Below are 54,069 nucleotides of genomic sequence, written 5' to 3'. Positions count from 1 at the left end.
GGCGTGAAGGTCGCGAACACGCCCGCCGCAACACCCGCCGCGATGGCATGGGGCGTGGCGCGCAGACGCAGAACGCGCTTCTGCATGTAGCGCAGCGAACGGCGCCAGGAGCGGCGTGGCCACAGGGCCGAGCGCACGCGCTGCAATCGAGTTTCTGGCTGGCGCCGCCGAAACAGCATCGGAATCCTAAACGTTCAGAGGAAGCGTCACAGCGACCGGCTACCCGGCTTGATCGGCGCAATTGCGGCAAGCTCCGGCGGCAGATCGTCGGGATGATAAGCCGGAACCTCATATTGAGCGAGGGAAATCAGGGGGATGCCGATATCGGCCTTGCCTGCCGAACGGTCCACCACGCAGCCGGCCGCCAGAACCTCGGCACCCAGATCGCGCAGGCAGGTGATCGTTTCCCTGATCGACAGGCCCGTGGTCACGATGTCTTCCACGATCACGACCCGCGCGCCTGCGGGAATTTCGAAGCGGCGCAGGCGAAACGCGCCGTTCTCGCGCTCCACATAGATCGACGGAGCGCCCAGATGCCGAGAGGTCTCATAGGCCGGGATAAGGCCGCCGACCGCCGGGCCGACGATATAGTCGATCTCGCCATCCACGCTGGCGCGCAGTTTCTCGGCCAACGCCTTACAAAGGGTCTCGGTGTAGTGCGGGTGCATGAAGACCCGCGCCTTCTGCAGGAAGATCGGGCTGCGCAGGCCCGATGTCAGAATGAAGTGCCCTTCCAGAAAGGCGCCCGCCTTGCGGAAAATGTCGATGACGTCGTTCGTGTCCATATAACCCGGCCTGCCCCAGCGATTCCCTGCCGGGTTCAGCCGTTCACACGAACCACGTCGGTCACGCAAGCCTTTCCGCGCAACTGATTGATCGTTCGGGTCAGATGCTGGAGATCCCAGACCTCCAGATCCATCACCATGCTGGACACGTCGGGCGCGGTCGCCGTCAGCGAGAGGCTATGGATATTGGCGTCGTTGAGGGCGATCGTCTCGGCGATTTCGGCGAGCGCCCCCGGCTCGTTCAGGGCGCAGAGCTTGATGCGCGCGGGATAGCGCTGCGTCATCTGCGCGTCCAGATCCCAGCGCGCGTCGATCCAGCGATCGGGTACGTCGTCATAGGCCGTCAGAGCGGAAGACTGGATCGGGAAGATCGTGATCCCCTGCCCCGGCTCTAGAATACCGATGATGCGATCGCCCGGCACCGCCCCGTCCGGGTTGAAGCGCACCGGCAGGTCGCCATGCGTAAAGCCGTTGGAGCCACCCTCCAGATGGTTCGGCAGACGGAACACCATGCCGGTGCCCGACTTCAATGTGAACCAGCCGTCGCCATCCGGCTTGGCGGAGGTCTTGGTGACTCGCGTGTCCTGGAAGTCGGGGTGGACGGCGCGGAACACGTCGTTGGACGCCAACTCCCCGCGCCCGACGGCGGCCAGCGCATCCTCGACATCGCGATGCCCGACCTTGGACAAATAGGGTTTCAGCCCGTCGCGCGTGAAGGTCTTGCCAGCGCGCTGGAAGGTACGCTCCAGAATCTGTTGCCCCAAGCCGCAATATTGCTTGCGAATGGCGAGGCGCGTCGCGCGCCGAATCGCGGCTTTGGCCTTGCCGGTTACCGCCACCGTTTCCCAAGCCGGGGGCGGTGTCGCGGCCTTGGAACGGATGATCTCGACCTCGTCGCCATTGGTGAGTTCGGTGACGACCGGCATGATGCGCCCGTCGATCTTGCAGCCGACGCAGGTGTCGCCAACGTCGGTATGAACGGCGTAGGCGAAGTCGATCGGAGTCGCGCCGCGCGGCAGAGCGATAAGGCGGCCTTTCGGCGTGAAGCAAAAGACCTGATCCTGAAACAGCTCCAGCCGCGTGTTTTCGAGAAACTCTTCCGGCTGATCGCCTTCGGCCAGCATCTCGACGGTGCGGCGCAGCCAGGCATAGGCCGAGGATTCGGTGGAAAGCGCGTGCTCGCCATCCTTGTAAAGCTCATGCGCCGCGATGCCGTATTCGGCGATGTGGTGCATGGCCTGCGTGCGGATCTGAAGCTCGACGCGCTGGCGCGAAGGGCCGACGATCGTCGTGTGGATCGAGCGATAGTCGTTCTGCTTCGGGATCGAGATGTAGTCCTTGAAGCGGCCGGGTACGAGCGGCCAGGTCCGGTGGACGATACCGAGCGTGCGGTAGCAATCCTCTTCCGTGCCGACGAGGACGCGGAAGCCAAAAATATCGGAAAGCTGCTCCAGCGACAGCGCCTTGCGCTGCATCTTGGAGAAGACCGAATAGGGCTTCTTCTGCCGGCCGGAGACCTGCGCCTCGATCCCGTTTTCCTTCAGCTTCTCGGTCAGCGTCCGCTCGATCTCGTTGATCGTCAGCGCGTGGCGATCCATGAGTTCGGCGAGCCGAGTCGAGATGGTCTCGAAAGCCTCCGGGTTGAGATGCTTGAAGGAGAGCGTTTCCAGCTCCTCGCGCATATCCTGCATGCCCATGCGCCCGGCGAGCGGGGCATAGATATCCATCGTCTCCTGGGCGATGCGGGCGCGCTTCTCGATCTTCATGTGATGAAGCGTGCGCATATTGTGCAGGCGATCGGCGAGCTTCACCAGAAGCACACGGATGTCATCGGCGATGGCGAGCAGAAGCTTGCGCAGGTTCTCGGCCTGAGCGGCCTTTTTCGACACGAGGTCGAGCCGCTTCAGCTTGGTGAGGCCTTCCACCAGCTGGCCGATCTTGGCGCCGAAGAGCTGATCGATCTCCTTGCGGGTGGCGTCCGTGTCTTCGATCGTGTCGTGCAGAAGGGCGACGGCGATGGTCGCTTCGTCGAGATGCAGCTTTGTGAGGATCGCGGCCACTTCCAGCGGATGCGAGAAGTAGGGATCGCCGTTCACGCGCATCTGTGCACCATGCTTCTGCATGGCATAGACATAGGCCCTGTTCAGAAGAGCCTCGTCGAGGTTTGGCTTGTAGGCCGCCACGCGCTCGACAAGCTCATACTGACGCATCATGACCGGACGCCGTCTCCATCTGAACCGAAAAGGGGGCGCCGACCCTGAAGTCGGCACCCCCTCTATATAGGTTGCATTGCGAAAGCCGAGAAAGGCCCAATCGCGTCGCAGATTAGAAATCTTCGTTCTTTTCCGGCGGGATGAGGCCTTCGATGCCGGCGAGAAGCTCGTCTTCCGACATGCGGTCGAAGGCGACATTGTCGTCGTCGTCCTCGGAAGCCGTGATGACGCCTTCGCTCGGGCCTTCGAGCAGCGCGCTTGAGGTCGGCGCGGCCGGCTCGGGCTCGTCCACCTCGACATGCTTCTGCAGCGAGTGGATGAGGTCTTCCTTCAGATCGTCGGGCGAAAGCGTTTCGTCCGCGATCTCGCGCAGCGCGACAACCGGGTTCTTGTCGTTGTCGCGATCGACCGTGATCGGCTGGCCCTGGGCGATCTGGCGCGCACGGTGGCTGGCGAGCAGGACGAGCTCGAAACGATTCTCGACCTTATCGACGCAATCTTCTACGGTGACGCGGGCCATGGCCTGTCTCCTCGGGAACGGGGGCAAGAAGCTGAACCGCCCGTGTAGTCCCTTGACAAATGAATCTCAAGGGGCAGCCATCGTTTTATGGCATTCGCATTATATTATGCCCCATTGGCGCCATACGACTTCCGCCCTATTTCGCGTCGTATATAACGCCTTTGCGTCCCGTCCGCGGAACGGGTTTCAGGCTCCTTCGCTTCCCATCGCATTTCCGAAAGCCCCTCCATGTTCGATCCCCGCGAAAAGATCGCCCTCTTCATTGATGGAGCCAATCTCTACGCCACGTCCCGCGCGCTGGGATTCGACATCGACTACAAGAAGCTGCTGACGGCCTTCCAGAAACGCGGCTATCTTCTGCGGGCCTATTACTACACGGCGATGATCGAGGATCAGGAATACTCTTCCATCCGCCCCTTGATCGACTGGTTGGACTATAACGGCTACACCGTCGTCACCAAGCCGGCCAAGGAATTCACGGATGCCATGGGCCGGCGCAAGATCAAGGGCAATATGGACATCGAACTGGCGGTCGATGCCATGGAACTGGCCGAGACGGTCGATCACTTCGTGCTCTTCTCGGGCGATGGCGATTTCCGCTCGCTGGTCGAGGCGCTGCAACGCAAGGGACGCAAGGTCTCGGTGGTCTCCACCCTCTCCTCGCAAACACCCATGATCGCGGACGATCTGCGCCGGCAGGCCGATCATTTCATCGACCTTCGCTCGCTTCAGACAGAGATCGGACGCAATCCGGCCGAGCGTGAGGCCCGGCTGGCCCGCCGGCTGGAAGCGGACGAGACACTGCCCGTCGAAGACAACGATTGATCACGGGCGGTTTTCTCCTCGTGCATCCGACAGAACCCGACCAGGCCGCCCCGCCCCACGACTGCCCGATCTGTCCGCGCCTTGCGGCCTTTCGCCAGGAATGGCGCGAGCGCGAGCCGAGTTGGCACAACGGCCCCGTTCGCTCCTTCCTGCCACCAGAAGGCCCAGAGAGCGTTCGGCTTCTCGTGGTGGGCCTCGCGCCGGGCGTGCGAGGGGCGAACCGCACGGGCCGGCCGTTCACGGGCGATTATGCCGGCGATCTTCTCTATGCCACGCTGAAGCGCTTCGGTTTCGCATCGGGCGAGTTCGAAGCACGCCCCGATGACAGTCTGCGGCTCGTGGGCGCGGCGATCACCAATGCCGTGCGTTGCGTCCCGCCCGAGAACAAGCCGAACGGCCAGGAGATCAACGATTGCCGGCGCTTTCTCGTGCCGACGATCGAAAGCTTCCCGCATCTTTCCGCCATCGTGACGCTGGGCCGTATCGCGCATGACTCGACCCTTCGCGCGCTCGGCGCGAAACCGAAGGACGCGCCGTTCAGCCATGGCGGCGCGCACGAGGTCTCCGGCCGCTTCGTCGTGTCGAGCTATCATTGCTCGCGCTACAACACCAATACGGGGCGACTGACGGAAGCCATGTTCGCGGACGTCTTCGAGACCGTCGCCCGGCATCTCGGCCAGGATAGCTGAGCCCTAAGAGCCGGGGACAGAACCCTGCGGCGGAGAGCCGGCAAGGGATTTTCGCTCCCGGCGAGGCGCCGAGCGGAGACGATGCAGCGCATCGGCGAGCATCGGCAACGATGATCGGGGACGGAAAGACCCGGCGGATCGACCCGAAGGGTTTTGGCCCCGGCTCTAAAGCGGGCGCGCGCGATGCGCCTCTCGCTCGTCACTCAGCCAGTCCAGAACCTCTTCCGCGTTCTTGTCCGGCGGAAAGATCGGGTAGAAGACTTTCACGATCTCGCTGTCCCGCGCGATCATGGTTAGACGCTTGAACAGCGCGTCGCCGTCCACGTCGAAGACCGGGACATCCAGCATCTCGACCAGTTCGAGCGTGGCATCCGACAGAAGCGGAAACGGCAGATGCAGCCGTTCCACCGCCTCGCGCTGATAGGCCGTGGTCTGCGTGGAAATGCCGAAGACATGCGTGACATTCAGCGAGCGCAGCGCCGCGAAATGATCTCGAAAACCGCAGGCCTGCGGGGTGCAGCCGCGCGCGCCGGGAATCTCGTTCCAGCCGCCGGGCAGCGGCAGGCCGGGCCGACCGGTCATGGGATAAAGATACAGAATGGCCAGCCCATTCAGCCGTGCCAGATCGACCGTGCCGCCCGACGTGGACGAAAGGGAAAGAGACGGCAGCCGCCGCCCCACCAGATGCGACGCTCCGCCGTCGTCTCTCGGAGCCTCCAACCCTTCGGGCAGAATGGTGAAGTCCGTCATCTCGCAGCCTCCCAGATGCGCCGGGGCCATGCTGAGCCGAGACGCTTCGCCGCGCAAGTGGAATATGCGTGAGGGCTGGGAGGCTGCTTGGAAACTCGGCGCGTCAGTCGCGCCCGCCCTCTTTCAGCACGCGCTGCTTCTGGCGGTTCCAGTCGCGCTCCTTCATGGTCTCGCGCTTGTCGGGCGCATTCTTGCCGCGCGCCACAGCCAGTTCGAGCTTCGCCCGCCCCTTCTCGTTGAAGTAGATCTTCAGCGGCACGAGCGTCATGCCATCGCGCTGCACCGCGCCGGCCAGCCGGTTGCGCTGGGCGGCGTGAACGAGGATCTTGCGACGGCGCTTGGGCTCGTGGTTGAAACGGTTGGCCTGTAGATATTCCGGTACGTTGGAATTGATCAGCCAGATCTCGCCGCCCTCCTCGGTCGCATAGGATTCGGCGATGGTCGCCCGCCCCTCGCGCAGCGACTTGACCTCCGTGCCCGTCAGGACGAGGCCGGCCTCCAGCGTGTCGATGATCTCGTAATGAAAGCGCGCCTTGCGGTTTTCGGCGGCGACATTGTTTCGTGCCGGCTTCTTGGCCATGGGGTCCGTCCGGTTGCGAAACGGGGCGCCGTCAGCGCCCCGATCGTCATGAATGTGATCTCGCCTCTAGATGAGGCTGGAGAGGCCGCTCGTCAATTCAGAAGCCCGGCATGGCGCAGCGCGGCGTCGATCGCAGCCTCGGTCGAAGCCTCGATCGGCACCAGCGGAAGGCGCACCACAGCGCGGCCCTTGCCGAGGCGCGACAGGGCGTATTTCGTGCCGCACAGACCCGGCTCCATGAAGATCGCCTTGTGCAGGGGCATGAGACGATCCTGATACTCCAACGCCCGAGCGAAATCGCCGCTGAGGCAGGCGTTCTGGAACTCGGCGCACAGGCGCGGCGCGACATTGGCCGTCACCGAAATGCAGCCATGGCCGCCATGCGCGATATGGCCGAGCGCGGTGGCGTCCTCGCCCGACAGTTGGATGAAATCCGGGCCGCAGGTGATGCGCTGCTCGGACACGCGATCGAGCTTGGCGGTCGCGTCCTTGACGCCGACGATGTTGGGGAAGTCCGCCACCAGGCGGCCCATCGTCTCGGGCGTCATGTCGATCACCGAGCGGGGCGGAATGTTGTAGATGATGATGGGCTTGGTCACCGCGCGCGCTACGGCGGCATAGTGCTCGTAGAGCCCGCGCTGGGTCGGCTTGTTGTAATAGGGCGTGACCACCAGAATGCCGTCCGCCCCCGCCTGCTCCGCCGAGCGGGCCAGATCGATCGCCTCGATCGTGTTGTTGGAGCCTGCGCCCGCGATCACCGGAACGCGGCCGGCCGCCGTCTCGATACAGAGTTCGACCACGCGCTTGTGCTCGTCATGGGTCAGCGTCGGGCTTTCGCCGGTCGTCCCCACGGGAACGAGACCGTGCGTGCCCTCCGCGATCTGCCATTCCACGAGGTCGCGAAACGCCGCCTCGTCCACGCTGCCGTCCGTGGCAAAAGGGGTCACTAGAGCCGTCATCGAGCCCTTGAAGGTCATGTCGTCACTCCCGGCGACTGAAATAGTGAGGGGATGGTCCGCCACGCGAAGCGCGAGAATGCCGGCAGCTATCGACCATCCGCGCCGCGGCGAAGCGGCTTTTCAGCGCTCTCGCCCCCGCGCGGACGCGGCACCATAATAAAGCCGCCGAATGGAGACAAGCGACAAGCCGTATGGCGGATGCGCCGTCCCCCGGTCTGTGGTGCCGGGCCGACATGCGAACCGGCATGGTTTACGAGTTCTTCATAGCGATGGTGGAAAGTTCGTTGATCTTACGCCTTTCGAGGCGTCCATGTGATGGCATTCTGACGGGATTCACCATGAGACACGCGACCCGCGCCAAGGTCCTTCTTCTGCCGGCCGTTCTGGCAGCGCTGATGGCCGGTTCAGCGAATGCGGAGTCTCTTCTCGACCGCATCCCCATGCCGAGCTTCAAGATGCCCTCGCTCGGCCTTGGCCTCGGGCGCGGGTCATCCGAGCCGGAGCCGAGCCAGGAACGCTTCGGCGCGCCGGCTCCCTCCGGCAATCCGCTGCTGCGCCAGCCCGGCGTGCCGAGCGCGGCGCCGGCTGCCGACACGATGGCCTTCACCTCCTCCATCGCGGCCATGGGCTCGCGCGTGTCCGGCATCGCGCCCATGCGCGGTGATCTGAAGGACGGGCTCGACGCCACCTGGCGCGACATTCCCCGCGCGCTGGCCATTCGCGAGGGCATGGCGCCCGGCTCGCTCGACCGGCACATTCTTTCCTGGGCCATCGCCCTGCGCGGTACGACCGATGTTCCGGCCGCCGAAATCGCTCATACGGCGATGGAACTGCGCAGCTGGCCCGGCATGAAGGTGATCCGCGCCAATCTGGAGCGCGCGCTGAACCGCGAGCGGATGCCGGCGCGCGACGTCGTGGCCGCCTTCGGGCAGGACGCGCCGCGCACGCCCGAAGGCGCGATGGCCCTTGCCCGCGCCTATATCGAGCTGGGTCAGGCCGGCAAGGCGAAGGGCCTGATCGTGCGCTTCTGGCGCCACGAGAAATTCGACAAGGCGACCGAAACGCAAATGCTGTCGAATTTCGGCGCGCTTCTGACGCGGGCCGATCACAAGTTCCGCATGGACATGCTGCTTTACGCCGACCGCGTGTCGGATGCGCAGCGTCTGGCGAGCCTCGCCAACGCGGAATCGCTCTTCCGCGCCCGCGCCGCGTCCATTCGCGGCGACGGAAATGCCGATGCGCTCCTGGCCAAGGTGCCGGCCAATCTGCGCTCGGACCCCAGCTATCTCTTCACCGCCGCCGAGAACTTGCGCAAGAAGGACCGGATCGAAGAGGCGGCGGCCCTGATCGAGCGCGCCCCGCGCGACCGCGACAGTCTGGTCGATGCCGACGCATGGTGGAATGAGCGGCGCATCATCTCGCGGATGCTTCTGGAGAAGGGCGACCGCAAGGCCGCCTATCGCCTCGTCGCCAACCATTCCGCCGAAGGGCAGACGGAGGCCGTCGAGGCCGAGTTCCATTCCGGCTGGTATGCGCTTCGCTATCTTAACGATCCGGCGACCGCCGCCAAGCATTTCAGCCGCATCCAGTCGATCTCCTCGCGCCCGCTGTCGCAGTCGCGCGCCCTCTATTGGCTCGGCCGCGCGGCGGAAGCGGGCGGCCCCGGCAATGCGCGCACCTATTACGAGCAGGCCGCGCGCCATGGCGCGACCTTCTATGGGCAGCTGGCGGCCGCCAAGCTTGGCCGCAATCCCGGCCCGATCGCCTATCCCCGCCCATCGGACGCCGAGCGCCGCAACTTCGAGAACCGCGAGGCGGTGCGCGCCATCAAGCGTCTGGAGCAGATCGGATCGGAAAGCCGGGCTGACGCCCTTTACAAGGCGCTGGCGGAAGACCTCGACAGCCCCGGCGAACTCGCCATCCTCTCTTCCATGGCGGAGCGGCGCGGCGACCATGCGCTGGCGCTCACCGTCGGAAAGACTGCCTATGGACGCGGCGTCAACGCGCCGGCCCTCGCCTTCCCGGTCGGCGTCATTCCCGAGAGCGCCAACATCTCGGCCAGCGGCAAGGCGCTGGCCTATGCCATCGCCCGGCAGGAAAGCGCCTTCAACCCGCGCGCCAAGTCGCCGGTCGGCGCGCTCGGCCTGCTTCAGGTCATGCCGGCGACGGCCAAGGGCCTCGCCAAGAATGCCGGCCTTCCCTATTCGGACACCCGTCTCCTGAACGACACGTCCTACAACGCCCTGCTCGGCAGCCAGTATCTCGGCCAGCAGATCTCGAACTTCTCGGGCTCCTACATCCTGACCTTCGCGGCCTACAATGCCGGCCCGCGCCGGGCAAAGGAATGGATCGACCGGTTCGGCGACCCGCGCGGCCAGAGCATCGACAAGGTCGTGGACTGGATCGAGCTGATCCCCTTCACCGAAACGCGCAATTACGTTCAGCGCGTGATGGAGAATTATCAGGTCTACAAGATGCGCCTGGGCGCGGGCTTCGACATCGAGCGTGACCTGACGCAGGGCCGGCGCGGCTGATCGCCGGCAAGGCGAAAACCGATCGGGATAGCGTGGGGGCAATCCTCGCGCCACAGGCCGCAGGGGGGAAGCTGCGGCTGAAAACCGTCCGATTGAGGGCAGGATTATGGCAGGGCCGGTTCCCATGACCGGATCGTCCACTAAGTCTTGATGACTAAATCCTCGATGATCGGTCGAGGGCTTTTCGTCACGAACAAGGGACCACCTGCCTTTTGTCCGCATCCACGATCAACAAGCCGGTTTTCTTCACGGCCAGTGCCATCATCTTTCTGCTGGCGCTTTTCGGCGTCGCCGACCCGTCGGACGCCAACCGGATTTTCTCGGCCACGCAATCCTTTATTCTCGGTAGCTTCGGCTAGTTCTATCTGCTCGCCGTCGGCATTCTCGTTTTCACCGTTCTGTTTCTGGCGGTCAGCCGCTACGGCAATCTGAAGCTCGGGCCGGACGATTCCGAGCCCGAGTACCGCTACATTTCCTGGCTGGCCATGCTGTTCGCCGCCGGCATGGGCATCGGCTTGATGTTCTACGCGGTGGCCGAGCCGATCCTGCATTACTCCGTGCCGCCCGAGGAAGCGCCCGGAAGCTTCGCCGCCGCGCGGCAGGCGATGTCGATCACCTTTTTTCATTGGGGCATTCATGCCTGGTCGATCTACGCGATCGTCGGTCTGTCGCTCGCCTATTTCTCGTTTCGATACAATCTGCCTCTGACGATCCGCGCCGGCTTCTACCCACTGATCCGCGAGCGCATCAGCGGGCCGATCGGCCACGCTGCCGACATCTTCGCGATCTGCGGCACAATGTTCGGCATCGCGACCTCGCTCGGCCTCGGCGTTCTCCAGATCAATGCCGGCCTCGGCTATCTCTTCGGCGTGCCGCAGACCGCGCTCGTGCAGGTGGGACTGATCGCCCTCGTCACGGCGCTCGCCACGCTGTCCGTCGTCTCCGGCCTCGACAAGGGGATCCGCCGCCTGTCGGAAGGCAATCTTCTGGTCGCCATCGTCCTGATGCTCTTCGTGCTGGTGGTGGGGCCGACGGAATTTCTGTTCCGCGCCTTTGTTCAGAACATCGGCACCTATCTCAACGACTTCGTGGAGCGAACCTTCAAGCTCTACGCCTATGAGCCGAAGAGTTGGATCAGCGACTGGACGCTCTTCTACTGGGCGTGGTGGATCTCCTGGTCGCCCTTCGTGGGCATGTTCATCGCCCGCATTTCGCGTGGGCGCACGGTGCGCGAATTCGTGATCGGCGTCCTGTTCGTGCCGTCGGCCTTCACCTTCTTCTGGATGACGGTCTTCGGCAACACGGCCATTTCGCTGGACATTGGGCCGGCTGCGGGCGCCATCTCGCGCGCGGTCGGAGCGGATATTTCCGTCTCGCTGTTCCAGTTCTTCGAATATCTGCCCTGGTCCGGCGTCGCGTCGGTTCTGAGCTGCCTTCTGGTCGCAATCTTCTTTGTCACCTCGGCCGATTCCGGTTCCATGGTGATCGATACGATCGCGGCGGGCGGAAACTCCGACACGCCGACTTGGCAGCGCATCTACTGGTGCAGCCTGGAAGGGGCCGTCGCAGCAGCCCTGCTTCTGGCCGGCGGCCTCAGCGCGCTTCAGACCATGACCCTGATCAGTGCCCTGCCCTTCGCGGTGATCCTGCTTCTGCTGGCCTTCGGTCTTTTGCGGGGCATGAGAGCGGATATGGCGCGGCTGGACGAGCATCGGCAGGCCCAGCCCGCCATTCGCACCCGCTCCGTCAGTTGGCAGGCCCGGCTCGCGACCATCCTCAACCACCCGACCAAAGCGAGCGTTCGGGCCTTCGTGGAGAAAACCGTTCAGCCGGCGTTGGAAGAGGTTCGACGCGAGCTGGATCGTCGCGGTCTGCAAGCTGCGGTGGAAGCGGGAGAGAACGACGGCATTACCCTGACGGTTCAGGCGGAAGGGACGCGCAATTTCGTTTACGCCGTCGCCCCGGCGGCGCGCCCGGCCATGATGTTCTCGGCCGCCGAAGCCTCGCGGCCGGAAGCGCGCCGCGAGCAGGTCTGGACCGCGCGCACCAGCTTCTCGGACGGCTCGCGCGGCTATGACGTTCTTGGCTTCAGCCGGGACGATCTGATCGCGGACGTGCTCGCGCAGTTCGAGCGCTATCGCCGCCTGACCCAGGCGCCGAGCACCGCGCTCTACACGACCTCGCCCGACCCGTTGCCAAGCTGATCGTTTCGCCACCGGCCGGAGCAGACCCGGCCGGCGGCGACGATTACAAGGTGACGCCGTGATAGGTCACGAGGCTTTCAGCGGTCTGCGTCAGTTCGCGCTCCCGGCGTGCCGGGTCCCAGCCGAGAATCTCGGCGGCATGGTCCGCCAGCCGCTCCAGCACCGGCCGCGTCACCTCCCCGCGAACGGCGAGCGTCGTGCGACGCAGCACGAGATCGCCGAGATGGCGGACGGCTTCCCGCCGCAAGATGTAGTCGAGTTCCGAGAGGCTGTAGTGCTCCGCGCCCGGCAGGCGGTCGGCGTCCGTCCAGCGCCCGCGATGCCCCGCAATCGCGCGCGCAGTGGTGCCGTAGCGCGACAGGAGTTCGCCTACCCGATCGGCCGCAAGGCCGGATTCGCTCGCGACACGGGCGATCCAGGCGGCACGAGCCGCCTCGTCGGCCGGAAAATCTCGCCCACCGCCGATCGGTAGATGCTGCGTCGAGATTTTGCGCGCCCTGCCCAGCCGGGACAGGACGGTATCGGCCACTTCCTCGGCAAAGCCTCGAAAGGTCGTCCACTTGCCGCCGACCAGCGAGATGATCGGAAACGATCGTCCCGCGCCGGGCTCCATGACCGGAGCGGAATGATCGCGGCTGATGAGGCCGGGATTGCTGGCGTCGGAGGCCGGGAGCGGACGAATGCCGCTATAGGTATAGACGATCTGGTTGCGATCGAAGGACAGGCCCGGCAGGAGGCTGCGCAGGCTCGCCAGGAAATAGTCGATCTCGTCGTCCTCGCAGCGCACCGAGTCGGGATTGTTCGCCTTGATGTCGGTGGAGCCGACCAACGCGCGGCCGAGATAGTCGAAGACGAGGCAGATGCGCCCGTCATCCGCTTCGAAATAGATCATCCGCCCGTTCAACTGGCGCAGCAATTCCGGATGGTCGAGCAGAATATGCGAGCCTTTGGTGCCGCCGATCAGCTTGGTCTCAGCGCCCAGCCGGGCGTTCACATGGTCGATCCATGGGCCGGCCGCGTTGATCGTGATGCGCGGGCGAACCGAACGGTTCGCGCCATCGGCAAGGCGAAAGGCCACAGCGCCCTCGTCCAGCCCGAGAAGCTCGGCGGAATTGGCGGCGGCGGAGCGGGGCGAAGCGCGCAAGCCATCCTGCACGAGTTCGAGCACCAGACGCTCGGGCCGCGCGATCTTGGCGTCGTAATAGAGGCCGGTCGCCTTGATGGAAGGCGTCAGCATGGGCATGTCGCGCAAGGACTTGGCGCGCCCCGAAAGGCGATGACGCGGCATGACGCGATGGCGCGAGCCGTAGAAATCGTAGAGCGCGAGGCCGATCTTGATGAGCACGCCGCCCCGGCTGCGCGGCGCGGTGGTGGAGCCCATCAGCGTGCGCAGCGCCGCGCCGATGCCCTTGGTCCAGGAAAAGGCGGGAATGATCGTCGGCAACGGCTCGACGCAGTGGGGCGCGTTGCGCAGGAGGAGGTTTCGCTCCAGCGTCGATTGCGCAACCAGACCGAACTCGCCCGTTTCCAGATATTTGAGCCCGCCATGGATGAGGCGCGAGGGCGCGGCGCTGGTGCCCGAGCCGAAATCGCCCTTGTCGAGAATCAGGCAGGTCAGGCCCTGTTCGCAGAGATCGCGAAACAGGCCCGCGCCATTGACGCCCGCGCCCAGGATCAAAACATCGATCTCCCCGCCATCCAGGGCATTCAGGCGCGCGTCGGCGAAAAGCGAAGGGGTTTCAGGGAACGAGGTCATCAATCTGTCTCCACGAGACGAAGGGGTACGCCGGCCGCCTCCAGCGCGCGTCGCGGCTCGTCGCCCAGGTGGCGAGGCACGAGAACGGCGTCGAAGTCGGACAGGTCGGCGAAGTGATGCAGGGCGGATTTGCCGAATTTGGTCGTATCGAGCAGGAGCAGGCGGGAGGCGCAGGCGGCCATCATGGCCTGCTTGGCGCGCACGACCTGCCCGTCCTGAATGAAGGCGCTGGTGCCCGAGACGGTGGAGGCCGAACACACGAGGATATCGGCCCGCAGCCGCGCGATGGCGCTTTCACAGACATGGCCGATCAGCGCGTCATAGGTGCGATGATACTGCCCGCCGAGGCCGATCAGGTCGATCCCATCGATCTGCTTCAGATGCTGGGCGGCCGAGAGGCTGTTGGTGATGACGGTCAACGGCGCGCGCTCGCTTAAGTGCGGCGCGAGCGCCCCCGCCGTCGAGGAATCGTCCAGCATGACGACCTGCCCCGGTTCGATCAGAGCCAGCGCAGCTTGCGCCAGCGCGCGCTTCTCGGAGGTCGCGACCGTCTCGCGATAGCGATACAGGCTCTCGTAGATGCCGGTCGGCTGCGCCGACACGGCGCCGTGCAGCTTGCGCAAGACGCCTTGCGCGGCCAACTGGTCGATATGGCGATGGATCGTCATGCGCGAGACACCGAAATGCTCGGCCATATCGTCGATCCGCACCTGTCCGCGCGCGATGACATAGGTCGCGATCTCCTCGCGCCGATCGTCGCCCTTGCCCATCAGGCGTGGCCGGGACGGTCTGCGCCCATGGCTTCCAGTTCCAGCCAATAGGGCTTCAACGCTTCGGCGAGACGCGTGAAGAGGCCGAAGCGCTCATTCATCTCGGCCGTGCGTCGGGCGTCCGGCTCGAAGCTGCGTGTGATCGCGCTGAGATCGCGCGGATCGGCCAGGGGCGACGCGTAGAGCCCGACGCTCGCCCCGGCGCACAGGGCCGCGCCGAAGGCGGCCGCCTCCTCCGTGCCCGGCACCTCCACCGGCATTTCCAGAACATCGGCGAAGAGCTGCGCGAAGGCCGGGTTGCGCGAGCCGCCGCCCGTCAGCATGGCGCGCTCGAACGGGAAGCCGTCGCGCAGCGCATCGACATGGGTGCGATGGTTGAAGGCGATGCCTTCCAGCACGGCGCGCAGCATATCCCCGCGCTCATGCCAGCCGTGGAGACCGAGAAAACTGGCGCTCGCCGTGTCGCCATGCGGCGAGCCGAAGAGATAGGGATGGAAGAACAGGGTCGAAGGCCGGCGGAAGGCTCCGTCCATCTCGGCGGCCAGAACCTCATGGATGGACTGCCCCGCCTCGATCGCGGCGCGCTGGTCGCGCTCGCAGAGCCGGTCCAGAAACCAGTCGTAATTGGCGGTCGAAGCCGGCGAGATGGACATGTTGTTCCAAAAGCCGGGCTCGATCGCGTTGCGGCAGAACCAGCGCGCATCGGTGCGCGGGCGGGTGCTGACGACCTCGTTGATCGAATAGGTGCCAGCGACGATGCCGACCACATCCGGCCTGTGCGCGCCGATGCCGAGCGCCGAAGCGGTGACGTCATGCAGCCCGCAGGCGACGGGCGTACCCTCCCGAAGCCCTGTCGCCTGCGCCGCCGCGCGCGTCACCTTGCCGACGCACTCGCCCGAGCCGAAGATGGGCGGCAGGGCGGCGGTAAGATCGTCCAGCCCGAAAAGCGTCATCGCGCCCGGCGAATAGGCTTGCGTGTTCACATCGGTGAAGGAGGTGCTGGCCTCCGTGCGGTCGGTGCCGACCTCCCCCGTCAGGCAGAAGCGCAGCCAGTCCTTGCAGGCGAGGATATGGCCGATGCGTGCGAAAGTCTCGGGCTCCTCCGCCTTCACCCAGGCGAGGAGCGCGGACGGCGCGGAAACATGCGGCGTCTGCCCGGTCAGCGAAAGGGCGTCGGCGAACAGAGCGCTATCGCGCCAGCGGGCCACGACATCCAGCGCGCGGCTGTCGAGCGAGAGGATGCCGGCACGCAAGGGCCGCTTGTCCCGGTCGAGGAGATAGACGCCGTCGCCATGCGCCGTCGCAGCCACCGCCTTGATGTCTTCGGCCGGCCGGCCGGACAGAGCGATGGCTTCCGCGATGGCCTCGGCGGTCGCCTTCCAGAGGCCGACGGGGTCGCGTTCCACCCAGCGCGGGCGCGGCATGGACTGCGGCACACGCCGCCGCGCAACGGACAATTGCGTTCCGTCCACGTCAAACACGACCGCCTTTGTGACGGTCAAACCATTGTCGATTCCCAGAAGGCTGGCCATGGGCATTCTCGCGTCGAACACGGCCTTCCCGGCCGCCCATGTGCATTTATATCATTGAATAATGTGAAGATAACAGTCGTATGCGAGATTTCAGGCACTATTTTTGACGGGCAAATACTCACCGTTCTACAAAAAAAGGCCGGCTGCGAATGTATCGCAGCCGGCCCTCGGAAAGCGGATCGGTTCGGGCCGGAGAGCCCGAGCGCCTTACTCCTTCATGACGAAGGGCGAAGCGTACTGATCCACATTGTCCTTGTTGACGATGATGCAGTCGAAGAGCTGCTTCTCGCTGGCCGCGCCCGTCTTGCCATTCTTGATGAAGTTGTCGGCCTGACGAACCGCTTCCTTCGAGAAGATCGCGACCGGCTGAAGCACGGTGTAGGCGAGTTCGCCGGCCTTGATGGCGGCGACCGCATCGGGCGAGCCGTCGAAGCCGCCGACCGTGATGCCCGAAAGCTTGCCGGCTTCCTTCAGCGCGGCGATCGCGCCGAGCGCCATTTCGTCATTGCCGGAGATGACGCCGATGATGCCCGGATTGGCCTGAAGCAGGCTCTGCATCTTGGCGTAGCCCTGACGGCGATCCCAGTTGGCGACATCCGAGCCGACGAGCTTCAGGTCCGGATACTGGCTGAGAACGGTCTTGTAGCCGTTGGAGCGCGTGGCGGCGTTGTTGTCCGAAGGCGCGCCGAGAAGCTCGACATAATTGCCCTTGTCGCCGACGGTCTCGACCCACTGCTGCGCACCGAGCGCGGCGCCCTGCGCGTTGTTCGAGACGAGCTGCGCCTTGGCGAGACCTTCCTGGTTGATCTCGGCGTTGACGAGGAAGACCGGGATGCCGGCTGCAACGGCCTTCTTCACCGCGCCGACCGAACCGTCCGCATTGGCGGGATCGAGGATGATCGCCTTGGAGCGGTTGGTGATCGCCGTGTCGATCAGGTTGCTCTCGGTGTTGGTGTCGCCCTTGTGGGAGGAGACGACCGTCTCGTAGCCGAGATCCTTGGCGGTCTTGGAGGCGATCTCGCCTTCCGTGAACCAGTAGGGGTTGGACGGATCGTTGACGATGATCGTCACCAGGCCGTCGGCGAAGGCCGAGCCGGCGAAGGTAACGGCCATGATACCCGCGAGCAGGAGGCTCTTGCCCGATTTCAACATGCTTTCTCTCCCTTGGTGGTCTGTGGCTGGTAACGCGCCGGGCGGTTGAGGCCCGGCGTTTTCCGCGCGTCGGTTCAGGCCCTCAGGCCTTGGCACCCTGCTGCGGGGAAGGCGTGGCGGCGCGCTTGGGGCGGCGGCCATATTGGATGCTGTTGAGCAGAACGGCGAGCACGATCACCGCGCCGGTGAAGACCGTCTGCCAATAGGACGAAACGCCGATGATGACGAGACCGTCCGACAGGAAGCCGATGACGAAGGCGCCGAGCAGCGTGCCGCGAACCGTGCCGCGACCGCCCGTCAGCGCCGCGCCGCCCACGACAACGGCGGCGATCGCCGTCAGCTCGTAGGTCGAGCCCGCCGTCGGGCCGGCCGAGGTCAGCTGCGAGGACAGGACGAGGCCGGCAATCGCCGCGCAGACGCCCGACAGGACATAGACGAGGATCTGCGTGCGCGGCACCGGAACGCCCGACAGTTCGGCCGCGCGCGCATTGCCGCCCGTGGCGTAGACCCAACGGCCGAAGGCCGTGCGCGACAGGAGAACGCTGCCGATGAGGGCGACGACGGCGAGGATCAACACGCCGATCGGCACACCGAAGAGGCGGTTGAAGCCGAGCCAGTCGAAGCCCGTATTGCCGAGATCCGCGCGGCCGCCGAGATTGTTGTAGGTCAACCCGTTGGTCATCAGAAGCGCCACGCCGCGCGCGACATAGAGGACGCCGAGCGTCGCAACGAAGGCCGGCACCTTCAGATAGGCGATCAGCGCGCCGTTCAGAAGGCCGATCAGCGCGCCGAGCGCGCAGGTCAGCACCACGACGGCCCAGACCGGCGGATACAGCACGACGCCGAACGCAGGCAACGTGACGCCCTGCATCAGGAAGCCGGCGATCACGCCGGCAAGGCCCAGGGTCGAGCCGACCGAGAGATCGATGCCGCCGGTCAGGATGACCAGCAACATGCCGATCGCCAGAAGGCCGAAAATGGCGACGTGCGAGGCCATGATCAGGAAATTGTTCACCGTGAAATAGAACGGCGACAGGATCGAGAAGACGACGATGATCGCGATAAGCGCGAAGAAGGCGCGACCCTCCAGAAGAAGGCGGGCGAGGTCGAAGCCCTCGGAGCCTGCCTTTCTGGGTGCGCTAGCGGTGCTGGTGGTCATGATCGGGATTCCGCTCTCTTTCTGGTTCACGCGACCACGGCCTCGCCCGAAGCGGCCATGATTTTTTCCTTGGTGACGCCCGCCGGGAATTCCGCCGAAATGCGGCCCTTGCTCATCACGATGATTCGATGTGCGACGCCGAGGCACTCGCTGACCTCGGAGGTCGAAAAGACGACCGCCAGGCCTTCACGCGCGCGCTCGGCCAGAAGCTTGAAGACTTCCGATTTCGCGCCGATGTCGATGCCACGGCTCGGCTCGTCGAGCAGCACGACCTTGGGGTGCGTGGCCAGCATCTTGCCGATCACCACCTTCTGCTGGTTGCCGCCCGACAGGGAGCCGATGGGCGCCGCGCCGCCTGCCGTCTTCACATGGACGCGGCGGATCGAATCGGCGACGATGTCCTTCTCCACACGGGTCGAGGTGAAGAGCCGGCGGGTGAAGGCCTTGATGCTGGCCAGCGACAGGTTCTCGCCGACCGACATGGTCTGGACCAGGCCGTCGCGCTGGCGATCCTCGGGCACGAGCACAAGCCCGGCCTGGATGCGCTCGGCGATGGAGAGGTCCGAGATGTCTTCGCCGCGCAGCAGGACGTGGCCGCCGCTGACGGAGGTGCGCCCGGCGACCGCTTCCAGAAGCTCGGTGCGCCCTGCCCCCATCAGCCCGTAGATGCAGACGATCTCACCGGCCCGCACGTCGAGCGAAAGCCGCTCCACCGCGTCCGCGCCGGTCGGCAGCGTCACGGAGACATCGCGCACCGAAAGCGCGACATCGCCGAAGGCATAGCCCGAAGGCGGCGAGCCGAGATCGTAGTTCTCGCCCACCATGTGACGCACGATCCATTCCAGATCGATCTCGCGGCGCTCGGCATAGGCCGTCATCGCCCCGTCGCGCAGCACGACCGCGTGGTCGGTGATCTGCAGCGCTTCTTCGAGGTGATGCGAGATATAGACGATGGCGACGCCGCGGTTGGTGAGATCGCGGATCACCTTGAACAGAACCTCGACCTCCGAGGCGCTGAGCGCCGAGGTCGGCTCGTCCATGATGAGAATGCGCGACTTCATCGAGAGGGCACGCGCGATCTCCACGATCTGCTGTTGCCCCAGGCGAAGCTCCTCGACCGGCGTCAGCGGGTCGATGTCCTCTTCCAGCTCGGTCAGAAGCGCGCGGGCGATCTCGGCTTCCTTCTCGAAATCGACGCCGGTCGCGGTCTGGATCTCGCGGCCCATGAAGATATTGTCGCGCACGCTGAGGTTCGGCGCGAGGCTGAGTTCCTGGTGGATGATGGAGATGCCGCGATCGCGCGCGTCGTTGGCCGAGGCGAAGACGACGGGCTCGCCGTCCAGCACGATCTCGCCCGATGTCGGCGGCGTGACACCGGACAGGATGCGCATGAGCGTCGACTTGCCGGCGCCGTTTTCGCCGAACAGCGTGGTGACCTGCCCGCGATGAATGTCGAAGTTCACGCCTTTCAGTGCATGGACGCTGCCATAGGACTTGGCGACGTTGCGTGCCGAGAGGACGACCTCGCCCTTGCGCGGCTCCGCGGAGGATGCGGACGCGGCCATCACTGCACCGTCAGCTTGACGGGCGTGACGAGCCAGTTCTTGGCGTTCACGAGGCGGAAGGCACCGGTGACGGAGATCGTCTTGCCGGCAAGGCTCTTGGTGTCGATCGGCGCGAGAACCTCGGCCTTCATGGCGTTGTTCAGCGCGGAACCCGCGTCCTGATATTCGATCTGGTTGGTGAACTGGCCGAACTCGATCGTCCCTGTCGCGTCGCGCAGCTCGGTGCCGTTGATGGCCGGCCCGGTCTGAACCCGCAGGGTCACGCCAGCTGGCATGTTCGGGACGGTGACCGTATAGATGCCGGCCTTCGGCTCGCCCGCGACGCCCGTGAAAGAGACCGGCAGAACCGAGGTTCCGCCCGAAGCCACGCCGTATTTCTCGGCGGCGGCGGTCTTGTTCTCGGCAATCGCGGCGGCCAGCACCGGCGCATCCACCGCCTTGGCAGCGATCGCGTCGCGCACCTTGGGGAATTCTGCCGGGCCATAGGTCTCGGCCGAGAAGCGTTCAGGCCCGCTGGCTGCCTCGGACCCGATCCGCACGAGCTTGGTGTCGAAGGCAATCCCGACCAGAAGCGCGAGGCCGATGAGCGAGGTGACGATCGTGCCCGGGCCGACGACGCGGCGCTTGGCCTTGGGGACGGAAAGAGTGGATGCGGTCATGACAGGCGACCTCCCATTGATGTTGAGCCGGCGCGGGCTGCGGACAATCGCGCGCCGCACCGGAAAAGATCGGCGATGCGTTCAGTGCGAGCGGGGAAGCGTGCGGCGAGCGCGGCCAGAAAGCTGCCGCGCGGCATGATCCAGCCGGGATGCCATCGTCAAGCGCATAAGACTGCCTCCCCTGCGAAGCCGAACCGACCCGATCCTCCACGTCGGCCGACCTCGTCACCTACCGCCACACGCTCAGCCCGTGTTACATATTCTGTGATCTTGAACACAAGAACTGTTAGAAATCCAACAACCTGTCAATCGTCGACAAGGGTTCAAGACACGACATATCGAAGGGATGGTTTCGAAACTGCGAGCAAGCGCGCCACAGTCACTGCCTCATTCCCGGCAGCGTCCATCGCCTCACTAGAAATCCGCCATCTCCCACCGCCCTGCGCACCAACGCCGTGATTTCGTTGACAAGCGCGAGGCTGCGTGAAAGACTTTGCACCAATTGAAAAATAATTCAATACGCAAACCTCTGGGATCGAACATGGCGCGGATCGCGACCAAGCGGGCGGATGACGACAGCCTTGCCATTCGCGCCGCCTGGCTTCACTTTGCCGCCGGCCTGACGCAGGCCGAGGTGGCCGAGCGGCTCGGCGTGTCCAATGTGAAGGCGCATCGACTCGTCTCCTGGGCCAGCCAATCGGGTGCGGTGAAGGTCACGATCGATGGCGACGTGACCGAATGCCTGCTTCTGGAAGAGCGCCTGTGCCAACGCTTCGGCTTGGCCTATGCGCAGGTCGTTCCCAATCTCTATGAGGACGGGTTGCCCTTACGCGCGCTCGGCATCGCGGGCGCAGGCTATCTGAAGCGCGAGATCGAAGGCACGGAGGGCCGCGTCATCGGAATCGGCCATGGGCGTACGCTTGCCGCAGTTATTTCCGCCAGCCCCCGCATCGATTGCGGCTCGACCCGCTTCGTCTCGCTGATGGGCGGGCTGACACGCAATTACGCCGCCAATCCGCATGACGTGATGCATCGCCTCGCCGAGCGCACGGGCAGCGCCGCCTATGTTCTGCCGGTTCCCTTCGTTGCGAATTCTGCGGCGGACCGCGAAGTGCTGCTGTCGCAGCGCGGTGTCGCGGATGTCTTTGCGCTCGCGACCACCGCCGATCTGATGATTGTCGGGATCGGCACGACGCAGCCCGATGCGCAACTCGTCGGCGCCGGCATGATCGATCTCGACGAGATTCGCGAAGTGCAGAACGGTGGTGGTGTCGGCGAGATCCTCGGCCATTTCTTCGATCGGGCCGGCCAGCCGATCGACACCTCGCTCGCCGCGCGCACCCTTTCGCCCGATCTAGTAGCCCTCCAAGAGCGCCGAATCGTGGCGATCGCCGGTGGGCCAGCCAAGATCGAGGGGATCGGCGCCATTCTCCGCAGCGGACTGTTGAGCGGTCTCCTCACCGACGAGCGCACCGCAACGGCGCTGATGGAACGCGCCGAAAACTGACACTTAGGGTCACGGCAGTTCACCGCCAACCGGTTGACATGACGACAAGCCGGCTTCGCGCTTCGGACCCAACCGACCGGCCGGCATCAAAGGGAGGAATCTTCATGCAAGGCTTCAGCGCCTCTTGTTTCCCGGCCGCGCCTGTCTCGAGCGACGAGGCCTGATATGTCGCACACGCAGGATCTTCTGATCGGCATCGACGCCGGAACCTCGGTGATCAAGGCCGTGGCCTTCGATCTCGGCGGCCGGCAGATCGCGGTCGCATCGGTTCTCAACCATTATGCGCTCGGCCGCGACGGCTCCGCCCGGCAATCGCTGAGCCAGACCTGGGACGACTGCGCCCGCGCGCTGCGCGATCTCGGGACGAAGGTGGAAAACCTCGCCCGCCGCACCGCTGGCGTCGCCGTCACCGCACAGGGCGACGGGACATGGCTGGTCGGCGCGCGCAACCGGCCGGTGACGGATGCCTGGCTCTGGCTGGACGCCCGCGCCGCGCCGAGCGTGCGCCGCCTCGTGCAATCGTCGCTTGAGCGCCAGCGCTTCGAGCGCACCGGCACGGGCCTGAACACCTGCCAGCAGGGCGCGCAGATGGCGCATATGGACGCCACCTCGCCTGAATTGCTCGACGGCGCGGAAGTCGCACTTCACTGCAAGGACTGGCTCTATCTCAACCTGACGGGCGTCCGCGCGACCGACCCGTCCGAGGCGAGCTTCACCTTCGGCGATTTTCGCACGCGGCGCTATGACGACACGGTGATCGAATCGCTGGGTCTGACCCATCGTCGCTCGCTCCTGCCCGAGATCGTGGACGGGACTGAGACCACCCATCCGCTGTCCGCGGAGGCCGCGCAGGCGACCGGGCTGCTCGCCGGGACGCCCGTGAGCCTGGGCTATGTCGACATGGTGATGACGGCGCTCGGCGCGGGCGTCCATGCCGGCGGCGCGCCCGCCGCCTGCTCCACGGTCGGCTCGACCGGCGTTCACACGCGCGCGGTTTCCGCCTCCGACGTCGTGCTGAACGCCGAGGGCACGGGCTATGTGATCGCGCTGCCGATTCCCGGCATCGTGACGCAGGTCCAGACCAACATGGCCGCGACGCTCAATATCGACTGGGCGCTGCGCATGGCGGGCGACCTTCTGGCCGAGATGGGCTGCGAGACGAGCCATGCCGATCTCGTGCAGCGCATCGAAGGCTGGATGCAGAAGAGCCAGCCGGGCGCGCTTCTCTACCACCCCTATATTTCGGACACCGGCGAGCGCGGGCCCTTCGTCAACGCCGATGCGCGGGCCGACTTCATCGGTCTGTCCGCCAACCACCGCTTTCCGGACCTGCTTCGCGCCGTCGTGGAAGGCCTCGGCCTCGCCGCGCGCGACTGCTACTCGGCCATGGGCGACCTGCCGGCTGAACTCCGGCTCACCGGCGGCGCGGCACGCTCCAAGGCGCTGCGCGCGGTTCTCTCGGCCTGCGTCGAGGCTCCCGTTCGCGTCTCCGCGCGGGAGGAAGCGGGCGCAGCGGGCGCGGCCATGATGGCCGCCGTCGCCATCGGTGCCTATCCCACGATGGACGCCTGCATCGCGGAATGGGTGACGCCGCTTCTGGGCGAAGCCGAAGCGCCGAATGCCGATCTCGTGCGCACCTATCGCGGCCTCTTCCCGGCCTATGCGCAGGCGCGACGCGCTCTCGTTCCGGTCTGGAGCCAGCTGGCGGATCAGCGCAACGCGCCCGCCAGCGCGCCCGATCTCGAACCCGAACACACCGAACAGACCCTACTCGCGGCCCAGTCGGCCGAAAGGAGCGCATGATGACGGATATTCCGATGGTCGATCTCTTCGTGATCGGCGGCGGCATCAATGGCGCGGGCATCGCGCGCGATGCGGCCGGGCGCGGGCTCAAGGTCATTCTCTGCGAGAAGGACGATCTGGCGCAGGGGACGTCCTCGCGCTCGGGCAAGCTCGTCCATGGCGGGCTTCGCTATCTTGAATATTACGAGTTCCGGCTGGTGCGCGAAGCGCTGATCGAGCGCGAAGTGCTCTTGAACTCGGCGAGCCACATCATCTGGCCCATGCGATTCGTCCTGCCGCACAGCCCGCAGGATCGCCCGGCCTGGCTCGTGCGCCTCGGTCTCTTCCTCTACGATCATCTGGGTGGCCGCAAGAAACTGCCGGGCACACGCTCGCTGGATCTGCGCCGCGATCCCGAAGGCGCGCCGATCCTCGACCAATACACCAAGGGCTTCGAGTATTCGGACTGCTGGGTGGACGATGCCCGCCTCGTGGTGCTGAACGCCGTCGGCGCAGCGGAGAAGGGCGCGGAAATCCTGACCCGCACCGCCTGCACCAGCGCGCGCCGCGAGAACGGGCATTGGCGCGTCGAAATGCGTGACGAGCGCACGGGCGCGACGCGCACGGTTCTCGCTCGCTGCCTGATCAATGCCGGCGGCCCCTGGGTCAACGATATCGTTGGACGCGTGGCCGGCAGCAATTCGCGCCGCAATGTCCGCCTCGTGAAGGGCAGCCACATCATCGTTCCCAAGTTCTGGGACGGCGACCACGCCTATCTCGTCCAGAATCACGACAAGCGCGTCATCTTCATCAACCCCTATGAGGGCGACAAGGCGCTGATCGGCACGACGGACATTCCCTATGAGGGCCGGCCGGAAGAGGTGAAGGCCGACGAGTCAGAAGTCGAATATCTGCTGGCGGCCGTGAACCGCTACTTCAAGGAAAAGCTGCGCCGCAGCGACGTGATCGAGACCTTCTCGGGCGTGCGTCCGCTGTTCGACGACGGGCAGGGCAACCCTTCGGCCGTCACGCGCGACTACACGTTCGATCTCGATGAGACGGGCGGTGCGCCCTTGCTCAACATCTTCGGCGGCAAGATCACCACCTTCCGCAAGCTCGCCGAACATGCCGTGCAGAAGGTCGGCAAGTTCTTCCCGAACATGGGGCCGGACTGGACGGCCGGGTCCAAGCTGCCGGGCGGCGAGATTGAGAATGCCGATTTCGTCGCCTTCACCGAAAAGATGCGCGAGGCCTATCCGTGGCTGCCGCGTGGGCTCCTGCATCATTACGGCCATCTCTACGGCGCGCGGATGACCAAGCTCCTCGCGGGCGCGACCTCGATGGACGGGCTCGGCCGACATTTCGGCGCCAAGCTCTACGAGGCGGAAGTTCGCCACGTCGTGAACAATGAATGGGCGCTCAGCGCCGAGGACGTCTTGTTCCGGCGCACCAAGCAGGGGCTTCACATGAGCCCGGCCGAGCGCGAGACCTTCGCGCAATGGTTCGACGGCGAATTGCTGCGCGCCGCCTGAGGGTCGCAGCGCGGCCGGGCTCGCCCCCGGTCGCGCGCTTCCCCGCCTCCTCCCTATCCTGAGACGAGCCCCATGGCCCTGACCCTATCTCTCAACACCAATCCGCTGGTGAATCGCTTCGCCGACCCGAACGATCTGATCGAGACGGTGGCACGCGATCTGCGCATCCGCGACCTCCAGCTGACGCATGAGTTCATCAACCCGTCCTGGCCTGCGCCCGTCATCCGCCGCCTGACGCGGCAGATGGGCGCCGCGCTTCAACGCACGGGCGTTCGCGTGACGTCCGGCATGACCGGCCCCTATGGCCGGCTCAACCATTTCGGCCACCCCGACCGGGACGTGCGCCGCTATTACGTCGATTGGTTCAAGACCTTCGCCGACATCACCGCCGATCTCGGCGGCCTCTCCGTCGGCACGCAGTTCGCGATCTTCACCTTCCAGGACTATGACGACCCCGTCCGGCGCGAGGACCTGATCCAGATCGCGATCGACTGCTGGGCCGAGGTCGCCGACCACGCCAAATCAGCGGGCCTGTCCTATGTCTACTGGGAGCCCATGTCGGTGGGCCGCGAGTTCGGCCACACGATCGCCGAGACCATGGCGCTGCAGAACCGGCTGACGGCGGCCAACATGGCCGTGCCCATGTGGATGATGGCCGATATCGACCATGGCGACATCACCTCCCCCAACCCTGATGACACCGACCCCTATGCCTGGGCGCGCGCCGTGCCGAAGGTGTCGCCGATCATCCACATCAAGCAATCCACGATGGATAAGAGCGGCCATCGCCCCTTCACGGCCGAGCACAACGCCAAGGGCCGCATCCAGCCCGAGCCGCTGCTCAAAGCCTTCGCGGAAGGCGGCGCGGTGGACAATGAAATCTGCCTCGAACTCTCCTTCAAGGAGCGCGAGCCGAACGACCGGGCCGTGATCCCGGCCATCGCCGAGAGCATCGCCTTCTGGGCGCCGTATATCGATACAGGCGCCAGCGATCTGAACATCTGAACCAAAAAGGCCGGCCATTGCGCCGGCCTTTTCTTTGCGGCCGATCAGACGAGGCGCAGACCAAACGCAAAAAAAGCCGCAGGCGGGAGCCATGCAGCGATCATCAGATACATCAGGAAAATAATGGTGCGGTCGAGAAGACTCGAACTTCCACGGGTTGCCCCACAGCGACCTCAACGCTGCGCGTCTACCAATTCCGCCACGACCGCACGTCGTGTCCGAACTCTCGTTCGGAATGGCCTTTCGGCCGATCTGTCTAGAGATCAGTGGTAGTCTGATCTCATCCCCCAAAATCTGAAGGAGAATGGTGCGGTCGAGAAGACTCGAACTTCCACGGGTTGCCCCACAGCGACCTCAACGCTGCGCGTCTACCAATTCCGCCACGACCGCACGTCGTGTCCGAACTTTCGTTCGGTCCGAACTCTCGTTCGGCGCCGGCCTTTCGACCGGTGAGCGGCGTTTAGCAAACGCCCCCCGAGCGCACAAGCACTTTCGCCGCCCGCGGCTCGTTTTTCTTCGAACCCGTTGATCCCGCTGGCAAACAGACTTTGCACATTCGTCGCGGAGCGTTAGACAGATTTCATGGACGCGCCCCTCCCCCAGCCCAAACCGCGACTCGCCACGCAGCCGGAACATTTTCGGACGGAAGGGCCGAACGCGCCTGTCGATTGGATCATCCACGACGGGCTCATGCCCTACCCGCAGGCGCTCGATTGGATGGAACGGCGGGTGGAGGCCATCGCGCGGGGGGATGCGTCCGAGGCCGTGCTCCTGGTCGAGCATCCCCCGCTCTACACGGCCGGCACCTCCGCGCAGCCGGGCGACCTGCTTCAGCCTGATCGCTTTCCCGTGTTCGCAGCCGGGCGCGGGGGCGAATATACCTATCACGGGCCGGGCCAGCGCGTGGCCTATGTCCTGCTCGATCTCAAACGACGCCGGCCGGACATTCGCGCCTTCGTCTCGGCGCTCGAACATTGGGTGATCGAGACCTTGGCGCAATATCAGGTGCGGGGTGAGCGGCGGGAGGATCGCGTCGGCGTCTGGGTGCGCCGGCCGGAAAAGGCGCCGCTGCCCGACGGAACGCCGGCGGAAGACAAGATCGCCGCGATCGGCATTCGCCTGCGCCGCTGGGTGACGTTTCACGGCATCAGCTTGAATGTCGATCCCGACCTCTCCCACTTTTCCGGGATCGTCCCCTGCGGAATCTCCGGCCATGGCGTCACCAGCCTTGTCGATCTCGGCCTGCCCGTCTCCATGCCCGAGGTGGACAGCGTGATGCGCGCCGGTTTCGAACAGGTCTTCGGGCCGACCGAGGCGCGGGGCTTCGACGCGGTATGAGCGAGGCTGTTCGGGTTCTGGTGGATGGAGACGCCTGCCCGGTGAAGGACGAGGCGCTGGAGATCGCAACGCGCCTCGGGGCGCAGGCGGTCTTCGTCTCCAATGGGGGCTTGCGCCCCTCGCGCTATCCCGGCGCGCGACTCGTCACCGTGTCGGCCGGCGCGGATGCCGCCGATCATTGGATCGCCGAGGAGGCGACGGGCCGGGATGTCGTCGTGACAGCCGATATCCCCCTCGCCTCCCGTGCCCTCGAGAAAGGCGCGATCGTGCTGCATCCGGACGGGCGCGCCTTCACGCCGGAATCGATCGGCTATGCCCTCTCCATGCGCAGCTTCAACCAGCATCTGCGCGAGACCGGAGAGAGCAAAGGCCTCAACCGCGCCTTCACCGCACAGGACCGTTCGCGCTTCCGCCAAGAGCTCGACCGCGCTGTCAGGCGGCTGACATCGTAAAAAGGCACGTGGCGAGGCATCCCATTGCGCCCGCGCGCCGTATATGAGGCATCAGCCCGGATCGTTTCCCGCCCAAGCGCTTGCGCTTTCGAAGGGAAAGGATCGAGACAGGATGGTGCCCGCCCCATGAAACTCACCGCCGAGCGCGACGGCCCGATCATTCGCCGCCACGCCCTCACCACGCGCCTCACCCATTGGCTTTGGGTGATCTGCCTGTTCTTCCTGCTCCTGTCCGGATTGCAGATCTTCATGGCCCGGCCCGATCTCTATATCGGCCAGCAGTCGGGCTTTGCCTTCGACAATTCCATCCTCTCGATCGGCGCAGGTTACCAGAACGGCGAGTTGGTCGGCGTGACCCGCCTGTTCGGTGCGAGTTTCGACACGACAGGCTGGCTCGGCGCGATCGGGAACGCTAGAACGCTTCAGCCCCAGACCTTCCCCTCTTGGCTCACCGTGCCCTCCTATCGCGATCTGGCAACGGGCCGTGTCGTGCACTTTTTCTTTGCCTGGGTGCTGGTCGGCACACTCCTCTTCTGGCTCATCGGCAGCCTGATCAATCGGCATCTGTCACGGGACATTCTCCCGCGTGGGCGGGACGTTGCTGCCCTGCCGCGCGACATGGCCGATCACGCGCGGCTGCGCCTGCACCACCGGCGCACCTATGGCCCGCTTCAGAAGCTGTCTTATTTCGGCGTTCTCTTCGTTGCCCTTCCGCTGATGATCGCGACAGGCCTCACCATGTCGCCCGGCATGAACGCCTGGGCTCCCTGGACGCTCGATCTCTTCGGGGGGCGGCAGACGGCGCGCACGATCCATTTCACGGTGATGCTGCTCCTGGTTCTCTTTGTCGCCGTCCATATCGCCATGGTGCTCCTGGCTGGCCCGTTCAACGAATTGCGCTCCATGGTGACAGGGCGGATGCGGGTGGACCGCGAGGAGGACGCAGCATGACCTTTCGGCTCGACCGTCGCCGCTTCCTGACCGGAGCCGCCATCGCCTCGACCTCGGCCTTGGCGGGCTGTTTCGACCCGCTTCTGGCCAATGACTCGCAGGTGCGCGGCGTCCTGGCCAAGGCCAACGACCTCACCTACCGCGCGCAACGCCTGCTGCTCGGCAGCGACAATCTGGCGCGAGAGTTCTCGCGCTCCGAAATTCGCCAGCCCATGCGCCCGAACGGCATCACCGACCCGCAGGACGAGGACTATCGCGCGCTGGCCGCCGCGAATTTCGAGACCTACCGGTTGGAGGTGAACGGGCTGGTGGATCGACCCGCGAGCTTCTCGCTGGCGGAGATCCAAAACATGCCGGCGCGCACGCAGATCACCCGGCACGACTGCGTGGAAGGCTGGAGCTGCATTGCGGAATGGACGGGCGCACCGCTGCACCTGATCCTGGATCAGGTGGGCGTGAAGCCGCAGGCGCGCTTCGTCGTGTTCTCCTGCTTCGACACGCTGGAGAACGGCTTCACCGGGCCGATCCGCTATTACGAATCGATCGACCTTCTGGACGCCCGCCATCCGCAGACGATCCTCGCTTATGGCATGAACGGCGCGGCGCTGCCGGTTGCCAATGGCGCGCCCATCCGGGTGCGCGTCGAGCGGCAGCTCGGCTACAAGATGGCCAAATATATCCGAGCGATTACCCTGGCCGACAATCTTTCGAGCTTCGGCGATGGCGGCGGGGGCTATTGGGAAGATCGCGGCTACGAATGGTTCGCGGGGATTTGAGACTGTCGCGGCCGGGCTTTACGCCCGGCCCAGCATGATCGCGGCCATACGCATGTCGCGGTAGCGGCTGTCGCGACGCGCACGGGCTTCCTCGTCCTCGCCCCACTGCTCGATGTTCCAGTCCTCGTCGATATGAGAGAGCGCCCAGGCGCGCTCCACATCGAGGAAGCCTTCGCTGACGGCCAGCGCCAACAGAAGCGAGCCGGTGAGCGTCGTCATCTGGTGAAGGGCCGCCAAGCGGAAAGGATCCGTCTCGGCCCGCACGATCGCCCGCAGCGCTTCGACGCTGGCTTCCGGCTGCGCCACGAACATGACCCCGGTGCCGCACGCGAAACCCTGCCCCGTGCGCTGGCTTGCCCAGTCCATCACCGGGTCCCACCCCTCGGCCTGACGGTCCGCCAGCCGCTGCGGCTCGGCCGCGCGGTAGGCGAGAAGATCGGTCTCGGCATAGCGGCCAAGATCTTCCGCCACACCGGCCGGGTCCGCCGCCACGCCGTCGAGAACGGTGTTGACGAGCCGCGTCATCGGCATGGTCGCGGGGTCGATATGGGTCTTCTGCGCTTCCCATTCGGCGGCGACTGCCCGCGCCACATCGGCTGAGGGCACGCGCAGAAGCGCGCGCGAGGGCGTGCGCACCGGCCGCCCGTCGAGACGAACCGCAAAGCCGCCCTCCTCCTCGACGATCGACACGTCCTGATAGAAGCGCTTGGGCAATTCGGAGCGGGCGGGCAGAGTGGACATGGCAGGAAATCTCGGGACAGACGCGGCTTCAGGACGGCGAAAGCTCGAACCGGGGTTCGGAGGCCGGCGCGCTGGCTCTCCAATCCTCGATCCAGGCTTCGAGCCCTTCGGCTGTCGCGGCGACGGCCGTTGCGCCCGCCAGGATCAGCTCGTTGGGCGAGCCCGCGCCCCAGTCGACGCCCAGCGCCTCTACGCCGGCCGCTCTCGCCATCTGCATATCGTAGATGGCATCGCCGATCACAAGCGTATCGGCGGGATCGACACCCAGCTCCGCGCAGCATTCCAGCACCATGGCCGGATGCGGCTTGGAGGGGCAGTCGTCCCCCGTGCGCACGGCGAGGAAGATGCCCTCCAGGCCATGCAGTTCAACGATCATGCGCACGCCCCGCTGCGACTTGCCGGTGACCATGCCGATCAGAAGATCGTCGACGGCCGCCAGCCGGCGCAGCATGGGCTCGATGCCCGGAAACAGCGCCTCGGAATGCGTCCCTTCCGCGCGCACGCGGTGGAAGGCGTCCTTGTAGCCCTGGACGAGACGCGGCAGTTCGACATCGGGCACAGTCGGTGCGAGACGATGGATGGCGAGATCAAGAGACAGGCCGATAATGCCGCGCACCGCCGCATCCTCCGGCTCGGGCAGGCCGGCGTCGGAAAAGCAGCGCTTCATCGTTTCCACGATCAGGCCGAACGTATCGGCCAGCGTGCCGTCGCAGTCGAACAGAACGAGACGCATCAGTCGTTCTCGGCCGCTTCGTCGAAGCCGAAGAGGTTCCAGGTTTGAACCATGTGAGGGGGCAGCGGCGCGATCTGGTCGATCACCTTGCCCTTGCCGTCCGGATGCGGAATGGTGATGCGGCGTGCGTGGAGATGCAGCTTGTTCTGAACGCCGCCGGGAAATTCCCAGTTGGTGTCGTGCTCGAAATATTTCGGATCGCCGATGATCGGATGGCCGATATGGAGTGCGTGGACGCGCAGCTGGTGCGTGCGGCCGGTATAGGGCTCCAGCTCGACCCAAGAGAAGTTCTGCGCCACCTGATCGATCACGCGGTAATGCGAGAGCGCGTGGTCGGCCCCTTCCTCGCCATGGCGGGCGATGCGCATCCGGTCGCCGTCGGCGGTCGCCTCCTTGACAAGATAGGTCGAGATGCGCCCTTCCTTCGGCTGGGGTACGCCCTTGAGGATCGCCCAATAGCGCTTCTGCGTGTCGCGCTCGCGGAAGGATTTGGTGAGCGCCACGGCCGCACCGCGCGTGCGCGCGACGACGAGAATGCCTGATGTGTCGCGGTCGAGACGGTGCACGAGGCGCGGCTTCTCGCCCTTCTTGGAGCGCCAGGCTTCCAGCATCTTGTCGACATGGCGCGAGACGCCCGAGCCGCCCTGCACGGCGAGGCCCGCCGGCTTGTTGAAGACGAAGACCTTCTCGTCCTCATAAAGCAGCATCTGGCCGAGCACATCGCCGTCGTGCTTGTCGCGGATCGTGTTGGCCGTGAGCGGGGCGACCTTCATCTTGGCGGACTCGCCACCCATGGGCGGGATGCGGATCAACTGGCCCGCTTCGACGCGGGTGTCCGTCTTGGCGCGGCCGCCATCGACGCGCACCTGACCGGAGCGCAAAAGCTTCTGCAAATGGCCGAAGCCGAGACCGGGATAATGCAGCTTGAACCAGCGATCGAGACGAAGCCCCGTTTCGTCCGCTTCGACCCGGATCTGTTCCACGCTTGCCATGAGGGATCGTCCTTCTTGCTTTCCCTCGGCCATAGCGCATATGCGCCCGTGCGAAAACGGCTTTTCGGCTCAGAAGACCTGCCGGGCCAAGGCCAGACCGGCAAAGAGCGCGCCGAGACCGGCGAGGATCGTCACCGCGAGATAGACGAAGGCCGTGCCCAGCTCGCCCCGCTCCGCAAGTGTGGCGAAATCCAGCGAGAAGCTGGAGAAGGTCGTGTAGCCGCCGAGCACGCCCGTCGCGAGCAGCAGCCGCAAATTGGCATCCGCTCCGCCATAGCGCCGCGCCAGAAATTCGACCAGCAAGCCCATGACGAAAGAGCCGGTGACGTTCACGAAGAGCGTGCCGAACGGAAAGGCCGTCCCCAGCCAGCGCGCGGCGGCCAGACCCGCGCCATAGCGCAGGACCGAGCCGAGTCCGCCACCGACGGCCACCAAAAGGAAATTCATCATCGCAGGCCAGACCTTCCGGCCGCGCGCCTCGCGCGGCGTCCGCCCCTTCTAAATGAAAGGGTAGGACGACGCACGGGGGCTTTCCTTCGGCGGAGATCAAAAGACATGCAACGAACGCTCTCCCTCGGTCTCGGCCTGCTGCCGCGTCAAACCAACATCGCGAAGCTGCTCGTCCGTCAGGCCGAGCAGCGTCCGGCGCGTCCGCCGAAGCTCCCAACGATGGTGCATCCAGTCCCGGAACTGATGCCAGAGCGGCAAGCCGGTTAATCTCCTGTCTGGCCCGGTCGCGAGCTCCCCGGTTCCGAGAGGGGATGGAGGGCGAGAGCGAAATACGATTGAACCCGTCCAATCTCGAATTGTCACCGTACAAGCTCCACCCAAGCACACCTTGAATGGGTTCAATCCGTATCATTGACATTCAAAGGGTTACAATATAGGAAATTGTGACGATGACAAGTTTCCTCCCCTCTCCGTTGGACGGTCACAGTCCCTATTATGTGCGTCTGGCGGACGCCTTCGAGGCGGCCATAGCCGATGGACGCTTGCCCCCTGGAGACAAGCTTCCGCCTCAGCGCCATCTCGCCTTCGACCTCGGCGTCACTGTCGGGACGGTCGGACGCGCCTATGCGCTGTTGCGCGATAGAGGGCTGGTCAGCGGCGAGATCGGCCGGGGCACCTATGTGCTCGATCAGCGGCACGCGGCCGATCAACCGCCTCGGGACAATTTCGCCCTCGCCTATACGGGAACGCGGTCCATCGACTCCCCAGCGGGCAAGCTGCGCTTCGACACGGCGGCCGCGCCCGATATCGGCCAGAGCGAACGGATCGGCGCGACGCTCGCCGATGTGGCACGGGACATGTCGATCGAGGTCGCCAGCTATTCGCGATCGACCCCACCCCATTGGCGCACGGCCGGGGCCCGGTGGCTCTCGCGCAATGGCTGGGCGCCGGACGCGGAGGCGGTCGTCCCCAGCCATGGAGCCTTCTCCGCCGCGCTGTCGGTCATCACCGCCATGTCAGCGCCGGGGGATCGGATCGTCTTCGAGAAGCTGACCTACAGTCCCATCGCTCGCAGCGCGCGGCTGGCGGGGCGGCGAACGGTGGGCGTCGAGATCGATTCGGGCGGCATGGTGCCGGAAGATTTCGAGCGCATCTGCGCCCAGCAGCACCCCAAGCTCGCCTTCCTCATGCCGACGCTGCACAACCCGACGCTTGCGATCCTGTCGGAAGACCGGCGGCGTCAGATCGCCGATATCGCGCGGCGCTACGGCGTCTGGCTGATCGAGGACGATCTGTATGGGTCCATGTCGGACGATCCGACGCCGCTCGTGGCGGAGTTCGCGCCCGACCGCACCTTTGTCGTCGGCAGTCTGTCGAAATGCGTCGCCGCCGGGCTGCGCGTCGGCTGGGTGGCCTGCCCGCCGCATCTCGCGCAGCGCATCACCGTCACGCATCGCCTCCTGACGGGCGGCATTTCCTTCGTGCTGGCGGAGGCCGGCGCGCGGCTGGTTCTATCGGGCACGGCGGAAGAGTTGAGGCGTCGCTCCATGGCGGAGATCGAGGCCCGGCACCGGATCGTATCGGAGATACTCGCCGGTGCGGACGTCACGACCCATCCCTTCGCGCCCTTCGTCTGGCTGAAACTTCCAGACCCTTGGCTTTCCGGCACGTTCAAGGCGGCGGCCGCGCGGCGCGATATCCTGATCGACGACGAGGACGAGTATAAGCCGGAGCGCATGGAGCATAATTATTATCGCGCCCGCATCTCCTATTCCTCGGGAGATCGCGCCCTGATCGCCACCGGAATGACGGAGCTTCGCAGCCTTCTGGACAGCGGCATGGCGGGCTATGACGGCGAGACGTGAAGGGGCGCGCCTCGTCCCTCAGCCCTCGTCGCGCCGCAAACGCCGCAGCCTGTTCCATTCCGCCATGCGCGCGCCGATCCGTGCCTCCTCGCCCCGCTCCGTCGGGCGATAGAAGCTCTGGCGGCCGAGTGCCTCGGGGAAATAATCCTGCCCCGAGAAGGCATCCGGCTGGTCGTGATCATAGGCGTAGCCCGAACCATAACCTTCGGACTTCATCAGCTTGGTGGGCGCATTCAGGATATGGCGCGGCGGCAGGAGCGAGCCGTTCTCCTTGGCGGCGCGCATCGCGGCCTTATAGGCGGTGTAAACCGCGTTCGATTTCGGCGCGCTCGCCAGATAGACCGTCGCCTGCGCCAGGGCCAATTCGCCTTCCGGCGAGCCGAGATAGTCGTAGGCGTCCTTCGCCGCATTGGCGATCATCAGGGCGCGCGGGTCGGCGAGGCCGATGTCTTCCACCGCCATGCGCACGAGACGGCGGCCGAGATAAAGCGGGTCCTCGCCCGCATCGAGCATCCGGCAAAGATAGTAAAGCGCGGCGTCCGGGTCCGATCCGCGCACGGATTTGTGCAGAGCCGAGATCAGATTGTAATGTCCGTCCTGACTTTTGTCATAGACCGGGGCGCGGCGCTGGACGATCCGCTGGAGGGTCTCGGCATCGAAGGTCTCGCCGGGCTTGGCCGCGCGCCAGACCTCTTCGGCCAGCGTCAGGATCGCGCGGCCATCGCCATCTGCCATGCGCAGAAGAACGGCGCGTGCCTCCTCGTCCAGCGGCAGGGGCCGATTCTCCACCGCCTCCGCTCGCTCCAGAAGCTGCGACAGGCTGGCTGCGTCATGCGATTGGAAGGTCAGCACGCGGGCGCGCGAGAGGAGCGCCGCGTTCAGCTCGAACGAGGGGTTCTCCGTCGTCGCGCCGACGAGCACCACCGTTCCATCCTCCATCACGGGCAGGAAGGAATCCTGCTGCGCGCGGTTGAAACGGTGAATCTCGTCCACGAACAGAAGCGTCTGCCGACCGCTCTGCCGGCGCAGGCGGGCCGATTCGAACACTTTCTTGAGGTCTGCGACACCGGAAAAGATCGCCGAGATCTGCTCGAAGGCGAAGCCCACCTCGCCGGCCAGAAGCCGCGCGACCGTGGTCTTGCCCGTACCGGGCGGTCCCCAGAAGATGATGGAGCCGAGGCTCCCGTTTCCGAGCATTCGGGTCAGCACGCCGTCCGGCCCTGTCAGATGCTCCTGCCCCACCACCTCGGAGAGGGCCTGCGGACGCAGACGATCGGCCAAGGGTCCCGCGCGCTGCGGCACCTTGGCGGCGCCAGACGGTCGAGGCCGAGGCGCAGGCTCCGGCGCAGTTCCGAACAGGTCGGCCATGCGCCGTCCCCTCCCTTGTCAGCCGCTCTCGCCCTAGCGGACGAGTTGGGTCAGCACCTTGCCGTCCCGCTCCACATCCACCCGCCAGCCGCGCCGGCCATCGGCCGCCCGCTGCTCCAGATCGGCCGTAGAAGCCACCTCACGCCCATTGAGCGACAGGATGATGTCCTTGGGCTGGAGGCCGAGGCGCGCGGCCGGGCTGCGCGGCTCGATCTCGGTGACGACGACGCCGTTCTTGGTCTGCGACATCTCCAGCTCGTCCGCAAGGCGGGGCGACAGATTGGCGACGCTCGCGCCGGAAAAGGGCGTCGGCCCGTCCAGCGTGCGCTCGTCGCGCGCCGGGGTTTCGGGCGCGATCTCAAGCGGAAGGCGCACGCGCTCGGTCTGACCGTCGCTCGAGCGAACGGTCAGATCGGTCTTGCGCCCCAACCCTGCGGTCGCCAAGCGGTATCCCAACGAATCCGGCCCTTCGATCGAGAACCCATCCATGGCGAGAACCACATCGCCCGGCCGCAAGCCTGCGTCCGAAGCCGGGCCGCCGTCCACGACACCCTGCACCAGCGCGCCCGCCGGCTTGTCGAGGCCGATCGCTTCCGCGATGTCGGCCGTCACCGGCACGAAACTCGCGCCGATATAGGGCCGCAGGAACGGCCGCCCTTCGCGCGCCGCTTCCACGAAGGCACGCACCATATTGGAAGGAATGGCAAATCCGATCCCGAGCGAGCCGCCCGAGCGCGAGAAGATCGCTGTGTTCACGCCGACGAGTTCGCCCTTCATATCGATCAGCGCACCGCCGGAATTGCCGGGATTGATGGCGGCGTCCGTCTGAATGAAATAGCCGAGATCATCGGAACCGACATGGGTTCGCGCCACCGCCGAGACGATGCCGCTCGTGACCGTCTGGCCGATACCGAACGGATTGCCGATGGCGAGAACGAGATCACCGATTTCGGCGGTGTCGGAATCGGCGATCGGCACCACCGGAAACGGCTTGTCCGATTCGATGCGCAGAACCGCAAGATCGGCCCGGCGATCCTTCAGAAGAATCTTGGCGTCGAACTCGCGCCCGTCCGCCAGCGCCACCCTCACCTCGTCAGCGCCCTCGATCACATGATTGTTCGTCACCACGAGGCCATCGGCATCGACGATCACACCGGAGCCGAGCGATGATTCGAGGCGCGGCCTGCGCAACTGGTTGCCGAAGAACTGCTCAAAGAACGGATCGCCCGCGAAGGGGCTGCGCTGGGGCACACGCTTGGCCGCGTAGACATTGACCACCGCGGGCGCGCTCTTCTTCACCAAGGGCGCGAAGGTGAGCTTGATGTCGGCCTGCACGCTGGGCGTCCGCTCCACCGGCTGCGCCGGCACCGGCATGTCACTCCTCGACTGCGCGGCCGCGCCTTGCGCCATGACCGAAACGGACAGAAGAAGGGCAGCCCAGAACGGACGGGACGATCTCATACAAAGCTCCAATCGAAAGGCGAACCGTCAACGCGACGGGCTCGCAGCATCTGGCAGATATGGGGCATTCCTCCGACAGGACGCAGCGCGCAAGAAAAAAGGGCCTCACGGCCCTTTTCTCAACTCACTAAAGAGGTCACCCGCGCTGGCAGGTCAACGCGAGACGATGGTGCGCTCCATCGCCATGGATGCCGATTCCGGCAATTCGGCCGTTGCGTAGCTTGCGGTGAGCACACCGAAAGCCAAAGTCGCGCCAAGGAGAGTCAGCACAGTACGACGCATCGAGAATCCGCCGGTTGGGAGAGTATTGACGCGATTTTCCATGATTTTCGTTTATTCCGTGTAAAGCTTCGACCGCTCGGGAGGCGGTGATCCCGTTGCCTTGAAAATGCCACGAGTGGGAAAAGGTTGCCCGCTTCGTCAGGACTTCTTCGGGGGGTGTCGCCGTTGCCACAGATATCGCACAGGCTCGCGCAAGGTGCCTATCGCGCATCTGCAACATCGCTGATTTGTCGGGTATTTCAGCTTCACTTGTGAAAACCGGGCGAAACTCGAATTTGATGCGTCGTCTTCAGACTTCGTTCATCGTTTGACCAAACCCTCCCGAAACAGCGAGTCCGCGAGGGATCGAACCGCCTCCTCCGGGCTTCGAAACGACAAGCCCAGGACGGACCGCGCCGGACCGGCATCCAGTTGCTTGGCGGGTCCCAGTTCGGCGGCCAACATGCGAACGCGGCTGGACAAGCGTGCCACAAATCGAATCAAGCCATCCGGCACTTCCCGTCTGGGCAGGCGTCGCGCCAGATCGGGATAGGTGTCCGTCAGGATGGCCACGATGTCCGACAGTGTCAGGTTGCCCCCGTTCAGCACAAAGCGTCGCCCCGCCGCATCGGGAACCGTCAGCGCCGCCACATGCGCCTGCGCGACGTCTCGCACATCCACGACCCCAAAGCCCATGCGAGGGAATGCCGGCAAGCGGCCTCCCATCATCAGCCGAATCAGCGAGGCGGACGTTCCAGGCCGCGCGTCCAGCAGCGGCCCGAAAACAAGCGACGGGTTGATCGCCACAAGCTGCGTCGCGCTACCCTCCAGCACATTCCAGGCGGCACGCTCCGCTTCTGTTTTGGAGACGGCATAGGGTGAGATCGAATCGCTTTCGACGCGGGACCAATCGCCTTCGCCAAAGACATGCCCTGGAGACTCATCGTGCCCATAGTAGATCGAGGCGATCGAGGAGGTCAGCACGACCCTTTCCACCCCCGCATTCTCGGCCCCTTCCAGCACGCGAACCGTCCCTCCCCGCGCAGCGGGAACGAGCGCAAATTTCGAACGCGGCTGATAGGCGGGAAAAGGTGAGGCTGTATGCATGACGAAGCGGCAACCGCGAACCGCGTCCGCCCACCCGGCATCCTCCCGAAGATCCGCGGCGACAGAGGAGAAGCCCTCGATCGGCAATCCTTCATTGCGCAGGATACGATGTATCTGGATGGCACGAGACGGGTCGCGAAGCGTCCCGCGCACCTTCGCACCTCGGCGAACCAGTTCGACCACGATGTGCTTGGCGATGAAGCCCGTACAGCCGGTCACCAGAATGGTCTCGCCCGTCAGCATATCCGTCCGCTCCTTTCGGTTGTCGGCATCCTAGCGCGGAAAACAAAAAAGGGCCCTTGGGGCCCTTTTTCAAATGCTGTCGATCGCCGGGAAAATCAGGCGTCGGCGTTGGACAGTTCGGCTTCCAGACGGGCGCGATCAACAGCGCCGCGCGCGTCGACATCGCGATCCACGAACTCGATCACGGCCATCGGGGCGTTGTCGCCACGACGGAAGCCGGCCTTCAGAACGCGCGTGTAGCCGCCCTGACGCTCGGCGTAACGGGGCGCCAGCGTGTCGAACAGCTTCTTGATGACGGTTTCGTCGCGAACCTGGCTGATCGCCTGACGGCGAGCATGAAGGTCGCCGCGCTTGCCGAGCGTGATCATCTTCTCGACGATCGGACGCAGGTCCTTCGCCTTCGGCAGCGTGGTCACGATCTGCTCGTGCTCGATGAGCGAAGCGACCATGTTGGCGAACATCGCCTTGCGGTGTTCGTGGGTGCGGTTGAGTTTACGACCGCTCTTACCGTGACGCATATCAGTCTCCGTTTAGAAGGTCCGGCCTTGGCCGGGGTCGGCATCCTCGCAATCCGGTTGATCCCGGTGCATGTGCCTTTGAATCTTTTGGGTTCGGTTCGGCGCCGGCGGCTCTCGCCGCCGGTCATCCCTCTCGGTGAGGATCAGTACTGATCTTCGTAGCGCTTGGCCAGGTCGTCGATATTCTCCGGCGGCCAGGCGTTCACTTCCATACCAAGGTGCAGACCCATCGAGGCCAGCACTTCCTTGATCTCGTTCAGCGACTTGCGTCCGAAGTTCGGCGTGCGGAGCATTTCCGCCTCGGTCTTCTGGATCAGGTCGCCGATATAGACGATGTTGTCGTTCTTCAGGCAGTTGGCGGAACGAACCGAAAGCTCGAGCTCGTCCACCTTCTTGAGAAGCGCCGGGTTGAAGGCCAGCTCGGCGATCTGCTCCTCGGCGCCGCGCACTTCGCGCTGCGGCTCCTCGAAGTTGACGAAGACCGACAACTGGTCCTGCAGGATGCGAGCGGCATAGGCCACGGCGTCTTCGCCCGTGATCGATCCGTCCGTCACGATGTCCATCGTGAGCTTGTCCTTGTTCAGGTCCTGGCCCTCGCGGGTGGCCTCGACCTTGTAGGACACTTTCTTGACCGGCGAGAACAGAGCATCGACCGGGATCAGGCCGATCGGCGCATCCTCGGCGCGATTCTGGTCGGCCGGCACGTAGCCCTTGCCGGTGTTGACCGTGAACTCCATGCGGATTTCGGCACCCTCGTCGAGCGTGCAGATTTCATGCTCGGGGTTCAGGATCTCGATGTCGCCCACCGTTTGGATGTCACCAGCGGTGACGACGCCCGGACCGGACTTGCGCAGGACCATGCGCTTGGGGCCTTCGCCCTGCATCCCGATCGAGATTTCCTTTACGTTCAGGACGATGTCGGTCACATCCTCGCGCACGCCGGCGATCGAAGAGAACTCATGCAGAACGCCGTCGATCTGGATCGCGGTGACAGCCGCGCCCTGAAGCGAAGACAGAAGCACGCGGCGAAGCGCGTTGCCCAGCGTCAAGCCGAAACCGCGCTCGAGCGGCTCCGCAACGAGAGACGCCTTCGTGCGGCTGCCGCCGCTCTTGAAGACGACCTGGTTCGGCTTGGTGAGGTTTTGCCAGTTACTGGCGATCATGACGCGAGCCTTTCAGTAACATCGCCACCATCCAATCGTGGCGACTGATCTGAGCGGGAAGATTCGGCTTCCCTCATACGGCGAAAGCCGCGCGCCCCTTTCGGAGCACGCGGCAAGAACCCGACCCCTGAGGATCGTTAAACGCGGCGCTTCTTGCGCGGACGCACGCCATTGTGCGGGATCGGCGTCACGTCGCGGATCGACGTGATGGTGAAGCCCGAAGCCTGAAGCGCGCGCAGAGCCGACTCACGGCCCGAACCCGGACCGCAGACCTCGACTTCGAGCGTGCGCATGCCGTGTTCCTGCGCCTTCTTGGCGGCGTCTTCCGCAGCGATCTGCGCGGCGAAGGGCGTGGACTTGCGCGAGCCCTTGAAGCCCTGCGCACCGGCGGACGACCACGCGATCGTATTGCCCTGCGCGTCGGTGATCGTGATCAGCGTGTTGTTGAACGACGAATTCACGTGTGCCACGCCGGAGATGATGTTCTTGCGTTCGCGGCGGCGGACGCGCTGTGCTTCTTTAGCCATTTTCTTATCCTTGGATCTCGACACCGCCGTAACACCGGCGGCTCCACCTGCCCCGCTCGTTCAAACGGAGCATGAATGCATCGGCCAGACGGGAAGTCCGGCGCGCATTCTCGTTACTTCTTCTTGCCGGCGATCGGCTTCGCCGGACCCTTGCGGGTGCGGGCGTTCGTGTGGGTGCGCTGACCGCGAACCGGCAAGCCACGACGGTGGCGCAGACCACGGTAGCAACCGAGATCCATCAGACGCTTGATGTTCATCGAGGTCTCGCGACGAAGATCACCCTCGACGCGGTAATCGCGATCGATCATCTCACGGATCTGCAGAACCTCGGCGTCGGTCAGATCGTTGACACGACGTTCAGCGGAAAGGCCGACCTTTTCCATGATCTCGGCCGCGAAACGCGGGCCGATGCCGTGGATGTACTGAAGCGCGACGACGACGCGCTTCCCGGTCGGGATGTTGACACCAGCAATACGGGCCAAATGAGCCTCCTTATGTCGCGGATCCGCCGCGACGAACCATAGTCGAACGGGTCATCACCGTTCTCTTCAAACGCCGAACGACCGGCGCTGCCCCGCCGGGCAGCGTGCCGATCGCTCAATCATGCGCGAATTGGGCCGACCCTTATAAGATTCGGGGCGGTTTCGTCAATATGGTCTGAACGTACCCGATCAGAAAGACCCGGCGCGAACACGAAGTCAGGCCGCGACGGCCTGCTTGAGGATCGTGTCGATCTGCGTGCTGACCTCGTCGATCGAAGCCATGCCGTCGATCTCGAACGAACGACCACGTTCGCGGTAGAAGGGCGCGACGGCCGCCGTCAACGCCCGGAACTCGACCAAACGACGCCGGAAGACATCCGGATTGTCGTCCTTGCGCACCGGAAGGCCGGCGGCCTCCGCGTCACGCGCGCGCTTCTCGATCCGCTCGACGAGCTTTTCCTCGTCGACCTTGAACTCGATCACCGCGTCGATCGACAGGTTACGGCTCTGCAGCATCTGATCCAGAGCCTCGGCCTGCGCCAAGGTCCTGGGGAAGCCGTCCAGCACGAAGCCCTTACGGGCATCGGGCTGCTCGATGCGATCTGCCACGATCCCGATGACGATCTCGTCCGATACAAGCTGACCGGCATCCATGACCGCCTGCGCGCGCTTGCCGATCTCGGTCTGCTTGGCGACGGCCTCACGCAGCATGTCTCCGGTAGAGAGCTGCGGAATCCCGTACTTGTCGATGAGCCGTTGGGCTTGTGTGCCCTTCCCCGCCCCCGGAGGTCCCAGCAAAATCAGTCTCATCGTGTTCCCCGTCTGCCTCCGCGCAGCTTCGCCTTCTTCACGAGGCCTTCATATTGATGGGCGAGCAAATGCCCCTGCACCTGCGCCACTGTGTCCATGGTGACCGAAACCACGATCAAAAGCGAGGTCCCGCCGAGATAGAACGGAATACCGGCCGCCGAGATCAGGATCTCCGGCAGAAGGCAGATCACCATGAGGTAGATCGCGCCGACCACCGTGATGCGGGTCAGCACGTAATCGATATACTCAGCCGTGCGCTCACCCGGACGGATGCCGGGGATGAAGCCGCCATGCTTCTTCAGATTGTCGGCCGTGTCTTTCGGATTGAACACGATTGCGGTGTAGAAGAAGGCGAAGAACGCGATCATCGCCGCATAGAGGAACATGTAGAGCGGACGCCCGTGGCCGAGCGAGGCCACGATCCCCGTCGCCCAACCGGGAAGACGGCTGGTGTCGGCGAAGTTGGCGATCGTCACCGGCAGCAGCAGTAGCGAAGAGGCGAAGATCGGCGGAATGACGCCGGCGGTGTTGAGCTTCAGCGGCAGGTGCGACGTGTCGCCCTGGAACATGCGGTTGCCGACCTGACGCTTCGGATATTGGATCAGGAGCTTACGTTGGGCCCGCTCGAAGAAGACCACGCCGGCGATGCAGAGCACGACAACCACGATCACCAGGAGAATGATCGCCGTCGAAAGAGCGCCCGTGCGACCAAGCTCGAGAAGGTTCGCCATGGCGGACGGGAGGTTGGCTGCGATCCCCGCGAAGATGATCAGCGAGATTCCGTTGCCGATGCCGCGAGACGTGATCTGCTCTCCCAGCCACATCAGGAACATCGTCCCGCCGACCAGCGTGATCACGCTGGACACGAGGAAGAACGCGCCAGGATTGGTCACGATATTGCTGGAGGACTGCAAACCGGCGGCTATGCCGTAAGCCTGAACGGTCGCCAGCAGGACAGTGCCGTAGCGCGTGTACTGGTTGATGAGCTTCCGGCCCTGCTCGCCCTCCTTCTTCAGGTTCTCGAGCGACGGAATGACCGAGGTCATCAGCTGGATGATGATCGAGGCCGAGATGTAGGGCATGATGCCGAGCGCGAAGATCGCCATTCGGCCGACCGCACCGCCGGCAAACATGTTGAAAAGCCCGAGAATGCCTGTCGACTGCTGCTGAAAGGCCTGGGACAGCGCGTGCGGATCGATGCCGGGCATCGGGATATAAGTCCCGAGGCGATAGACCAGCAGGGCACCGAGCGTGAACCAGATGCGCTTCTTGAGATCTTCGGCCTTCGAAAAGGCGGCGAAGTTGAGATTTGCGGCGAGTTGTTCCGCAGCGGATGCCATGAGTGCGATTTCTCCGGGTTACCCCCGAGCGCGGGTTTCCCCTCCCCCGAACCCACATGATTCAGGAACGCCCATACTGCTTTGTTTCAAACGATTTTGCCGCGGGAAAGACAAGCTATTTCCAACCGAAAATCGTCTCGGCACAAAAAAACCGCCTGCGGAGGCAGGCGGCTTCTTATTTTCGTCATCGATTGCCCGAGGCTTAAGCTTCGGCTTCGACCTTCTGCGGCACGGTCAGCGAACCACCGGCCTTCTCGACCTTCTCGATCGCGGCCTTCGAGGCGCCAGCCGCCTGGATCGTCAGCTTGGCCGAAACCTCACCGTCCGACAGGATCCGAACGCCGTCGAGGACACGGCGCACGACGCCAGCGGCCTTGAGGGCTTCGGCATCGATCGTGGCCGAAGCGTTCAGCTTGCCGGCTTCGATCGCCTGCTGGATGCGAGCCAGCGACACGATGTTGTAGTCCTTCGCGAAGGTGTTCACGAAGCCGCGCTTCGGGAGGCGACGGTAGAGAGGCATCTGACCGCCCTCGAACCCGTTGATCGCAACACCCGAACGAGCCTTCTGGCCCTTCACACCGCGCCCGCCGGTCTTGCCCGAGCCGGAGCCGATACCGCGTCCGAGACGCTTGCGCGAATGGGTCGCGCCTGCCTTATCGGCGATTTCGTTAAGCTTCATCACTCTTGCTCCCGGCTTACTGGCCGTCGACAACGCGAACGAGGTGGCTGACCTTGGCGATCATGCCACGAACCGAAGGGGTGTCCTCCAGCGTGCTCGTGCGGTGCATCTTGTTCAGTCCCAGGCCGATCAGCGTGGCACGCTGCTCGCTCGGACGACGAATGGGGCTGCCGACCTGCTCGACGGTCACGGTCTTGCCCGCTGCGTTCTTCTCAGCCATGTTTCGGCTCCTCTATCCCTTGAAAGGACACACTGGGGCAGCGAAATCGCGCCCCGAGCGCATCACTCCTCCGCGCCAGCGCCCATGACGTCACGGCGACGAGCCTGCAGCGTCGAGTACTTGATACCACGACGGGCGGCGACGTCCTTGGGGTGCATCTGACCCTTGAGCGCGTCGAACGTGGCGCGAACCATGTTGTAGGGGTTCGAGGAACCGAGCGACTTCGCGACGACGTCGTGCATGCCGACGGCTTCGAAGACCGCGCGCATCGGACCACCGGCGATGATGCCCGTACCCGCTTCCGCGGTGCGCAGGATGACCTTGCCGGCGCCGTGGCGACCCTGCACGTCATGATGCAGCGTGCGGCCATCGCGCAGCGGCACAAAGATCAACTCACGCTTGGCGGCTTCCGTCGCCTTGCGGATGGCCTCAGGCACTTCGCGCGCCTTGCCATGGCCGAAACCGACGCGGCCCTTGAGATCGCCGACGACGACGAGAGCAGCGAAGCCGAAACGACGGCCGCCCTTCACCACCTTGGCGACGCGATTGATGTGAACCAGCTTATCAACGAAGCCGTCATCCCGCTCTTCGCGGTCATTGCGTTCGTTACGAGGCGCCATATCCTGTCCTTATTTTTTTCCGGAGGCGTCTGGGAATGGATGCCGACTCTGCGGCGTCCGGCTTAAAGCATAAGCGGCGCAGCGAGAAAACCCCGCTTCGCCGCTTATGGTAGATCGATCCCGCCGAAGCGGGATGCGGATCAGAAGTTGAGCCCGCCCTCGCGAGCGGCATCGGCCAGCGACTTGACGCGGCCGTGATAGATGAACGCCCCGCGATCGAAGACGACGTCGGTGACGCCGGCCTGCTTGGCGCGCTCAGCGACCAGCTTGCCGACGGCAGCAGCCGCTGCGGTGTCCGCGCCGGTCTTGAGGTCGGAGCGCAGCGACGTGTCGAGCGTCGACGCGGCCGCAAGGGTCTTGCCCTCGGCGTCGTCGATCACCTGCGCGTAGATGTGCTTCGAAGAGCGATGAATCGAAAGGCGCGGACGGCCGTTCGAAACGGCCTTCAGCGCGCGACGCACGCGGGACGCGCGGCGGCGGAGGAGTTCCTTCTGGGTAGCCATATTCCCGAGCCTTACTTCTTCTTGCCTTCCTTACGGACGATCTTCTCGCCCGCGTACTTCACGCCCTTGCCCTTGTAGGGTTCGGGTCCACGGAACTCGCGGATCTCCGCCGCCACCTGGCCGACCTGTTGCTTGTCGATGCCGGTGATGACGATTTCCGTCGGCTTCGGAACGACGATCTGAATGCCTTCCGGCACCGGATACAGAACGTCATGGCTGAAGCCCAGGGCAAGCTGAAGATTCTTGCCCTGCATAGCCGCGCGGTAACCCACGCCACTGATTTCGAGACGCTTCTCGAAGCCGTCCTTCACGCCGGACAGGATGTTCACGATCATCGTGCGGGACATGCCCCACTTCGAACGTGCATCCTTCGACTCGTCACGCGGATCGACCTTGATCGACCCGTCTTCCATCTTCACGAGGACTTCCTCGTTGACGACGAAAGACAGCTCGCCCTTCGGACCCTTCGCCTTGACCGTCTGACCGTCCACGGAGGCGGTCACGCCTGCCGGTACGGAGACCGGCTTCTTACCAATACGAGACATCGTTGAACCTGTCGATTAGTCGGAACCAAACCTCGATGCCGCGTCAGAAGACGCGGCAGAGGATCTCGCCACCGACATTCTGTTCACGGGCGGCGTGGTCGGCCATCACGCCCTTGGGCGTGGACAGAACCGAGATACCGAGACCGTTGGCGACGTGCGGGATGGTCTTCGAAGAGACGTACACGCGGCGACCGGGCTTCGATACGCGAGCGATCTCGCGGATCACCGAAGCGCCTTCATAGTACTTGAGTTCGATGGTGAACTCGGCCGTGCCGTTCTCGAAGCGGGTTTCCGTGTAACCACGGATGTAGCCCTCTTCCTTGAGAACGTCGAGCACACGCGCACGCAGCTTGGAAGCCGGGGTCGCGACCGTCGACTTGTTGCGCATGGTCGCGTTGCGGATGCGTGTCAGCATATCGCCGAGAGGATCGGACAAAGCCATATCGATTGCTCCTCTTACCAGCTCGACTTGACGACGCCGGGCACCTGGCCCGTGTTGCCGAGGTCACGAAGGGCGATACGGCTCATCTTGAGCTTACGGTAGTAAGCCCGCGGGCGGCCGGTAACTTCGCAGCGATTGCGAATGCGAACCTTGGCGGAGTTGCGAGGCAACTCGGCGAGCTGCAGCTGAGCGCGGAAGCGCTCCTCCATGCTCGCGCTCTGGTTCATCGTGAGAGCCTTGAGAGCCTCACGCTTGGCCGCAAACTTGGCGACGAGCTTTGTGCGTCGCTTGTTCTTCTCGATGGCGCTTTTCTTAGCCATGTTTTGTCCTTTCGCCTGCCGTTACTGGCGGAACGGGAAGTTGAGCGCCTTCAGAAGGGCCCGGGCTTCCTCGTCGGTCTGCGCCGTCGTACACACGATGATGTCCATGCCCCACATCTGATCAACCTTGTCGTAGTTGATCTCGGGGAACACGATGTGCTCCTTGATGCCCATGGCGAAGTTGCCACGACCATCGAAGCTCTTCGGATTGAGACCGCGGAAGTCCCGAACGCGCGGAAGCGCGATCTGAACCAGGCGATCCACGAATTCATACATACGATCCTTGCGAAGGGTGACCTTCGCGCCGATCGGCATGTTCTCACGCACCTTGAAGCCCGCGATCGAGTTGCGAGCGCGCGTGATAACCGGCTTCTGACCGGCGATCAAGGCCAGGTCTTCGGCGGCAACGGTCGGCTTCTTGGAGTCGCCGGTGGCTTCACCGACGCCCATGTTGATCACGACCTTATCGAGGCGCGGCACCTGCATCTCGTTGGAGTACTTGAACTCCTCGAGAAGCTGCTTGCGGATCTCGCTCTTGTATACCGACTTCAGGCGCGGCGTGTACTGGGTGTCAGCCATCGATCTGTTCTCCCGAACGCTTGGCGAAACGGACCTTCTTGGCGTTCTCACCTTCACCGACGACCTTGAACCCAACGCGGGTCGGCTTGCCATCCTTCGGGTCGGCGACCGAAAGGTTGGAGAGATGGATCGGAGCTTCCTTGGAAACAATGCCGGCTTCCTGGCTGGCGGACTGCTTCTGGTGGCGCTTCACCATGTTGACGCCGGACACGACCGCGCGGTCGTTCTTCGGCATCACCTGCGTGACGGTGCCGGTACGACCCTTGTCCTTACCGGCGAGTACGACGACTTTGTCGCCCTTCTTGATCTTCTGCATAGAACCGGCTCCTTACAGCACTTCAGGTGCCAGGGAAATGATCTTCATGTGGTTCCGCGCGCGAAGCTCGCGGGGAACCGGTCCGAAGATACGGGTGCCGACCGGCTCTTTCTTGTTGTCGATGAGGACGGCCGCATTGCGGTCGAACCGGATCACCGAACCATCGGGACGACGGATGTCCTTGGCCGTGCGAACCACGACCGCCTTCATCACGTCACCCTTCTTCACGCGGCCACGCGGAATGGCTTCCTTGATCGACACGACGATGATGTCGCCGACCGAAGCATACTTCCGCTTGGAACCGCCCAGCACTTTGATGCACATGACACGACGTGCGCCGGAATTGTCCGCCACATCGAGGTTTGTTTGCATCTGAATCATGTCAGGCCGCCTTCAAATAACGAGCGGCCGGGGAGCGCAGGATCGCGCGCTTCACCCGGCACAAGTGTTCAACGAGCCGCTGCTTCGCCAGCAACGACGATCCAGGTCTTGTCCTTCGAGATCGGCTTGGTCTCCTCGATGGAGACCATGTCGCCGATCTTGTACTGGTTCGACTCGTCGTGCGCCTTGTACTTCTTGGACCGACGAACGGTCTTCTTGAAGAGCGGATGCGTGAAGCGACGCTCCACGAGCACGACGACCGTCTTGTCATTCTTATCGGAGACCACAGTCCCCTGCAAAACGCGTTTCGGCATAGTAGATCTTACCTTTAGGCCTTGGCCGTGTCCGCCTTCTGGCGGGCGATGGTCTTGATACGGGCGATGTCGCGGCGAATTTCCTTGACCCGAGCCGTATTTTCGAGCTGGCCTGTAGCACGCTGGAAGCGCAGATTAAACTGCTCTTTTTTCAGCTTGCCGAGTTCTTCGCTCAGTTCGTCCTGCGTCTTGGCGACGAGATCGTTGGCTTTCATGATCCCTACCCCTTATTCGGCGATGCGCTGAATGAAACGGGTACGGATCGGAAGCTTCGCCGCGCCGAGGCGGAGGGCTTCGCGCGCCACCTCTTCGGCAACGCCGTCGATCTCGAACATGATGCGACCGGGAGCGACGCGAGCCGCCCAGTATTCGATCGCGCCCTTGCCCTTACCCATGCGGACTTCGGTCGGCTTCGCGGTGACCGGAAGGTCGGGGAAGATACGGATCCACACCCGGCCCTGACGCTTCATCTGACGCGTGATCGCGCGGCGGGCCGCTTCGATCTGGCGTGCGGTGACGCGCTCCGGCTCGAGAGCCTTGAGGCCGAAGGTTCCGTAGCTAAGAACCGCGCCGGCCTTGGAAGCCCCGTGAATGCGTCCCTTGAACGCCTTCCGGAACTTCGTGCGCTTTGGCTGCAACATTTCATTTACTCCGGAGCTGGCCTATCAGGCGTTATCGCGCTCGCGCTCGCGACGACGGTTGTTGCCGCCACCCGAGGCTTCACCTTCCACCGCCCGACGCTCAGACGCCATCGGATCGTGCTCGAGGATCTCGCCCTTGAAGATCCAGACCTTGACGCCGCACACGCCGTAGGCGGTGTGGGCTTCGGCCGTGCCGTAATCGACATCCGCACGAAGGGTATGCAGGGGCACGCGGCCCTCGCGGTACCATTCCATGCGCGCGATTTCCGCGCCGCCCAGGCGACCCGAGCAGTTGATGCGGATGCCTTCGGCACCCAGACGCATCGCGGACTGCACAGCGCGCTTCATGGCGCGGCGGAAGGCGATACGGCGCTCGAGCTGCTGCGCGATACCCTGCGCGACCAGCGTCGCGTCGGTCTCGGGCTTGCGCACTTCAACGATGTTGATGTGCGTCTCGGCATTGGTCATCGCGCCGAGCTTCTTGCGAAGCTTTTCGATGTCCGCGCCCTTCTTGCCGATCACGATGCCCGGACGAGCCGAGTGGATCGTGACACGGCACTTCTTGTGCGGACGCTCGATGACGACCTTCGAGACCGCCGCCTGCTTCAGCTCGTTGAGGAGGTACTTGCGGATCGCAAGATCCTCATGGAGCAGCTTGCCGTATTCGTTCGTGTTTGCGAACCAACGCGAGTCCCACGTCCGGTTGATACCGAGACGAAGGCCGATCGGATTGACTTTCTGACCCATTACGCGGCCTCCTCTTCGGCCACTTCACGGACCACGATCGTCAGATGCGAGAAGGGCTTCTCCACCCGGCTCGCACGACCGCGGCCACGAGCGTGGAAACGCTTCATCGTGATCGACTTGCCGACAAACGCCTCGGCAACGACCAGAGCGTCGACGTCGAGATCGTGATTGTTCTCGGCGTTGGCGATGGCGCTTTCCAGCGTCTTCTTCACGGTCTCGGCGATGCGCTTGCGCGAGAAGGTGAGATCGGCGAGCGCACGATCCACCTTCTTGCCGCGAATCAGCTGCGCGACCAGGTTCAACTTCTGTGGGCTGACGCGGATGGTGCGAGCAACTGCCCGAGCCTCGTTGTCCTTGAGCCCACGCTCGGCCTTGGCCTTGCCCATGTTACTTCCTCTTCGCCTTCTTGTCGGCGCCGTGGCCGTAATAGGTGCGGGTCGGGGAGAATTCGCCGAACTTGTGTCCGACCATATCCTCGTTGACCAGGACCGGGATGTGCTTGTTGCCGTTGTACACGCCGAACGTCAGACCGACGAACTGCGGGAGGATCGTGGACCGACGGGTCCAGATCTTGATGACTTCGTTGCGACCGCCGGAGCGGACCTTTTCGGCCTTCTTCAGCAGGTAGCCATCAACGAACGGACCTTTCCAGACGGAACGTGTCATGGAGTGTTTCCCTTACTTCTTGCGCTGATGGCGCGAGCGCATGATGAACTTGTCCGTGGACTTGTTCTGACGCGTCCGCTTGCCCTTCGTCGGCTTGCCCCAGGGCGAAACCGGGTGACGGCCACCCGAGGTGCGGCCTTCGCCACCACCGTGCGGGTGATCGACGGGGTTCATCGCGACACCGCGGACATGAGGCCGACGTCCGAGCCAGACCGAGCGACCGGCCTTGCCCAGATTGATGTTGCCGTGGTCCGGATTGGATACGGCACCGACCGTGGCGAAGCACGAGCCGGAGACGAGACGCTGCTCGCCCGAGTTCAGACGAAGGATCGCCATGCCCTGATCGCGGCCGACGAGCTGCGCATAGGCGCCAGCCGAGCGCGCGATCTGACCACCCTTCTCCGGCTTCATCTCCACATTGTGGATGATGGTGCCGACCGGCATCGCCGACAGCGGCATCGCGTTACCGGGCTTCACGTCGACGCCGGTGAGGCCGGCCACGACCTGATCGCCGGCAGCGAGGCGCTGCGGGGCCAGGATGTAGGCCAGCTCGCCGTCCGCATAGCGGATCAGCGCGATGAAGGCGGTGCGGTTCGGATCGTACTCGATGCGCTCCACCGTGCCGACGACGTCGAGCTTGCGACGCTTGAAGTCGATCATGCGGTAGGTGCGCTTGTGACCGCCACCCTGGTAGCGCGCGGTGATGCGCCCCATGTTGTTGCGGCCGCCCTTGGAATGCAGGCCTTCCGTCAACTGCTTGACCGGCTTGCCCTTCCAGAGACCCGAGCGGTCAACGATGACCAGCTGGCGCTGGCTCGGCGTGACCGGATTGAAGCTTTTCAGTGCCATGTTCTCAATTCCTCGCGGCCAGGCGTCACAGACCGGTCGAGACGTCGATGGACTGACCTTCGGCCAGCGTCACGATCGCCTTCTTCTGATCACTCAAACGACCGAGACGGCCACGGAAGCGACGGGTCTTGCCCTTGCGGACCAGCGTGTTAACAGCCGTAACCTTGACGCCGAAGAGCGCCTCGACGGCGGCCTTAATCTGCGGCTTGGTCGCGGTACCGGGAACGTTGAAGACCACCTGATTGAAGTCCGACACGAAGGTCGACTTCTCGGTGATCACCGGGCTGGTGATGACGTCGTAATGACGAAGATCGGTCATTTGAAGCGCTCCTCGAGAGCCTCGACGGCCGCCTTCGACAGGACAAGCGTCTGACGGCGAAGAATGTCATAGACGTTGATGCCCTGGATCGGCAGCACGTCGATGTTCGGAAGGTTGCGAGCGGAACGCGAGAAGTTCACGTCGAGCTCGGAGCCGCCAATGATCAGCGCATTGGTCCAGCCAAGGCCGGCGAACTGCGTGGCGATCGCCTTGGTCTTTCCGTCGTTCGAAGCGAGGTCGTCAACGACGATCAGGCCACCGGACTTCGCCTTGGCAGAGAGCGCATGCTTCAGACCGAGAGCGCGCAGCTTCTTGGGCAGGTCGTGAGCGTGCGAACGCGAAACCGGGCCGTGAGCCTTACCACCGCCGCGGAACTGCGGAGCACGCGCCGAACCGTGACGAGCGCGACCGGTGCCCTTCTGCTTGTAGAGCTTGGCGCCCGTGCGAGCGATTTCCGCGCGACCGAGCGACTGGTGCGTGCCCTGCTGACGCTTGGCGAGCTGCCAGCGAACGACGCGCTGCAGAATGTCTTCGCGCGGCTCGAGACCAAAAATCTCGTCAGCGAGCGTCACCGAGCCAGCGTCACCGCCGGAAAGGGAAGTGATCTTGATGTCCATTATTCCGTACCCTCGGAAGCGGCTTCAGCGGCCGAGCCGGCATTCGCGGCCTGGCGGATCGCGGCAGGCTTGGGAGCGTTGGCAGGAAGCGGAACCTTGACCGCATCCCGAACGTAGATCCAGCCGCCCTTGGAGCCAGGGACGGCGCCACGGATCAGGAGCAGACCCTTGTCGGCATCCGTACGGATCACTTCGAGGTTCTGGGTCGTCACGCGGGTCTGGCCCATATGACCAGCCATCTTCTTGTTCTTGAAGACCTTGCCCGGATCCTGGCGCTGACCCGTCGAACCGTGCGAACGGTGCGACACGGACACACCGTGCGTGGCACGAAGACCGCCGAAATTGTGGCGCTTCATAGCGCCGGCGAAGCCCTTACCAATCGAGGTACCGGTGACATCCACCAGCTGACCCGCGACGAAATGCTCGGCCGTGATCTCGGCACCAACCTCGATGAGGTTGTCGCTCGAAACGCGGAACTCCGCGACCTTGCGCTTGGGCTCGACCGAGGCCTGGGCGAAGACGCCGCGCATGGCCTTGGACGTGTTCTTGACCTTCGCGAGACCGACGCCGAGCTGAACAGCCGTGTAGCCGTTCTTCTCTTCGGTCCGCTGGCCGACAACCTGCAGATTTTCGATCTTCAGGACCGTGACCGGAACATGCTCGCCTGCATCATTATAGATGCGGGTCATGCCGACCTTCTGTGCAATCACACCTGAACGCATATGTTCTTCCTTCAGAGGAACCTTAGAGGCTCAACACCCGGTCGGTTCTTGTTAGGCTCGTCAGAGCTTGATCTCGACGTCGACGCCAGCGGCGAGGTCGAGCTTCATCAGCGCATCCACGGTCTGCGGCGTCGGGTCGACTATGTCGAGGAGCCGCTTGTGGGTCCGCATTTCGAACTGCTCGCGCGACTTCTTGTCGATGTGGGGCGAGCGGTTCACCGTGAATTTCTCAATGCGCGTCGGCAGCGGGATAGGCCCGCGCACGTTGGCGCCCGTACGTTTTGCCGTCGATACGATCTCGCGGGTGGAAGCGTCGAGCACTCGGTGGTCGAACGCCTTCAGGCGGATGCGGATATTCTGGCCGTTCATTGCATTCGTCCTTCCGTCGGAGCCATGCCGGAGAACCGGCGCTTTCCGAGCGCTAAAACAGTCTTCAGCCAATTTGAACAGGACGCCTCAACGGCGCCCAAACCGCCCAATAGGGCAAAGGGAACGCGGCGGTGTACACCGCCGCGTCCCCCCATTCAAGTGGA

62 protein-coding genes, 2 tRNA genes and 1 pseudogene (1 of these 65 only partly in view) are annotated in these 54,069 nt (G+C 64.4%); 13 read left to right on the top strand and 52 right to left on the bottom strand.

Annotated elements, in window-relative coordinates:
* The 4 genes from AUL36_RS16955 to rpoZ all read right to left on the bottom strand — a co-directional run.
* Window positions 1–179: the 5' portion of a DUF2062 domain-containing protein gene (locus tag AUL36_RS16955; RefSeq protein ID WP_062222612.1), read on the bottom strand. The gene continues 418 nt to the left of window position 1, outside the view; 179 of the gene's 597 nt are visible here — the first part of the coding sequence; the start codon lies at window positions 177–179; its stop codon lies beyond the left edge, outside the window.
* A 27-nt stretch (window positions 180–206) separates the two neighbouring features.
* The gene (gene pyrE / locus AUL36_RS16950) at window positions 207–785 is read right to left on the bottom strand and encodes an orotate phosphoribosyltransferase (protein ID WP_062222610.1); all 579 of its coding nucleotides are present in this window, start codon (window positions 783–785) and stop codon (window positions 207–209) included.
* 35 nt (window positions 786–820) lie between these two features.
* Window positions 821–2,998 (bottom strand): RelA/SpoT family protein, encoded by a 2,178-nt coding sequence (locus AUL36_RS16945; RefSeq protein WP_062222608.1) that lies wholly within the window; start codon window positions 2,996–2,998, stop codon window positions 821–823.
* 112 nt (window positions 2,999–3,110) lie between these two features.
* On the bottom strand, window positions 3,111–3,518 hold the full coding sequence (gene rpoZ, locus AUL36_RS16940) for a DNA-directed RNA polymerase subunit omega (protein WP_058599853.1): 408 nt from the start codon (window positions 3,516–3,518) through the stop codon (window positions 3,111–3,113).
* Between the two features lie 228 nt (window positions 3,519–3,746).
* Between rpoZ and AUL36_RS16935 the strand changes: the two genes are divergently transcribed.
* Window positions 3,747–4,343: a LabA-like NYN domain-containing protein gene (locus AUL36_RS16935; protein ID WP_058599854.1), complete on the top strand. Its 597-nt coding sequence runs from the start codon at window positions 3,747–3,749 to the stop codon at window positions 4,341–4,343.
* A complete protein-coding gene (locus AUL36_RS16930) occupies window positions 4,340–5,032 on the top strand; it encodes a uracil-DNA glycosylase (protein ID WP_082655900.1) in 693 nt (230 codons plus the stop codon). Before AUL36_RS16935 ends, AUL36_RS16930 begins: the two co-directional genes overlap by 4 nt.
* 165 nt (window positions 5,033–5,197) lie before the next feature.
* Here the strand turns inward: AUL36_RS16930 and AUL36_RS16925 are convergent, their stop codons facing one another.
* From AUL36_RS16925 to dapA, 3 genes are all read right to left on the bottom strand, one after another.
* Window positions 5,198–5,782 carry a peroxiredoxin gene (locus AUL36_RS16925; RefSeq protein ID WP_062222626.1) on the bottom strand — a complete coding sequence of 195 codons (585 nt, stop codon included), beginning with the start codon at window positions 5,780–5,782 and terminating at the stop codon, window positions 5,198–5,200.
* Window positions 5,783–5,885: 103 nt separating this feature from the next.
* On the bottom strand, window positions 5,886–6,362 hold the full coding sequence (gene smpB, locus AUL36_RS16920; RefSeq protein WP_058599855.1) for an SsrA-binding protein SmpB: 477 nt from the start codon (window positions 6,360–6,362) through the stop codon (window positions 5,886–5,888).
* 92 nt (window positions 6,363–6,454) lie between these two features.
* Window positions 6,455–7,339 carry a 4-hydroxy-tetrahydrodipicolinate synthase gene (gene dapA, locus AUL36_RS16915; RefSeq protein ID WP_062222606.1) on the bottom strand — a complete coding sequence of 295 codons (885 nt, stop codon included), beginning with the start codon at window positions 7,337–7,339 and terminating at the stop codon, window positions 6,455–6,457.
* 320 nt (window positions 7,340–7,659) lie between these two features.
* On the opposite strand from dapA, the gene AUL36_RS16910 reads away from it, so the two are divergent.
* Together AUL36_RS16910 and AUL36_RS16905 are read left to right on the top strand one after the other, a co-directional pair.
* The gene (locus AUL36_RS16910; RefSeq protein ID WP_062222604.1) at window positions 7,660–9,855 is read left to right on the top strand and encodes a lytic transglycosylase domain-containing protein; all 2,196 of its coding nucleotides are present in this window, start codon (window positions 7,660–7,662) and stop codon (window positions 9,853–9,855) included.
* A gap of 227 nt (window positions 9,856–10,082) precedes the next feature.
* Window positions 10,083–12,059, top strand: a pseudogene (locus tag AUL36_RS16905) (BCCT family transporter).
* A gap of 43 nt (window positions 12,060–12,102) precedes the next feature.
* Here AUL36_RS16905 and AUL36_RS16900 read toward each other — a convergent pair.
* The 7 genes from AUL36_RS16900 to AUL36_RS16870 form a co-directional block, all read right to left on the bottom strand.
* A complete protein-coding gene (locus AUL36_RS16900) occupies window positions 12,103–13,815 on the bottom strand; it encodes a glycerol-3-phosphate dehydrogenase/oxidase (protein ID WP_062222602.1) in 1,713 nt (570 codons plus the stop codon).
* Window positions 13,815–14,585 (bottom strand): DeoR/GlpR family DNA-binding transcription regulator, encoded by a 771-nt coding sequence (locus tag AUL36_RS16895; protein ID WP_062222600.1) that lies wholly within the window; start codon window positions 14,583–14,585, stop codon window positions 13,815–13,817. Before AUL36_RS16895 ends, AUL36_RS16900 begins: the two co-directional genes overlap by 1 nt.
* A complete protein-coding gene (locus AUL36_RS16890; RefSeq protein WP_062222598.1) occupies window positions 14,585–16,117 on the bottom strand; it encodes an FGGY-family carbohydrate kinase in 1,533 nt (510 codons plus the stop codon). The genes AUL36_RS16895 and AUL36_RS16890 overlap by 1 nt, the downstream gene beginning before the upstream one ends.
* Window positions 16,118–16,324: 207 nt before the next feature.
* A complete protein-coding gene (locus tag AUL36_RS16885) occupies window positions 16,325–17,269 on the bottom strand; it encodes a D-ribose ABC transporter substrate-binding protein (RefSeq protein WP_058599861.1) in 945 nt (314 codons plus the stop codon).
* Window positions 17,270–17,351: 82 nt separating this feature from the next.
* Window positions 17,352–18,428 (bottom strand): ABC transporter permease, encoded by a 1,077-nt coding sequence (locus AUL36_RS16880; RefSeq protein WP_058599923.1) that lies wholly within the window; start codon window positions 18,426–18,428, stop codon window positions 17,352–17,354.
* A gap of 26 nt (window positions 18,429–18,454) precedes the next feature.
* The gene (locus AUL36_RS16875) at window positions 18,455–19,993 is read right to left on the bottom strand and encodes a sugar ABC transporter ATP-binding protein (RefSeq protein ID WP_058636715.1); all 1,539 of its coding nucleotides are present in this window, start codon (window positions 19,991–19,993) and stop codon (window positions 18,455–18,457) included.
* On the bottom strand, window positions 19,993–20,652 hold the full coding sequence (locus AUL36_RS16870) for a DUF2291 family protein (protein ID WP_062222595.1): 660 nt from the start codon (window positions 20,650–20,652) through the stop codon (window positions 19,993–19,995). Before AUL36_RS16870 ends, AUL36_RS16875 begins: the two co-directional genes overlap by 1 nt.
* 541 nt (window positions 20,653–21,193) lie before the next feature.
* Here AUL36_RS16870 and AUL36_RS16865 point away from each other — a divergent pair.
* From AUL36_RS16865 to AUL36_RS16850, 4 genes are all read left to right on the top strand, one after another.
* On the top strand, window positions 21,194–22,159 hold the full coding sequence (locus tag AUL36_RS16865; protein ID WP_062222593.1) for a sugar-binding transcriptional regulator: 966 nt from the start codon (window positions 21,194–21,196) through the stop codon (window positions 22,157–22,159).
* A 165-nt stretch (window positions 22,160–22,324) separates the two neighbouring features.
* Complete coding sequence (locus tag AUL36_RS16860) at window positions 22,325–23,962, top strand: FGGY-family carbohydrate kinase (RefSeq protein WP_062222591.1); 1,638 nt, start codon at window positions 22,325–22,327, stop codon at window positions 23,960–23,962.
* Complete coding sequence (locus AUL36_RS16855; protein WP_062222624.1) at window positions 23,962–25,473, top strand: glycerol-3-phosphate dehydrogenase; 1,512 nt, start codon at window positions 23,962–23,964, stop codon at window positions 25,471–25,473. Before AUL36_RS16860 ends, AUL36_RS16855 begins: the two co-directional genes overlap by 1 nt.
* A gap of 72 nt (window positions 25,474–25,545) precedes the next feature.
* Complete coding sequence (locus AUL36_RS16850) at window positions 25,546–26,478, top strand: TIM barrel protein (RefSeq protein WP_062222589.1); 933 nt, start codon at window positions 25,546–25,548, stop codon at window positions 26,476–26,478.
* 124 nt (window positions 26,479–26,602) lie between these two features.
* Here AUL36_RS16850 and AUL36_RS16845 read toward each other — a convergent pair.
* A tRNA-Leu gene (locus tag AUL36_RS16845) sits at window positions 26,603–26,687 on the bottom strand.
* A 96-nt stretch (window positions 26,688–26,783) separates the two neighbouring features.
* Window positions 26,784–26,868, bottom strand: a tRNA-Leu gene (locus tag AUL36_RS16840).
* Between the two features lie 192 nt (window positions 26,869–27,060).
* Here AUL36_RS16840 and lipB point away from each other — a divergent pair.
* The 4 genes from lipB (at window position 27,061) to AUL36_RS16820 (ending at window position 29,995) form a co-directional block, all read left to right on the top strand.
* Window positions 27,061–27,816, top strand: coding sequence for a lipoyl(octanoyl) transferase LipB (lipB, locus tag AUL36_RS16835; RefSeq protein WP_062222587.1), 756 nt, complete (start codon window positions 27,061–27,063; stop codon window positions 27,814–27,816).
* The gene (locus tag AUL36_RS16830) at window positions 27,813–28,268 is read left to right on the top strand and encodes a YaiI/YqxD family protein (RefSeq protein ID WP_062222585.1); all 456 of its coding nucleotides are present in this window, start codon (window positions 27,813–27,815) and stop codon (window positions 28,266–28,268) included. Before lipB ends, AUL36_RS16830 begins: the two co-directional genes overlap by 4 nt.
* Before the next feature lie 126 nt (window positions 28,269–28,394).
* On the top strand, window positions 28,395–29,219 hold the full coding sequence (locus tag AUL36_RS16825; RefSeq protein WP_062222583.1) for a cytochrome b/b6 domain-containing protein: 825 nt from the start codon (window positions 28,395–28,397) through the stop codon (window positions 29,217–29,219).
* Entirely contained in the window at window positions 29,216–29,995 is a 780-nt protein-coding gene (locus AUL36_RS16820) for a molybdopterin-binding protein (protein WP_062222581.1), read from the top strand. The genes AUL36_RS16825 and AUL36_RS16820 overlap by 4 nt, the downstream gene beginning before the upstream one ends.
* A gap of 18 nt (window positions 29,996–30,013) precedes the next feature.
* On the opposite strand, the gene AUL36_RS16815 is transcribed toward AUL36_RS16820, so the two are convergent.
* The 5 genes from AUL36_RS16815 to AUL36_RS23360 form a co-directional block, all read right to left on the bottom strand.
* Complete coding sequence (locus AUL36_RS16815; RefSeq protein ID WP_062222579.1) at window positions 30,014–30,736, bottom strand: ATP12 family chaperone protein; 723 nt, start codon at window positions 30,734–30,736, stop codon at window positions 30,014–30,016.
* 28 nt (window positions 30,737–30,764) lie between these two features.
* Window positions 30,765–31,469 carry an HAD-IA family hydrolase gene (locus AUL36_RS16810; RefSeq protein WP_062222577.1) on the bottom strand — a complete coding sequence of 235 codons (705 nt, stop codon included), beginning with the start codon at window positions 31,467–31,469 and terminating at the stop codon, window positions 30,765–30,767.
* On the bottom strand, window positions 31,469–32,461 hold the full coding sequence (locus AUL36_RS16805) for an RluA family pseudouridine synthase (RefSeq protein ID WP_058599873.1): 993 nt from the start codon (window positions 32,459–32,461) through the stop codon (window positions 31,469–31,471). The genes AUL36_RS16810 and AUL36_RS16805 overlap by 1 nt, the downstream gene beginning before the upstream one ends.
* A gap of 69 nt (window positions 32,462–32,530) precedes the next feature.
* Complete coding sequence (gene crcB, locus AUL36_RS16800) at window positions 32,531–32,911, bottom strand: fluoride efflux transporter CrcB (RefSeq protein ID WP_062222575.1); 381 nt, start codon at window positions 32,909–32,911, stop codon at window positions 32,531–32,533.
* Window positions 32,912–33,007: 96 nt separating this feature from the next.
* Window positions 33,008–33,169, bottom strand: coding sequence for a DUF1127 domain-containing protein (locus tag AUL36_RS23360; protein WP_082655899.1), 162 nt, complete (start codon window positions 33,167–33,169; stop codon window positions 33,008–33,010).
* A gap of 191 nt (window positions 33,170–33,360) precedes the next feature.
* On the opposite strand from AUL36_RS23360, the gene AUL36_RS16795 reads away from it, so the two are divergent.
* Complete coding sequence (locus AUL36_RS16795; RefSeq protein ID WP_062222573.1) at window positions 33,361–34,776, top strand: aminotransferase-like domain-containing protein; 1,416 nt, start codon at window positions 33,361–33,363, stop codon at window positions 34,774–34,776.
* A gap of 18 nt (window positions 34,777–34,794) precedes the next feature.
* On the opposite strand, the gene AUL36_RS16790 is transcribed toward AUL36_RS16795, so the two are convergent.
* The 31 genes from AUL36_RS16790 to rpsJ form a co-directional block, all read right to left on the bottom strand.
* Complete coding sequence (locus AUL36_RS16790; RefSeq protein WP_062222571.1) at window positions 34,795–36,144, bottom strand: replication-associated recombination protein A; 1,350 nt, start codon at window positions 36,142–36,144, stop codon at window positions 34,795–34,797.
* 33 nt (window positions 36,145–36,177) lie between these two features.
* Window positions 36,178–37,554 carry a DegQ family serine endoprotease gene (locus AUL36_RS16785; protein ID WP_192843477.1) on the bottom strand — a complete coding sequence of 459 codons (1,377 nt, stop codon included), beginning with the start codon at window positions 37,552–37,554 and terminating at the stop codon, window positions 36,178–36,180.
* Between the two features lie 204 nt (window positions 37,555–37,758).
* On the bottom strand, window positions 37,759–37,929 hold the full coding sequence (locus AUL36_RS23885; protein WP_156418435.1) for a hypothetical protein: 171 nt from the start codon (window positions 37,927–37,929) through the stop codon (window positions 37,759–37,761).
* 258 nt (window positions 37,930–38,187) lie between these two features.
* The gene (locus AUL36_RS16780) at window positions 38,188–39,216 is read right to left on the bottom strand and encodes an NAD-dependent epimerase/dehydratase family protein (RefSeq protein ID WP_062222567.1); all 1,029 of its coding nucleotides are present in this window, start codon (window positions 39,214–39,216) and stop codon (window positions 38,188–38,190) included.
* Window positions 39,217–39,311: 95 nt separating this feature from the next.
* Window positions 39,312–39,734: a 50S ribosomal protein L17 gene (gene rplQ, locus AUL36_RS16775; RefSeq protein WP_058599878.1), complete on the bottom strand. Its 423-nt coding sequence runs from the start codon at window positions 39,732–39,734 to the stop codon at window positions 39,312–39,314.
* Between the two features lie 143 nt (window positions 39,735–39,877).
* Window positions 39,878–40,897: a DNA-directed RNA polymerase subunit alpha gene (locus AUL36_RS16770; protein WP_058599879.1), complete on the bottom strand. Its 1,020-nt coding sequence runs from the start codon at window positions 40,895–40,897 to the stop codon at window positions 39,878–39,880.
* Between the two features lie 137 nt (window positions 40,898–41,034).
* The gene (gene rpsK, locus AUL36_RS16765; protein ID WP_019998927.1) at window positions 41,035–41,424 is read right to left on the bottom strand and encodes a 30S ribosomal protein S11; all 390 of its coding nucleotides are present in this window, start codon (window positions 41,422–41,424) and stop codon (window positions 41,035–41,037) included.
* A gap of 113 nt (window positions 41,425–41,537) precedes the next feature.
* Window positions 41,538–41,906: a 30S ribosomal protein S13 gene (gene rpsM, locus AUL36_RS16760; RefSeq protein WP_058599880.1), complete on the bottom strand. Its 369-nt coding sequence runs from the start codon at window positions 41,904–41,906 to the stop codon at window positions 41,538–41,540.
* A 216-nt stretch (window positions 41,907–42,122) separates the two neighbouring features.
* Window positions 42,123–42,716: an adenylate kinase gene (locus tag AUL36_RS16755; RefSeq protein ID WP_058599881.1), complete on the bottom strand. Its 594-nt coding sequence runs from the start codon at window positions 42,714–42,716 to the stop codon at window positions 42,123–42,125.
* Window positions 42,713–44,056 carry a preprotein translocase subunit SecY gene (gene secY / locus AUL36_RS16750; RefSeq protein WP_062222565.1) on the bottom strand — a complete coding sequence of 448 codons (1,344 nt, stop codon included), beginning with the start codon at window positions 44,054–44,056 and terminating at the stop codon, window positions 42,713–42,715. Before secY ends, AUL36_RS16755 begins: the two co-directional genes overlap by 4 nt.
* A gap of 202 nt (window positions 44,057–44,258) precedes the next feature.
* Window positions 44,259–44,735 (bottom strand): 50S ribosomal protein L15, encoded by a 477-nt coding sequence (gene rplO / locus AUL36_RS16745; RefSeq protein WP_058634243.1) that lies wholly within the window; start codon window positions 44,733–44,735, stop codon window positions 44,259–44,261.
* A gap of 16 nt (window positions 44,736–44,751) precedes the next feature.
* Window positions 44,752–44,955 carry a 50S ribosomal protein L30 gene (rpmD, locus tag AUL36_RS16740; RefSeq protein WP_058599884.1) on the bottom strand — a complete coding sequence of 68 codons (204 nt, stop codon included), beginning with the start codon at window positions 44,953–44,955 and terminating at the stop codon, window positions 44,752–44,754.
* Between the two features lie 62 nt (window positions 44,956–45,017).
* Window positions 45,018–45,575, bottom strand: a complete 558-nt coding sequence (gene rpsE, locus AUL36_RS16735) for a 30S ribosomal protein S5 (protein WP_058599885.1) — start codon at window positions 45,573–45,575, stop codon at window positions 45,018–45,020.
* Window positions 45,576–45,715: 140 nt separating this feature from the next.
* Window positions 45,716–46,078 carry a 50S ribosomal protein L18 gene (gene rplR / locus AUL36_RS16730; protein ID WP_058599886.1) on the bottom strand — a complete coding sequence of 121 codons (363 nt, stop codon included), beginning with the start codon at window positions 46,076–46,078 and terminating at the stop codon, window positions 45,716–45,718.
* Between the two features lie 11 nt (window positions 46,079–46,089).
* A complete protein-coding gene (rplF, locus tag AUL36_RS16725; protein WP_058634244.1) occupies window positions 46,090–46,623 on the bottom strand; it encodes a 50S ribosomal protein L6 in 534 nt (177 codons plus the stop codon).
* 43 nt (window positions 46,624–46,666) lie between these two features.
* The gene (gene rpsH, locus AUL36_RS16720; RefSeq protein ID WP_058599888.1) at window positions 46,667–47,065 is read right to left on the bottom strand and encodes a 30S ribosomal protein S8; all 399 of its coding nucleotides are present in this window, start codon (window positions 47,063–47,065) and stop codon (window positions 46,667–46,669) included.
* A gap of 14 nt (window positions 47,066–47,079) precedes the next feature.
* Window positions 47,080–47,385 carry a 30S ribosomal protein S14 gene (gene rpsN, locus AUL36_RS16715; RefSeq protein WP_058599889.1) on the bottom strand — a complete coding sequence of 102 codons (306 nt, stop codon included), beginning with the start codon at window positions 47,383–47,385 and terminating at the stop codon, window positions 47,080–47,082.
* 21 nt (window positions 47,386–47,406) lie between these two features.
* Window positions 47,407–47,964 carry a 50S ribosomal protein L5 gene (rplE, locus tag AUL36_RS16710; RefSeq protein WP_062222563.1) on the bottom strand — a complete coding sequence of 186 codons (558 nt, stop codon included), beginning with the start codon at window positions 47,962–47,964 and terminating at the stop codon, window positions 47,407–47,409.
* Window positions 47,957–48,280, bottom strand: a complete 324-nt coding sequence (rplX, locus tag AUL36_RS16705) for a 50S ribosomal protein L24 (protein WP_062222561.1) — start codon at window positions 48,278–48,280, stop codon at window positions 47,957–47,959. The genes rplE and rplX overlap by 8 nt, the downstream gene beginning before the upstream one ends.
* Before the next feature lie 12 nt (window positions 48,281–48,292).
* Window positions 48,293–48,661: a 50S ribosomal protein L14 gene (gene rplN / locus AUL36_RS16700; protein WP_019998914.1), complete on the bottom strand. Its 369-nt coding sequence runs from the start codon at window positions 48,659–48,661 to the stop codon at window positions 48,293–48,295.
* Between the two features lie 68 nt (window positions 48,662–48,729).
* The gene (gene rpsQ / locus AUL36_RS16695) at window positions 48,730–48,975 is read right to left on the bottom strand and encodes a 30S ribosomal protein S17 (RefSeq protein ID WP_058599892.1); all 246 of its coding nucleotides are present in this window, start codon (window positions 48,973–48,975) and stop codon (window positions 48,730–48,732) included.
* 14 nt (window positions 48,976–48,989) lie between these two features.
* Window positions 48,990–49,190, bottom strand: a complete 201-nt coding sequence (rpmC, locus tag AUL36_RS16690; protein ID WP_058599893.1) for a 50S ribosomal protein L29 — start codon at window positions 49,188–49,190, stop codon at window positions 48,990–48,992.
* Window positions 49,191–49,202: 12 nt separating this feature from the next.
* A complete protein-coding gene (gene rplP / locus AUL36_RS16685; protein WP_058599894.1) occupies window positions 49,203–49,616 on the bottom strand; it encodes a 50S ribosomal protein L16 in 414 nt (137 codons plus the stop codon).
* A gap of 24 nt (window positions 49,617–49,640) precedes the next feature.
* Window positions 49,641–50,363, bottom strand: coding sequence for a 30S ribosomal protein S3 (rpsC, locus tag AUL36_RS16680; RefSeq protein ID WP_058599895.1), 723 nt, complete (start codon window positions 50,361–50,363; stop codon window positions 49,641–49,643).
* Window positions 50,363–50,749, bottom strand: a complete 387-nt coding sequence (gene rplV, locus AUL36_RS16675; protein WP_058599896.1) for a 50S ribosomal protein L22 — start codon at window positions 50,747–50,749, stop codon at window positions 50,363–50,365. Before rplV ends, rpsC begins: the two co-directional genes overlap by 1 nt.
* Before the next feature lies 1 nt (window position 50,750).
* Window positions 50,751–51,029 carry a 30S ribosomal protein S19 gene (rpsS, locus tag AUL36_RS16670; RefSeq protein ID WP_058599897.1) on the bottom strand — a complete coding sequence of 93 codons (279 nt, stop codon included), beginning with the start codon at window positions 51,027–51,029 and terminating at the stop codon, window positions 50,751–50,753.
* Window positions 51,030–51,041: 12 nt separating this feature from the next.
* On the bottom strand, window positions 51,042–51,878 hold the full coding sequence (rplB, locus tag AUL36_RS16665; RefSeq protein WP_058599898.1) for a 50S ribosomal protein L2: 837 nt from the start codon (window positions 51,876–51,878) through the stop codon (window positions 51,042–51,044).
* A 25-nt stretch (window positions 51,879–51,903) separates the two neighbouring features.
* Complete coding sequence (locus tag AUL36_RS16660; RefSeq protein WP_058599899.1) at window positions 51,904–52,197, bottom strand: 50S ribosomal protein L23; 294 nt, start codon at window positions 52,195–52,197, stop codon at window positions 51,904–51,906.
* A complete protein-coding gene (gene rplD, locus AUL36_RS16655; protein WP_062222559.1) occupies window positions 52,194–52,814 on the bottom strand; it encodes a 50S ribosomal protein L4 in 621 nt (206 codons plus the stop codon). Before rplD ends, AUL36_RS16660 begins: the two co-directional genes overlap by 4 nt.
* Window positions 52,814–53,536 (bottom strand): 50S ribosomal protein L3, encoded by a 723-nt coding sequence (rplC, locus tag AUL36_RS16650; protein WP_058599901.1) that lies wholly within the window; start codon window positions 53,534–53,536, stop codon window positions 52,814–52,816. The genes rplD and rplC overlap by 1 nt, the downstream gene beginning before the upstream one ends.
* Window positions 53,537–53,596: 60 nt before the next feature.
* Entirely contained in the window at window positions 53,597–53,905 is a 309-nt protein-coding gene (gene rpsJ / locus AUL36_RS16645) for a 30S ribosomal protein S10 (protein WP_007066362.1), read from the bottom strand.
* Between the last annotated feature and the right edge of the window lie 164 nt (window positions 53,906–54,069).

The organism is Aureimonas sp. D3, from assembly GCF_001463805.1.
Classification (GTDB): Bacteria; Pseudomonadota; Alphaproteobacteria; order Rhizobiales; family Rhizobiaceae; genus Aureimonas; species Aureimonas ureilytica_A.
Note: the sequence above shows the minus strand (reverse complement) of the source record. Positions and strands in the feature narration are given on the sequence as shown.

Bases quoted from the DNA above. Each gene is read 5' to 3' on its own strand.
- secY (WP_062222565.1), bottom strand. From the start codon at position 44,056: ATGGCATCCGCTGCGGAACAACTCGCCGCAAATCTCAACTTCGCCGCC.
- AUL36_RS16785 (WP_192843477.1), bottom strand. From the start codon at position 37,554: ATGGCGCAAGGCGCGGCCGCGCAGTCGAGGAGTGACATGCCGGTGCCG.
- AUL36_RS16805 (WP_058599873.1), bottom strand. From the start codon at position 32,461: ATGGCAAGCGTGGAACAGATCCGGGTCGAAGCGGACGAAACGGGGCTT.
- rplE (WP_062222563.1), bottom strand. From the start codon at position 47,964: ATGGCTGACACCCAGTACACGCCGCGCCTGAAGTCGGTATACAAGAGC.
- smpB (WP_058599855.1), bottom strand. From the start codon at position 6,362: ATGGCCAAGAAGCCGGCACGAAACAATGTCGCCGCCGAAAACCGCAAG.
- crcB (WP_062222575.1), bottom strand. From the start codon at position 32,911: ATGATGAATTTCCTTTTGGTGGCCGTCGGTGGCGGACTCGGCTCGGTC.
- AUL36_RS16885 (WP_058599861.1), bottom strand. From the start codon at position 17,269: ATGTTGAAATCGGGCAAGAGCCTCCTGCTCGCGGGTATCATGGCCGTT.
- rplD (WP_062222559.1), bottom strand. From the start codon at position 52,814: ATGGACATCAAGATCACTTCCCTTTCCGGCGGTGACGCTGGCTCGGTG.
- AUL36_RS16660 (WP_058599899.1), bottom strand. From the start codon at position 52,197: ATGACCGATCTTCGTCATTACGACGTCATCACCAGCCCGGTGATCACC.
- AUL36_RS16755 (WP_058599881.1), bottom strand. From the start codon at position 42,716: ATGAGACTGATTTTGCTGGGACCTCCGGGGGCGGGGAAGGGCACACAA.
- rpsH (WP_058599888.1), bottom strand. From the start codon at position 47,065: ATGGCTTTGTCCGATCCTCTCGGCGATATGCTGACACGCATCCGCAAC.
- rplX (WP_062222561.1), bottom strand. From the start codon at position 48,280: ATGCAGAAGATCAAGAAGGGCGACAAAGTCGTCGTACTCGCCGGTAAG.
- rpsK (WP_019998927.1), bottom strand. From the start codon at position 41,424: ATGGCTAAAGAAGCACAGCGCGTCCGCCGCCGCGAACGCAAGAACATC.
- AUL36_RS16890 (WP_062222598.1), bottom strand. From the start codon at position 16,117: ATGGCCAGCCTTCTGGGAATCGACAATGGTTTGACCGTCACAAAGGCG.
- rpsN (WP_058599889.1), bottom strand. From the start codon at position 47,385: ATGGCTAAGAAAAGCGCCATCGAGAAGAACAAGCGACGCACAAAGCTC.
- AUL36_RS16795 (WP_062222573.1), top strand. From the start codon at position 33,361: ATGACAAGTTTCCTCCCCTCTCCGTTGGACGGTCACAGTCCCTATTAT.
- rplC (WP_058599901.1), bottom strand. From the start codon at position 53,536: ATGCGTTCAGGTGTGATTGCACAGAAGGTCGGCATGACCCGCATCTAT.
- rplQ (WP_058599878.1), bottom strand. From the start codon at position 39,734: ATGCGTCACGGTAAGAGCGGTCGTAAACTCAACCGCACCCACGAACAC.
- AUL36_RS16935 (WP_058599854.1), top strand. From the start codon at position 3,747: ATGTTCGATCCCCGCGAAAAGATCGCCCTCTTCATTGATGGAGCCAAT.
- AUL36_RS16790 (WP_062222571.1), bottom strand. From the start codon at position 36,144: ATGGCCGACCTGTTCGGAACTGCGCCGGAGCCTGCGCCTCGGCCTCGA.
- rpsS (WP_058599897.1), bottom strand. From the start codon at position 51,029: ATGACACGTTCCGTCTGGAAAGGTCCGTTCGTTGATGGCTACCTGCTG.
- AUL36_RS16880 (WP_058599923.1), bottom strand. From the start codon at position 18,428: ATGACCACCAGCACCGCTAGCGCACCCAGAAAGGCAGGCTCCGAGGGC.
- rpmC (WP_058599893.1), bottom strand. From the start codon at position 49,190: ATGAAAGCCAACGATCTCGTCGCCAAGACGCAGGACGAACTGAGCGAA.
- AUL36_RS16945 (WP_062222608.1), bottom strand. From the start codon at position 2,998: ATGATGCGTCAGTATGAGCTTGTCGAGCGCGTGGCGGCCTACAAGCCA.
- AUL36_RS16820 (WP_062222581.1), top strand. From the start codon at position 29,216: ATGACCTTTCGGCTCGACCGTCGCCGCTTCCTGACCGGAGCCGCCATC.
- rpoZ (WP_058599853.1), bottom strand. From the start codon at position 3,518: ATGGCCCGCGTCACCGTAGAAGATTGCGTCGATAAGGTCGAGAATCGT.
- AUL36_RS16850 (WP_062222589.1), top strand. From the start codon at position 25,546: ATGGCCCTGACCCTATCTCTCAACACCAATCCGCTGGTGAATCGCTTC.
- lipB (WP_062222587.1), top strand. From the start codon at position 27,061: ATGGACGCGCCCCTCCCCCAGCCCAAACCGCGACTCGCCACGCAGCCG.
- AUL36_RS16875 (WP_058636715.1), bottom strand. From the start codon at position 19,993: ATGGCCGCGTCCGCATCCTCCGCGGAGCCGCGCAAGGGCGAGGTCGTC.
- AUL36_RS23885 (WP_156418435.1), bottom strand. From the start codon at position 37,929: ATGGAAAATCGCGTCAATACTCTCCCAACCGGCGGATTCTCGATGCGT.
- AUL36_RS16780 (WP_062222567.1), bottom strand. From the start codon at position 39,216: ATGCTGACGGGCGAGACCATTCTGGTGACCGGCTGTACGGGCTTCATC.
- AUL36_RS16855 (WP_062222624.1), top strand. From the start codon at position 23,962: ATGACGGATATTCCGATGGTCGATCTCTTCGTGATCGGCGGCGGCATC.
- AUL36_RS16910 (WP_062222604.1), top strand. From the start codon at position 7,660: ATGAGACACGCGACCCGCGCCAAGGTCCTTCTTCTGCCGGCCGTTCTG.
- rpsJ (WP_007066362.1), bottom strand. From the start codon at position 53,905: ATGAACGGCCAGAATATCCGCATCCGCCTGAAGGCGTTCGACCACCGA.
- AUL36_RS16895 (WP_062222600.1), bottom strand. From the start codon at position 14,585: ATGGGCAAGGGCGACGATCGGCGCGAGGAGATCGCGACCTATGTCATC.
- rpmD (WP_058599884.1), bottom strand. From the start codon at position 44,955: ATGGCTGAGAAGAACGCAGCGGGCAAGACCGTGACCGTCGAGCAGGTC.
- AUL36_RS16830 (WP_062222585.1), top strand. From the start codon at position 27,813: ATGAGCGAGGCTGTTCGGGTTCTGGTGGATGGAGACGCCTGCCCGGTG.
- AUL36_RS16825 (WP_062222583.1), top strand. From the start codon at position 28,395: ATGAAACTCACCGCCGAGCGCGACGGCCCGATCATTCGCCGCCACGCC.
- pyrE (WP_062222610.1), bottom strand. From the start codon at position 785: ATGGACACGAACGACGTCATCGACATTTTCCGCAAGGCGGGCGCCTTT.
- rplN (WP_019998914.1), bottom strand. From the start codon at position 48,661: ATGATTCAGATGCAAACAAACCTCGATGTGGCGGACAATTCCGGCGCA.
- AUL36_RS16865 (WP_062222593.1), top strand. From the start codon at position 21,194: ATGGCGCGGATCGCGACCAAGCGGGCGGATGACGACAGCCTTGCCATT.
- rplF (WP_058634244.1), bottom strand. From the start codon at position 46,623: ATGTCTCGTATTGGTAAGAAGCCGGTCTCCGTACCGGCAGGCGTGACC.
- rpsE (WP_058599885.1), bottom strand. From the start codon at position 45,575: ATGGCGCCTCGTAACGAACGCAATGACCGCGAAGAGCGGGATGACGGC.
- AUL36_RS16870 (WP_062222595.1), bottom strand. From the start codon at position 20,652: ATGACCGCATCCACTCTTTCCGTCCCCAAGGCCAAGCGCCGCGTCGTC.
- AUL36_RS16860 (WP_062222591.1), top strand. From the start codon at position 22,325: ATGTCGCACACGCAGGATCTTCTGATCGGCATCGACGCCGGAACCTCG.
- rpsC (WP_058599895.1), bottom strand. From the start codon at position 50,363: ATGGGTCAGAAAGTCAATCCGATCGGCCTTCGTCTCGGTATCAACCGG.
- dapA (WP_062222606.1), bottom strand. From the start codon at position 7,339: ATGACCTTCAAGGGCTCGATGACGGCTCTAGTGACCCCTTTTGCCACG.
- rplV (WP_058599896.1), bottom strand. From the start codon at position 50,749: ATGGGCAAGGCCAAGGCCGAGCGTGGGCTCAAGGACAACGAGGCTCGG.
- AUL36_RS16815 (WP_062222579.1), bottom strand. From the start codon at position 30,736: ATGTCCACTCTGCCCGCCCGCTCCGAATTGCCCAAGCGCTTCTATCAG.
- rplR (WP_058599886.1), bottom strand. From the start codon at position 46,078: ATGGCTACCCAGAAGGAACTCCTCCGCCGCCGCGCGTCCCGCGTGCGT.
- rplB (WP_058599898.1), bottom strand. From the start codon at position 51,878: ATGGCACTGAAAAGCTTCAATCCGGTCACGCCGAGCCAGCGCCAGCTG.
- AUL36_RS16770 (WP_058599879.1), bottom strand. From the start codon at position 40,897: ATGATCGCCAGTAACTGGCAAAACCTCACCAAGCCGAACCAGGTCGTC.
- AUL36_RS16810 (WP_062222577.1), bottom strand. From the start codon at position 31,469: ATGCGTCTCGTTCTGTTCGACTGCGACGGCACGCTGGCCGATACGTTC.
- AUL36_RS16900 (WP_062222602.1), bottom strand. From the start codon at position 13,815: ATGACCTCGTTCCCTGAAACCCCTTCGCTTTTCGCCGACGCGCGCCTG.
- rpsQ (WP_058599892.1), bottom strand. From the start codon at position 48,975: ATGCCGAAACGCGTTTTGCAGGGGACTGTGGTCTCCGATAAGAATGAC.
- AUL36_RS16925 (WP_062222626.1), bottom strand. From the start codon at position 5,782: ATGACGGACTTCACCATTCTGCCCGAAGGGTTGGAGGCTCCGAGAGAC.
- rplP (WP_058599894.1), bottom strand. From the start codon at position 49,616: ATGTTGCAGCCAAAGCGCACGAAGTTCCGGAAGGCGTTCAAGGGACGC.
- rplO (WP_058634243.1), bottom strand. From the start codon at position 44,735: ATGAAGCTTAACGAAATCGCCGATAAGGCAGGCGCGACCCATTCGCGC.